Source organism: Candidatus Omnitrophota bacterium, assembly GCA_025453395.1.
Lineage (GTDB): Bacteria > Omnitrophota > Gorgyraeia > Gygaellales > Profunditerraquicolaceae > JAlOQK01.
Window position 1 is genome coordinate 1 of record JALOQK010000009.1, and the last position, 51,341, is coordinate 51,341.

Below are 51,341 nucleotides of genomic sequence, written 5' to 3' on the forward strand. Positions count from 1 at the left end.
TCTTTGTTGGTCTGATAACTTACAAAGTAACAGGTTTTCTTTGATCTGTGGAGCTTTTTTATTTATTCCCTTTGTCGCACTTTAGTTTACAATCTTCTAGCTGTAAGCTGTAAGCTATAAGCTATAAGCTAAATCATAAGAATGAGTAGTGAGGATGAGTAATGAGGTTAGCATGAGAATTAGGTTGAGGAAAAAATTTAAAGATTTTTCCCATACCTGACCCTCACCCCAAACCCACAACCCATAACTCACAACTGACCCTTATAACTTATACTTTTACCTTTTGACTTTTTCCTTTTTACTTTTATAATATATCCATGCTTCCCAACCAAATGCGCACAGACACATTAACCGGCTTTTTCCTAAGAGAACACCTTGAGCCTTTCCTGCAAGAACAATTCTTAACCACTAAGATTGCCAATACAACCTTTACCATCGCCTTAATTGACCTGGATCGCTTCAAAAGATTCAATGACCGCTATGGCCACCAATTCGGCGATGAAGTCTTAAAGTATTTCTCCGGCACAATAAAACTAACCCTGCGCGATACCATATTCTTTATTTTCCGCTATGGCGGAGACGAATTTATCGTTGTATTCCCGGAGAAAACCCCTAAAGAAGTCCATTCTATACTTACAAAATTCCGGCATAACCTGCGTTACCGGCCATTCCTGGCTCAAAATCGGCTATACCACATAAGAATGAGCTGCGGCATTGCCGCTGGAATGCATGACGCCAAAACTCCGGCAGAGCTTATCAAGAAAGCCGATGAAGCAATGTATTACGCGAAGCGCCACGGAAGAAATTCCATTACCCACGCTGATCAAATCTTCTGTCTTCGCTTAGTCAACTTTATCGCGGCAATCATAAGCGGAACATTTATAGTTTTAAGCATCCTTATTGCTTCTAACATTTTCTCTGTAAACATTGAAAGCACGCTGACTTATATAGTAAATAAAATACAGTCCGTTGGAAAAACGCCTATTAAAAAGAATCCGCTTTCGCACAAAAATTCACCAACAGCTCGGCAAGAAACCTGTGATATCGTTATCTTAAAAAACGGCGGGATATTCGAAGGCAAAATCATCACCGAAACCCAAGAAAAAATTATCTTTAACCTCTATATGGCCAACGGCGAAGGCATGGCTACTTTTTATAAAAAAGAAATAGAACAGATAAAACACGACCAGCCCCGCATATCCGGCTCTCCTTAAGAATTTCATTTGCCATGTGGCTTTTGTTCAATATTGATATAATCATCAAAGGTGATTTTCTCCCCTAATTCTTCCTTAACCACGCGAATCCGATCAGGCACATAAGGGTGAGTTTTGTAATAGCTGTATTCTCGAGGCGGCCGGCGTTTATTTATGTCCTCCAGCTTACCCAAGAAGGCAATCATCCCTTTGGGGTCATACCCAGCTAATTTAGCGTAGCGCGCAGCTAACTGATCCGCTAAAAGTTCATCTTCGCGCGAATAACCAAGCATTAATTCTGTAAAGGCCTGGTCCGCGGCTACCCCGGAACCTTCAGCCGCAGCTTGTGCTAATAACACCCTGAACACAGTATAAATTTGGCTTCCCTGTAATTTCTTGATGCTGTGCCGGGCAACAATATGGCCGACTTCATGGGCGATAACTCCTGCCAGTTGATCATCATCGGTTGCTTTTTCTATCAGTCCGCGGAAAATATAAACATGCCCACCAGGAAGGGAAACCGCGTTTACTTCATCTTCATCCAATACGATAAAATGATAGATTATATCTTTTCTGTCACAGACCGCGGCGATCTTCTCTCCAATATCTTCAACCCTTTTTTGCATTAAAGGATCATTCACAGGTTTATATTCTTTCTCAATCTGCTTGGCAATAGAGTCGCCCATTGCCACTTCCTTGTCCGTAGAGTAAAAATAGGTTTCTTCCTGTTTGGTGGCGATGTTGTATTCGGTAGTGCAGCCTGCGATAAAAATACCCCCCAACAAAAGAAAAACAATCACGCCTGACTTTCTCAACATTTGATAAAGTTTTCTTATGGGAAGCCCTACAACATTATAAAAACACCCTTCTATTTTACGGATAAAGAAAGCGCCTCTCCCCTGGATATCAAAACTTCCTGCCTTGTCTAATGGCGAAGTATGAGTAAAATAATTCTTTATATCCTGGTCAGTTAATTTATCCATATAGACTTTTGTTTTCTCAACACCGACAAAAACCTTGGAATTATTCTCACTTTTATCAATAAGCGCCAGGCCGGTATAAACCCACTGCGGCTTTAAAGAAAGTTTTTTCAGCATCCTCTTTGCTGCAATGATATTTTTAGGCTTACCGAATATTTTACCATCTTGAACAGTAATAGTATCGGCTGCGATAATTACTGCGTTTTGCACTTTTTCTGCCGCGGCCCTGGCTTTTTTTAAGGCGTTGCGCTGGACAAGGCCTGAATAGGATTTACCGCGCGGTTTTTTGTCTTCCTTAACGTTTACCGGCAAGACCTTGAATTTCAGGCCAAAAATCTTTAACAACTTTTTTCTTGGCCTTGAATTAGAAGCTAAATATATATCTCTCATCTTCATATAATATAGCGTAAAGTGTAAAACGCAAAGCGTAAAACTATAGCGTAAAATTAAAAGTTTTGAATTTTAAATTATGGTTTTACGTTTTTCGCTTTCAGTTTTTAGCTGACGGCTAATGGCTGACAGCTGATAGCTGCTGATTCTCCTGCTAAATATCCGGTAGAAAAAGCCGCCTGCAGGTTAAAGCCTCCTGTATCGGCATGCACATCCATGATTTCGCCGGCAAAATATAATCCCTTAATAAGGCGCGATTCCATATTCTTAGGGTTGATATCCTTTAATGACACGCCCCCCCTTGTCACCATTGCCTCATCAAAAGTACCGGCAGAAGACACTTCAAAAGAAAAATCTTTCAAAACCTGAACAATGCGCGCGCGCTCTTTTTGAGTAACGTAACTGGCCTTTTTAGAAGCATCAATGGAGTTCATCTCTAAGAACACATCCACTAATCTTAAAGGCAGCAACGATTTCATAATATTGCGTAAGCTGGTGCGATTATTCTGCCCTAATTCTCTTAACATGCGCTTATCCAGGATTTCATAACTTAAGGCTGGCTTTAAATCTATGTGCACAAAAACCGGCTCTTTTTTTTCCAGCCACAAAACAATCCTGTCGCTTAAGGTAACAACCAATGGCCCGGAAATGCCTTTATGCGTAAAAAGCAAATCCCCGATTTCTGAAAGGATATTTTTTGCCCCTTGAGTGAATTTTATCCTGATATTCTCAAGGCTTAACCCCTGTAAAATAACAGGATACCCTTTTTTTAATTCTAACGGAACTAAACTTGGCCTTAGCGGCTCTATACGGTGAGCTAATTTTCCAGCTATGCGTATGCCATCTCCAGTTGAGCCAGTAGCAGGATAGGAAACTCCCCCTGTAGCAAGAATTACCTTCTGCGCTGGCAGAAATTCTTTTCCGGAAAGAATCACTAATTCTGGCCTGCCATCTTTAATCTGGATGCCTTCCACGGTCCTGTTCAGGATAAATCTTATTTTTCTATCGCATACCTGGCTTAAAAGAGTATCCCAGATACTTTTTGCAGAATTACTCCTTGGGAAAACACGTTCCTGACGCTCTACTTTTAGTTTTACCCCGAGTTTTTCAAAAAACTGCATTAGGTCTTGGTTGGAGAATTTCTTAAAGGCATCGCGCAGAAAATCCCCTCCATGAAAAAACTTAGGGATAAAATCTTCCATCGGGATAGAATTGGTAAGATTGCATCTTCCTTTGCCGCTTAAAAGTATTTTCTGGGCGGGATGCTTGTTTTTTTCTATTAAAATAACCTTGGCGCCAAGTTCGCTGGCGCGGATACTTGCCATAAGGCCTGCAGGCCCAGCGCCAATAACAATAATTTCTGAATTAGACATATAGGCAATCACTCAACTAACTAAGGACAAATATGATAAGAATGAGAAGTTAGGATGAGCAATGAGTTTAGGGTGAGAATTAGGTTGAGGAAGAAATTTAAATATTTTTCTCACAACCCACCCTCATCCTATTCCCACAACTCACGCCCCACATCTGACCCTATTAATATGGAAAATTACCTCAATAAATCTTCTATCGTAAAAATGGATTCTAATTTAATCCCCGCTTGTTTTAAGTTTTCAACAGCTCCTTCATTTCTGTCAACAATAACAACCGCTTTTACGATTTCAATGCCTTCTTTATCCAAGGCCTCTTTAGCTTCAATAACCGCCTTGCCGGTTGTGGCCACATCATCAACTACGATTACCCGGGCACCTTTTTTAAGGGCCGGACCCTCAATTTGACGCTTGGCGCCATGTTCTTTAGCCGCCTTACGCACGATAAAAGTTTTTATGGGGTGATCCTTTATATAGCTGAAGCATGCCAGAGCTCCGACAATCGGGTCTGCCCCTAAAGTCGGGCCTCCAACAGCATCAATATTTTGATCATGGATAAGTTCCATGATGATACTTGCAACCAAATACGCGCCTTCTGGGGTAAGAGTAATCACCCTGCCGTCTAAATAATAGGTGCTGGTCTTACCGGAAGACAAAACAAAGTTCCCAGTCTTAAACGCCTCTTTCTTAAGAAGCGCGAGTAATTCTTTTTTCAATTGATTCATATCTTTCTCTGGTAAACACATATATGTCCTCCCATTAATAGTTATTAAGACGATTAGATTGTAACATTAAATTTTAGAGGTGTCCACCCCATCTTTAGCTTAAAGCTTATAGCTTATAGCTTACAGCTTACAGCTTACAGCTGATAAGTTTTTGACAAGTAGCCCTTTGATTGTTATGATATCTTCATGCTTAAGAAAGCATTCAGCAACCTAGTGGATTTGATTTACCCCCGGGTATGCTTAGCTTGCGCCAAGAAACTGCCTGCCAGCGCAAAAGAAGAAACCTACCTATGCGGGCCTTGTACCAATAAAATCAAAAGAAACAGGCCTCCTTTCTGCCATTGTTGCGGGAAACATTTAAATGAGAAAAGTTTGCATAAAAACCTCTGCGTTACCTGCCTTAAAATGCCTCTTTATTTTGACCGCGCTTTTAGCCCCTATATCTATGAAGATATCTTAAAAACCTTAATCCATAAATTCAAATACCAGCGCAAAGACTATCTGGGCGGCTTTTTATCCAGTATGCTGCTTGACTTTATCCAAGATTATGACTTGCCAATTGCCTATTTAGACCTTATAATACCAATTCCGTTACATAAAGCTAAATTAAGAGAACGCGAGTTTAATCAAGCAGAAGTTTTGGCAAAAGGCATATCCCATAGGTTTAATAAGCCCATGGATACTTTTATCTTAACGCGCCGGACAAATACTAAAAGCCAAACCGCTCTTGATCATGAGAAAAGATTTCAGAACATCCGGGGGAACTTCGCTTTAGAAAGCCATTCCTCCGTAGAAGGAAAGAATATCCTTCTGGTGGATGATGTCCTAACAACCGGAGCGACCTGTTCGGAAGCCGCGCGAATTTTAAAAGAAAAAGGCGCTGGAGTAGTCTTTGTTTTAACCTTGGCCAGCTAACTAAAAATGAAAATACTGCGTAATTATTTCCTCAAAGAATTCTTAGGCCCCCTGTTCTTATCGCTATTGGTACTTACCTTTATTATGCTTATCGGAAATCTGATCAAGATCACGGAACTAGTAATAAATAAAGGTGTGGATATATTTACCGTATCCAAGCTCTTCTTGTTCATGATACCGTATCTTTTGACCTACACCCTTCCAATTTCAGCATTGACTGCTTCGCTTATGTCTTTAGGCAGGCTCTCTGGGGACAATGAGATTATCGCCATAAAAGCAAGCGGGATTAATATCTTCCGCTTGATCGTGCCGCAATTAATTGTCGGAGTGATCTTAAGCCTCTTTTTAGTCATCTTTAACGACCGGGTCATCCCTTACGCGCACTTTGCCTCTAGAAAAATGCTTGTGGAAGTCGGCATAAAAAATCCTGCCGCCGCCCTTGAGCCGGGAGTTTTCATTAATTCTTTCCAAAAATATGTGCTTTTTATTTATCGCATTGAAGAAAACAAGCTAATTAATATCCGTATCTATGAGCCGCAGGAAGGAAAACCCACCCGCACCATTGTCGCTAAAAATGGGGAGTTTATAGTCCTGCCGGAAACTAACACCATAAAACTAAAACTTATTGACGGCACATCTGATGAGCCTGACCCGGAAAATCCGACCAATTTTTATAAACTTAATTTCAAAACTTATTTTATGAACCTTGATTTAGCGCAAATGCAAAAAAAATCTGATATCCAGAAGAAACCAAAGGACATGACCATCAAAGAACTGCAAAGTGAAATAGCAAGGCTTGAGAAAGAAAAAATAGACCCTGCGCCGCTTTTAACAGAGATAAATGAGAAAATCGCGCTTGCCTTTTCCTGCCTTGTGTTTATCCTGTTGGGTTCATCTACCGCGATCATTACCAGAAGAAGAGAGAAAAGCATAAATTTCGGGATTGCTTTTTTAATCGTGGGGCTGTATTACATTCTTTTGATCGGCTCCGAAGCGTTAAGCCTGCAAGGGTATATAAATCCCATGCTTGCCATGTGGTTACCCAATATCATACTTGGGACAGTTGGAGCTATCCTAACTTATAGGTTATGCGCATATTAGACCGCTATATCTTAAAATCCGTATTAAGCATGTTCGCGGGATGCATCCTTGCTTTTAGTTTTCTCTATGTGATCATTGATATTTTTACCATCCTTGAAGATATCTTAAAACAAAAAACCTCTATCATCCTGCTTGTTAAATATTACCTGTCTTTTATGCCATATATTTTTGTGCAGGTTTCCCCCTTTGCCGGCCTATTAAGTACCCTCTATACTTTCGGAAAATTAAACCGTGACAATGAAGTTATCGCCATGCGCTCATCCGGGTTAAGCATTATTAGCATCACCAAGACCGTGCTTATTTTTGGGCTGATCTCAAGCTTGGCAGTATTTTTGATTAACGACCGGATTGTGCCGCACGCCTTGGCAGAAAAACAAAGCCTCAAAGAAAGTATCGAAAAGGGCTCTAATAAGAAAGTTGATGCCAACCTGCCGCTATACAACTTCTCTATGTACGGGCTTAAAAACCGCCTCTTTTTCGTCAACAGCTTTTCTCTGGCAACAAATACCATGGAGGGAATCACCATACTTGAACATGACGAAAAGCAAAACATCACCCGCAAGATCATCGCCGAAAAAGGCGTGTTCCAGGACGGATTCTGGACATTTTATAAAAGTATCACCTATGACTTTGACCAAAATGGACAAATCAAAAATGAACCCTCTTTTTTAAGCGAAGAAATTATGACCATCCCCGAGACCCCGAAGGATTTCATAAATCAAAGACAGGTGCCGGAATTAATGACTTCCTCGCAATTATCCAGTTACCTCTGGAGGCTTTCTAAAAGTGGCGCCATAGGCGCAATACGAAACTTAAAGATAGACCTTTACGAAAGATACGCCTCAAGCCTGACGAATATAATTATAATTCTTCTGGGGATACCGTTTGCCTTAATCATGAGAAGAAAAGCAACCGGCTTGTCTTCTTTAGGATTATCTCTTGCGATGGGATTTTTATATTATGTAGTTAACGCGGTAAGTATTGCCCTGGGCAAAGGCGGGTTTTTGCCTGCCTTTGCGGCTGTATCTCTAAGCCACATCTTAGCAGCGGCCTTTAGCATATATCTTATTTCAAAACTTCCTTAAATATACACTCTGGGGATGCGGCTTCCTAAACCACAAACAATTTCATAGGGTATTGTGCCGGATAAATTTGCCAGCTCTTCGGTAGTAATAGTATTCTTACCTTGAGACCCGATAAAAACCACTTCCTCGCCGATCTTTACCGTAGCGTTACCGACATCCACCATAATCTGATCCATGCAGATCCTTCCGCTTATCTTAAACTTTCTGCCGCCGATTAATACCGGGGCCAGATTAGAAAGATTGCGCGGATATCCATCACCATAACCAATAGGAAGATTAACAATAGTAGAATTCTTGTCGGTAACATAGGTATAACCATAACTTATGCCATATCCTTTGGGCACGCGCTTAGCATAGACTATTTTTGATTTTAAACTTAACACTGGTTTTAGATTAATGGATAAGTTTTCATCCGGATAAAGCCCGTAAAGGACTAAGCCGGGCCTGACCATGTTAAAATGGCTTTGCTTGTAGGCGGCAATGCCCATACTATTTGCCGCATGCACAAGCGGGATATTTATTTTACTATGCTCTAACCTTCGTATTAAAGCCTCAAAGGTTCTGGCCTGATGCAAGGTAAAATCACGGTTAACATCCGCAAGGGACAAATGCGTGAAAATACCCTCTATCTCAAGCTGTGATAGCCTCTTTAACCTGCACACAAAATCATAGGCCTGTTTGCATAAAACACCGAGTCTGCCCATGCCGGTATCTACTTTTACGTGCACCTTTACTTTGCGCGATTTAAGAAAAGCAGCCTTATTTAATGCGCGGGCAAAATCATAATCACAAAGCGTCTGGCTTAAATTGTATTTTAAGATAGGTGCAATATCGCCTTTAAGCGGCACGCCTAAAATAAGTATAGGCGACTTTATGCCTTTTTCTCTTAACAAAATCCCCTCGTCAATAGAAGCCACGCTTAGATAATCAACTGCCGAAGCTTCCAATTTCTTGGCCACAGGAATAAGCCCATGGCCATAGGCATCTGCTTTAACGCAAGCCATGACCTTAACATATCCTGGTATAATACTTTTAATCTCAAGCAAATTATGCTTAAGATTATTAAGATTAATTTCCGCCCATGTAGGACGGTACCCTATAGAGTTATGCATAATTTTCAGCTTTCAGCTATCAGCTTTCAGCTATCAGCAAAACTAAAACCAAAACTAAAACCAAAAAAATAAAACTAAAAGTTAGTTTCGGTTTAGTATTTAGTTTTTAGCTGACGGCTGATAGCTGACAGCTGACGGCTTTCTTATTTGGCATTCCTTGGGATACAAATAAATCGGCTTTATCCCAAATGAATCCGTGAATTGCTTACACTGCAATTTTTCCTGCGCTACCTGGACAAGATAACGCGGCTTAATCCCCCACCAATCCTTATCCAGAAAAAAGCTCTTATGGACAGAGGCCTGAAATTGTTTTTGATACAGAGAAAGCCCGTCCCCCACAAACAAACTGGGGCCTTTTATTTTAAGGCATAACTCTTCCGGAGTAACAAGCATATAATTTGACGATCTCTTAAAAACTTTGTGGTTTTGATAAATAGCTGCGTAGACCATGCCTCGCCTGGCATCCATAACCGGAACAATCTGGATATTTCTTTCTTTGTCCGCTGCGGCTTTTGCCAAGACATCCAGCCCGCAAAGCCCAATAACCGGCTTATCCAAAGAAAACGCGATGCCTTTTATAAACGACAAGCCAATGCGGATACCGGTAAAAGACCCGGGCCCCAGATTTGCCGCCAAATAATCCAAATCTTCCCATTCCCAATTAAGACTTGTCAGGATTTGTGACAAAATATGCGTAATATTCTCAGAAAGTTTTACCCCGGTATAAAGACGGTATTCATAGATCTTTTCACCATCTAAAATACCCACAGAAAAAAAGTTAGTGCTTGTATCAATAGCAAGTATTTTCATATCTTAAATTCCCGTAGTAATTCCTGATAGCGCGCGCCTTTTGCGCTAAATAAGATCTGCCGAGATGTGTTCCCTGTTATCTTTAATTCTACCAGAAGGCATTCTTTTGGAAAGATCTTTCCTAATCGTTCTGGCCATTCAATCAAAGTAACCGCATCATCATAAAAATACTCTTCATAGCCGATATCGGCTATATCTTTTATCTTATCCAAGCGGTATAAATCAAAGTGATTAAGCGGTATTTTACCAGATAAATACTGCTGCATAATTACAAAGGTGGGGCTGGTGACAGCGTTTTTTATGCTTAAGCCTTTTGCCACGCCTTTGGCAAAAACAGTCTTACCGGCTCCTAAATTTCCTTTCAAACAGATAATATCTGCTTTCTTCAAGAAACCCGCCAACCGCCCTGCGATAGAAAGTGTCTTCTTAAAGGAAGAGGAATTCAATTTAAACTTAGAAATGCCGATAGCCTTGTGGTTGTATATTTTTTTCATCTTGGTTATTTAAAATAAGCTTTATTCTTTCCTTCAAACAATTTATTTCACCAATAGGGTAAAAACAAAATTTATCCTGACGCATAAGTTTCTTGGCGCAATCAGAGTCCACAGTAAACAATAGCTCAAAATCCTCTCCATCTGTCAAAGAAGCTTTAAAATCCTTGGCCTGACTGGATACGGGAACAAGGTCCTGATAAAGCACTGCCCCTTTTTTACTCTGCTTTAAGATGTGGCCTAAGTCCTGGAGAAGGCCGTCAGAAATATCAATCATGGAATGAACCTTAAAATTCTCGGCTAAAAACCTTGCCTCTTTTAAGCGCGGGATAAATTTAAGGTGCTTTCCCTTGATTGATCCGCCTAAACTGCCGGTAGTAAAAATAATGTCCTTGTCGCGCGCTGCGCTTCTTAAAACAAGGCTATTCTTTTCAACCCTGCCGATCATACTTACATCTATAACTACTTTTTGGCTTTTGCTGATATCGCCTCCGACAAGATTTACTCCATACTCTTTACATGCGGCAATAATGCCTTTGGTCAAACGGTCAACTTTATCAAGCGAAAGATCTTTTGGCAGGCCTAAAGAAATAACACAATGCTGCGGGACACCACAACAAGAAGCAATGTCGCTTATAGAAACACAAACCGCTTTTCTGCCTACCCAATAAAAATCTGTGCCTTTTAAGAAATCCACGCCCTCTACAAGCATGTCACAAGTAAAAAGCTGGTATGATTTTTTGTCAAACTCTAATACCGCGCAATCATCGCCAGAACCAACGATAACTGATGTATCGGTTTTAATAGATTTCCTGATCCTATCTATCAAACCAAACTCGCCCAGCTTACTTATCTGCATATTTTTCTATGTTAAGTTTATATAACGGCTTGATAATTCCCCTGTCGGTAATAATCGCGGTTATTAAGTTATTAGGGGTTACATCAAATGCCGGATTCCAGAATTTTATTCCCTTGGCGGTAACTTGATTCTTAAAAAACAGGCTAGATACTTCTTCATGGCTTCTTTCTTCAATCAATATATCCATACCGGTTTTTATATCCAGATCAAAAGTGGAAAACGGCGCGGCAGCATAAAATGGTATCTTGTGATACTTTGCCAAAACTGCCAAGCTGTAAGTGCCGATTTTATTAGCAGTGTCCCCATTTAGGGCAATTCTATCCGCCCCGACAATCACCTTATCCACCGAACCGCTTTTCATAAGACTTGCCGCCATACTATCGCAGATAAGCGTAACATCAATACCGCTTCGTTTTAATTCCCAAGTGGTAAGCCGCGCCCCTTGTAAAAGGGGACGGGTTTCACAGGCAAAGACTTTTATATTCTTCCCCTGCTCATGGCTTTTATAAATTACGCCTAAGGCAGTTCCATAATCAATGGTCGCTAAGATTCCGGTATTACAAATAGTAAGAATGCGCTCATTTTTCTTAACCAGACTTGCGCCATAAGCGCCTATCCTGCGGCAAGATGCTCTATCCTCTTCTATAACCTTGTTTGCTTCCTGAAAAAGCGTCTTCTTTATTTTTTCTACTGACAAATGTTTAGCTTTATCAGAGACGCAAAGCATTCTCTCTAAACCCCAGAAAAGATTGCGCGCAGTAGGCCGTGAAGAAGCTAAATAATTAACCACTGATTTTAATTCTTTGTAAAATTGCGCGTAATCCTTGGCTTTGGAATCTTTAATCCCTAAATATACGCCTAAACAGGCGCTTGCGCCCAAAGCCGGTGCCCCACGCACCTTTAATTCCTTAATCGCCTGCCAAAGGACTTTGATATTCTTAATATCAATATACTTAAACTCTCCCGGCAAAAGAGTCTGATCGATCATGCGAATCCGGTTATTCTTCCATTCAATCGTACGAATACCCATATTAATACCTCCATAATCACATGTTGTCACAAAGTCACAGATCACAGGACATAATAAAGCGTAAAGCTAAAAGCGCAAAACTAAAAACTATAGCGTAAAATTAAAAACTTTTAAATCTTGAATTATGGTTTTACCTGCCTACCGGCAGGCAGGCCAAATAAATTCCAAATTTTAAATCCCAAACAAATTCAAAATCCCAAATCCAAAACTAGCGCGCAAAATCACAGGACACAATAAAGCGTAAAGCTAAAAGCGCAAAACTAAAAACTATAGCGGAAAATTAAGAACTTGCTTATCATATTTTTTAACGTTTGGCTTGGCTGTGTTTTTGTAAGCTCAAAGACCAATCAACCTAGCCAACAAACTCTTCTTTACCTTAACCGCGGCCTTGGGACAGACTTCCTGACAACAGAAACAAGCGATACATTTCTTATAATCAAAGCACATCTTAGTATTCTCAAAAATTATTACCTGCTTCGGACAGGCTTTAATGCAAGCAAAACACTGGATACACTTAGAAGCATCAATATAAGGACGATATTTTATAAAGCTCATAATGAATCTTGCCACAGGCTCTGGCAATTTCTGACTCATGGCAGTCTTAGGAAGAAGAAACTTCCTGCCAATAACTTTCTCTAAAGGCTCACCTAAGACTTGAATATCGCTTTTTACAAAATCAAGCATCCCGATTCTTTTTGCCTCTTTATTTACTGGAACCGACAACGGGTCAATACCCATAATAAGCGCTAATATATAATCCACAGCCAAGGCATCAGATCCTGCAACAATAATTTTCTCTTGCCTTAATTTTCCGCTTGTTGCCGGGCCATCACCCTCCATCGCCACAATCCCATCAACGATATTGATCACCGGATTTGCGCTTTTATAAATATCCAATAACATGGCGGCAAAATCACTGGGACGGAAATATTTCTTGTGTAATTCAGTTTTAAAGCTTCCGCAAACTAAACCAAAAAGATTTTTTACTGCCGCGGTCATCAGCATCATCCCATGCGTTTTAAATTTAGGAATGTTAATAATATAATCGCAATCCCCAATCCAAGCAGTCAACGGTATATTATTATAAAAACGCTTGGGCCCAAATAACACAAGCTCTACGCCCTCTTCTTTACAAACACGCGTTATCCCTGATTGAGCATAAACCTCATTCACATTATTAATATATTTTCCCCAGGCGCTTGGGCTATCCCCTGCTACTATCCGGCATTCAAGCGGCTTCAAGAGGCGGATCACCGCGCGCAATACTTCCGGGTGCGTGGTAATGCCGGATTCTGGGCTAGCGGACATTAAAACATTTGGTTTTAATAAGACCGTGGATTTTGGCTTAATCAAAGATTCTATCCCGCCTAAAAGCTTCACGGATTTGTTAACCGCTTCTTGCACTAATTCAGGAGTATAATCTTTGCAAGAAACAATGGAAACTTTATGCTTTGTCATATTCAACCTTTTATGCCAAAGAAATTCTTGGCTTGCCTTGTAGTTATTTCCCCTACTTCTTCAGGGCCAACGCCTTTAATCTTTGCGATTTCTTCTGCCACATAAACCACATTTGCTGGTTCGTTTCTTTTACCGCGCAAACCCTCTGGCGACAGATACGGCGCGTCAGTCTCCAAAAACATTCTTTCTAAAGGGCAAAATTTCACCAAATCGCGCAGATCTTGCGCTTTCTTATAAGTAATATTGCAGGTAAAAGAAACATAAAACCCCAAATCCAAACATTTATCCAAAAAATCTTTGCCTCCGGCAAAACAATGCACCACTGCCCTCAAGGGCATATACTTTTTTAATAAGGAAATTGTTTCCTCCTGCGCAGAACGAGAGTGGATAACTAACGGTAAATTTAATTCTTTGGATAGGTTAACTTGCGCGATAAAGGCTTCTTCTTGTTTTTTGGGATTAGATAAATTTCGGTAAAAATCAAGGCCCGTTTCTCCGATAGCAACAACTTTATCATTTGATGCTAAAACCTTAAGTTCAGCCAAAGAAGAAGCGTCAAAGCTATTTGCATCGTGCGGATGCACGCCAACAGAAGCGTAAACAAAATCGTTTTTCTTGCAAAGCTCTACTGCTCTTTTAGAAGCATCTAAATCTGAACCAACATTAATAATATACTTAACATCTCTTTCAAGCGCGCGCCTAATAACATCAAGCCTGTCACTATCAAAATCAGAAAAATCCAAATGCGCGTGCGTATCTATATACATTTATTTTTTCTTTATATCTATTCTTGGGAAAAGCGGTTCGCCTTTTTTGATTTCCTTATCGCCAAACTGTTCCCTTATCAGGCTTGAAGTCTTTGGCATAAATGGATACAGGACAACAGCCACCTTCTTGATCACATCAACCAACAGGCGGATAAAACCTTTTAGCTCTTCGGTCTTGTTTTCTTTAGCCAGATTCCAGGGCTGGGTTTCTTCCACATACTTATTGGCCATATTGATCAATTCCCAAATCTCTTCCAAGGCACTGCTAAAATCATATTTACTTGATAAACTGACGGCAACTTTTTCATGCAAGATCCCAATTTTATTACGGATCTCTACTGCCCTTTGGTCTTTGGCTTCTGCTTGGGGGATAGCAGCTTGAAAATATTTCTCTACCATAGTCAGCGTTCGGTAAACAAGATTCCCCAAATCATTGGCCAGATCGCTATTGAATCTTTTGATAATTGATCCCTCGGAGAAATTGCCGTCTAAGCCAAAGGGGACATCCCTTAAGAGAAAATAACGATAAGTATCAATGCCAAATTTCTCAACCATCTCAAGAGGATTGACTACATTGCCGCGCGACTTGGACATTTTTGTATCGTCAATAAGCCACCAGCCATGGGCAAATACTGTCTTGGGAGGTTCTATCCCCAAAGATTTAAGCATAATCGGCCAATAAACCGCGTGCTGTCTTAAGATATCTTTTCCAATTAACTGCATGTCCGCCGGCCACCACCGAGACTGATAAGTGCCATCTGCGGATATTTCTCCGCAGGCGCTAATATAATTTATCAAGGCATCAAACCATACATAAGTAACATGTTCCGGGCTAAAAGGCAAAGGTATCCCCCAGCTAAGACGCTCCCTAGGACGCGAAATGCAAAGATCGTCCAGTTTATTAAGATTCAGGAAGCTTAAAACTTCGTTGCGCCTTATTTCAGGCTTAATAAAATCTGGATTCTTTTTTATGTAGTCAACCAGCCAATCCTGATATTTGGAGAGCCTAAAAAAGAAATTGGTTTCCTTGATCAATTCAAGCGGCCTTTTGCAATCCGGACAAAGATTATCTGCGGCCTGAAGATGCGTCCAAAAAGCTTCGCATGGCGTGCAATAAAGCCCTTCGTATTTGTCCTCGTAGATATCGCCTTTATCATAAACAATCTGCAAAACCTTCTGCACGAATTCTACATGGTGCTTATCAGTCGTGCGGATAAAATAATCGTAGGAAATATTTAAACTCTCCCACAACTTCTTAAAATGCTCTACAGTTTCATTGGCAAAATCCAACGGGGCCATTTTCTTGGCATCGGCTGCTTTTTGGATCTTCTGGCCATGCTCATCGGTTCCGGTTAAGAAAAACACATTTTCTTTGCCCAAAACAAGCCGCGCCTGGCGCGCCAAGGTATCGGCGGCAATGGTAGTATAAGAATGCCCGATGTGAGGCGCGGCATTCACATAATAAAGAGGAGTCGTAATATAAAATTTCTTAGGCATCTTTAATAGGATTTTTATTTTCTTTGTTTTCGTTAAAATCAAGTTCCGCATATCCGCCCTCTTCAAGCTCAAGAGTGGCTTTGCGCTTAAAGACATTAACTGAAATAACTTTGCCCTTGCCTTGAGGACAAGTTAATTTCTCTCCCTCGCGAGGCAGGCCCTTAGAAAGCGCCTTATAAGTATCATATTCATAACTTAAGCAACACATAAGCCTTCCGCAAAGACCTGAGATCTTGGGCGGGTTTAAAGGCAAACCCTCTTCCTTTGCCATTTTAATGGTTACCGGCTCAAAATCTTTTAAGAATTTCCTGCAGCAAAGTTCCCTGCCGCAAGAGCCAATGCCTCCAAAAAGCCTGGCCTCATCGCGCACGCCAATTTGGCGCAATTCAATGCGCGCCTTAAAGACCTTTGCCAGGTCTTTTACCAGCTCACGAAAATCCACTCGGCCAGATGCGGTAAAATAGAAAATTATCTTGGTGCGGTCAAAAGAATACTCTGCTGCCACAAGCTTCATATCCAATTTATGCTCTTCTATTTTCTTAACGCATGAAGTAAACGCCTCTTTGGCTCTTATTTTGTTTTCCTCAATCTGCTTAACATCTGCTTCGGCTGCCTGGCGCACTATCTTTTTTATTATTTCTTTGGCGCTGTTGGCTACCGTGGGCTCATTAGGAGAAACTACTTTTCCGTAGTCAATGCCCCGGTCATGCTCAACTATGACTAAACATCCTTCTTTAATATCTAAAGAGGCGCCCGAACAGGTACAAACCTGTCCGCAAGCCCTTAAACGCACCATTATTGTCTTTTCCATGAGATTTATCCTTTCAAAACATGCTGTAGATGTGAAAATAAAAGACGCGGATTGACATTTTGTTTTGTGTAATTCAAGGCATCCATTATTTCCTTTAAGAATGCCTCCAGATTAGCAATAGTATATTTCTTAGATAAGGCAATCAACTTATCCCTATAATCAAGGTTAATAACGCGGCAGGATGTGCCGGCAGTCTTTAAAAGATACAAGTCCCTCAACCACAAAGAAAGAACATTTAAGATTAGATACATTTCATTCTTATCAAGGGCGTAGGTTTTCTCGGTAACCGCCTTACCCGAAGCAAAAAAATCTTCAAAGATCATGTTCTTCTTCTCTAATATATTAGAATCCTTGATCCGCAAGGCCAAACCAATTCTTCCTTCAGAGAAATATGACAAAAAATGCGCCTTTTCTTTATTAAGAAAATAACTTTCTTCTAATTGCGCGCTTAAGAAATCTCTTTTTAAAGGAAAAAACTTTACCACCCGGCAGCGCGAAACAATTGTCTTTAACATAAAAGAAGGTTTATGCGTAATAAGTATGATCAAACTTTTATCTGGCGGCTCTTCAAGAACTTTTAAAAGCGCGTTTCCCGCTTCAAGGGTTAAGTTATGGGCATTATCAATAATAAAAACTTTGTAATTGCCCTCGTAGGCCTTTAAATTTATTTCTTTTTGCAAAAGACGGATATCCTCTATCTTTACCGACTCAAGCTGGTCGTTTTCTTCGGAAGTAAACAAATGCACGTCCGGGTGGACAAGCTTATCTATTTTTATGCAAGAACCACACAAGCCGCATGCCTGCGGATTTGGCGCCTGACAATTAAGCTGTTTAGCCCAAGACAAAGCAGTAAGTTTTTTACCTACGGCTTCAGGGCCGGTAAAAAGATAGGAAGATGCCATGCGCTTGGCAAAAGAATATTTCTCAAGCTGCCCTATTGCCTTATCCTGCCCCTTAATCTCTGCAAAATCCATTGAGCCAACTCTCCCCCCGACACTCACTTCGTTAGGTCGGGGCGTCGCAACCACAATCTATCTATTAACAATCTTATATTCTCTTGTGTTTTGTCCTTATTATCTTGCACATTCACAACCTTGATTCTTTTGGGTTCTAAGCGCGCCAATTTCAAATATCCCTGATGCACACGCGCGTGATAAGCAATATCACGGCTTTCAATGCGATCCTTGTTCTTCTGACGATGTTTCAGGCCATCTTTGACCGGCAGGTTCAGAAAAATAGTAAGATCGGGTTTAATCCCGCAAGTAGCAAACGCTCCCATGGATTTAATCGCCTTTATATCTATGCCTAAGCCATACCCCTGATAAGCAATTGTAGAATCCAAAAACCTGTCGCAGACAATAATATTTCCTTTTGATAAAGCCGGCTTGATAATTTCATCCACCACCTGCGCACGAGCGGCCATATAAAGAAGGGTTTCTGCTTCAGGAGAAATCTTGCTTTTAGGATCAAGAAGAAGCTTGCGAATTTGCTCGCTTAGCTTTACTCCCCCCGGCTCACGTAAAAAAATAACCTTATGACGCTTCTTTTTAAGATACTCAAAAAGAAGATGCGACTGCGTACTCTTCCCGCAGCCCTCAGAACCTTCAAATGTAATAAATCTACCCTTCATAGTTTCCTTAAGTCTGCTTTCTGGTTTTTGCTTCCGGCACTGATCCCGACGTAACGTCGGGACTAATGTGCCTCCAGCAAAAACCATCAAGAAATAATTAAACGCTGACAAACTTCCAGGTGTAATCCTAAAATCTTTTTAAATCCCCCAATCATTGTTTTTACAAATACCGAGGCATGTTTCTCTGCCTTAAAAGCGCAAAGCTAAAAGCGTAAAGCGAAAAACTATAGTGTAAAATTTAAAACGTTTTGAGCTTTAAATTATGGTTTTACCTGCTAAAAATATCTATAATTTCCTACGCCAGGTGGTGCCGTTTTTGGTATCCTCTAAAATTACGCCTTTTGCTTCCAAATCTTTTCTAATTTGGTCTGCTTCAGAAAATTTCTTTTCTTTCTTAAGCGCAATTCTTTTATCAATCAAAACTTTAATCGCGTCAGCATCATCTTCTAGTCCTTGCGCAGTAAAATCAAGTTTTAAACCCAACAAACCTGACAAATCCTTTAAAAGACTTCTAGCATGAGAGACAAAATAAGGATCATTGATATTTTTATTGGTTAAATTCACTAATTCAAAGATACTCGCCAATGCTTGAGGAGTATTAAAGTCATCATCCATAGCCTTGACAAAATCATCCTTAACTTTTTCTATCTGCGGTATCTTTTCTGACTTCCGGCTTCTGATTTCTGACTTCTGGCTCTCTATTTTCCCAAACAGTATCGAAATCCGTTCCAACGCTTGTTTTGCTTCGCTTATTTTCTCATCAGTGTAATCCATGGGGCTAGAGTAATGCGCGGATAAGAAGAATAATTTCAGGAAATCTGCGTTCTTATACTTATCCATAAAATCTTTTATGGTAATAAAATTCCCTGATGACTTTGCCATCTTCTGGCCGTTGATAGTCAATAACCCCCCATGCATCCAATATTTGGCAAAAGGCTTTTCCGTCAAGGCTTCTGCTTGGGCGATTTCATTCTCATGATGCGGGAAAATTAAATCTCTTCCCCCTGCGTGAATATCCAAGGTGTCCGTCTTTAGAAACTTCTGGCTCATCACCGAGCACTCTATGTGCCAACCTGGCCTGCCCTTTCCCCAAGGACTTTCCCAAAACGGCTCATTTTCTTTTGATCTCTTCCAGAGCGCAAAATCTAAAGGATCTTTTTTGTGTTCTGATGGATCAATCCGGGCGCCAGTTTCCATCTCTTCTATATTCTGCCCCGATAATTTTCCATAATCAGGGAAACTTCTCACATTAAAATATACATCGCCTCCTGCTTCATAGGCATGGCCTTTTTCAATCAATGCCTCGATGTATTTTATCATCTCCGGAATATTTTCCGTTGCCCGCGGCTCAAAATCCCCTCGCAGAATACCCAGGCTGTCTAAATCCTCATGATAACTTTTGATATATTTATCAACCAGTTCTTTCCAATCAGTTTTTAGTTCATTGGCGCGCTTGATGATCTTATCGTCTATATCGGTAATATTGCGCACAAAATTGACCTTAAAACCTCTATACTTTAAATAACGGCGGATAACATCAAAAATATACAGGCTTCTGGCGTGTCCTATGTGGCTTTGATCATAAACCGTTACTCCGCAGGTATAGATATTAACATTAGGAGGGCTTAAAGGAACAAACTCTTCTTTTTTACGCTCTAAAGAATTATAAATATAAATCATAGTAGTCATACTTTTATATTAGATTTTTGCGCATGGCTTGGCTTGATTTCGACAGAAGCAAAAATCTATTAATTATTATTTCTCTAATTTCTTAATTCTGTTTTCCAATTCTTCTATTGATTGCATGATCGGGTCAAGGGTATGAATATGATCAAGGTTTACTTCTATTTTCTTGCCGTCCTGCTTGGTAATCTTTCCCGGAACACCCACTACCGTGGAATTAGGCGGCACATCTTTTATTACAACCGCGTTTGCTCCAATGTAAGAGTTATCTCCAACAGTAATATTGCCCAAAACTTTTGCTCCCGCTCCAACAACCACATTATTGCCAACAGTTGGATGGCGCTTGCCCTGCTGGATACCAGTTCCTCCTAAGGTAACCCCCTGATAAAGAAGCACATTATCTCCCACAACCGCAGTTTCACCGATAACTACTCCCAAGCCATGGTCAATAAAAAGCCCCCTGCCAATTCTTGAGCCGGGATGGATTTCAATGCCGGTAGTAAAACGCGCGAATTGGCTTATGCAGCGGGCAAAAAATACAAGATTTATTTTATAAAGAAAATGCGCGATGCGGTAGTAGATTATGGCGTGCAGCCCCGGGTAAAGCACAATAATCTCCAATAACCCCTTTGCCGCAGGATCCTTGGCCTTGGCGCAGCTGATCTCTTTATTAAAGATTAAAGCTATAAAAGCTATCTTTAGAATATACAAAACAAGCAAAATAAATATAATCTGGGAAATAATAGCCATATTGATTATTCCTCCTTAGCCACCATTGCTACGGCATAACTGGCAACAGCTTCTTTCTTGCCTGTTTCCCCGCAACCCTCATTGGTTTTAGCCTTAATACTTATACAATCTGCGCGCAGGTCTAAAATCCGCGCCAGATTCTCTTGTATCTGTTTTTTATAAACACCCAGCTTAGGTTCCTCGGCGATAATAACTGTATCAATATTGATAAGCTTATAGCCTTTGTCACGGATTAATTCATAGACTTTAATCAAAAGCTCGGTGCTGGCGATACCTTCAAAACGCGGCTCATTATCCGGAAACTGCTCTCCGATGTCCGCCTCACAAACCGCTCCCAAAAGCGCGTCACATATGGCGTGCAACAGGACATCCCCATCTGAATGCCCTAAAAGCCCTTTACTGTGGGGAATTTCCACTCCTCCGATAAAAAGCGGCCTGCCTTTAACTAATCTATGTAAATCATAACCTATACCAACGCGCATAAAAACTAATCCTTTCTTTTGATGATCTCTCCGGTGATAACCAAATCTTCGGCAGTTGTAACTTTAATATTGCTATAAGCGCCTAAAACCATGCTGACCTTATGCCCTGTTTTCTCTACAAGCATAGCATCGTCGGTTACATCAAATTTACCGTACTTCTTGTACGCGCTTAAAATAATATCTTTCTTAAAGCCTTGCGGCGTCTGCGCCTCCCAAATGAGTTTTCTATCTAATGTTTTTTCTACGAGTATTTGATTCTGAACTTTTGGATTTTTACTTATAATTTCTCCTTTTTCCTTTTTCCTTTTGACTTGTTTTATCGTCGCCTTAACCGGCACACCCGCCACTGCCGCCCCACTTTTTGAGACTTCTTTTAAGACCCGGCTTATAATTTCACCGGTTACAAAGGGCCTGCCGGCGTCATGAATTAAGACTATTTCTGAACAATTACTGACTTGACTCAATCCGCAAGCTACAGAATCCTGCCGCCTTAAACCGCCTAAAACTATTTTTCCCGCTTTATCTATCCGGTAACGACGAATAATCTTAAAAACTTCCTGACAGATACGCTTATTGACTACGACAATAATTTCGTCTATGCACGGATGACGGTTAAATACTTCCAAAGAATAAGCCAATAGCGGCTTGCCGGATAATTTTATTAAGGGTTTAGCTACGCGGGATTTCAGGCGCTTGCCTTTTCCCGCCGCGACAACTATTGCTGTTACCATTATTGGTGCTCTAACTTTGTAAAAATCATTCTGCCGGCCTGCGTCTGTAAAACAGAAGTAACCTCTACTCTTACTTCCTGACCGATTAATCTTCGGCCGTCTTCTACCACAACCATAGTGCCGTCGTCAAGATACCCTACTGCCTGATTATGCTCTTTGCCTTCTTTAATAAGCTTAACCTGCATTTTCTCCCCCGGGAAAACTACCGGCTTTAAGGCATTAGCCAACTCATTAATATTAAGAACGCCTACCCCTTGTAAAACTGCCACCCGGTTTAAATTAAAATCCACGGTCATGACTTTCGCATCCAAAAGCTTTCCCAGTTTAATAAGCTTGGCATCCACCTCAACAGTTTCCGGGAATTCTTCTTCATTAAGGATAATATCCTGGCTTAATTCTTTTTGTATCGCGTGCAAAACCTCAAGGCCGCGCCTACCCCTTTGCCGTTTTATCGGGTCAGTAGAATCAGCGATCTGCTGCAGCTCTTTTAAAACAAACCTTGGAATAACAACCTTACCGTCTAAGAATTTGGTCTTTAAAATATCCTGGACTCTCCCGTCAATGATCACGCTTGTATCTAATATAACTAACTCTTCCCATTGATCTTGCCTTTTAAGGCGCACATAAGGGATAATAATATTGAACTCATCTTTACCGCGCAAACCCAAAACCATTCCCAGATAACAAAAAATAAGAGTCAATATAAGCCGCACGATCGGAAGGGAATCCACAGGGATAGGCGCCAAGACAAAGGCGTCTGTAACAAGCTTGGCCATGATCAAGCCTAAGATCAAGCCAAAAACAGAGCTGGACAGGCCCCTTACTGAAACCGTACGCAAACCAATCTCCATAATAATAATTACTAATCCTCCTACGGCTCCGATAACCGCGCCCCAAATATTTGGGTTTCCAAATGGAAGGGCCTGATAACCCGCGATCGAACTACCAACTATAAACAAAATACGAAGCAATAATAAATTCATAGAACCTCCTTGCGTAGAAAACGCACACTTTGCCTTCCGATAGGCAAAGGTGTTAGTATAAAATGTACCACCTATTTCAATATAATATCCAAAACTTGTTTTAAACTTGAGACTGGGATTATCTCTAGACCAAATTTACCGCTATTTGTACCTTTTTTCATATTGCTTGATATAAAACAACGCTTAAATCCCAGCCTTGAAGCCTCATTAATTCTTGAAGCAACTTGCGCGATACTTCTTACTTCTCCGGATAAACCTACTTCACCTAAGAAAATAGCATCTTCCGGAACAACTTTATCTTTAAAAGACGAAGCGATTGCCACCGCAACTGCCAAATCCGCGGCAGCATCATCTATCTCCATGCCGCCTGCCACATTAATAAAAATATCCTCCAGCTCTAAATGGAATCCTATCTTTTTCTCTAAAACCGCGATAATTATATTCAAGCGGTTAGCATCAAACCCCTGGCTTCTTCTTAACGCGTACCCAAAACTGGATTTACTAACCAAAGCCTGGATCTCAACTAACAATGGACGGGTTCCTTCTAAAACAGAAGTCACCACAGACCCCGCCACTGCTTTAGGTTTCTCTGCCAAGAATATCTCTGAAGGGTTAGCTACCTGTTTTAACCCCTCATTAGTCATCTCAAAAACACCGATCTCATTTGTTGAACCAAAACGGTTTTTTACCGCGCGCAAGATCCGGTACGCGGAAAACCTGTCGCCCTCAAAATATAAAACCGTATCCACAATATGTTCCAATACGCGCGGGCCGGCGATAGAACCGTCTTTGGTAACATGGCCTATAATAAAAAGGGAAATTTCCTTTGCCTTGGCAATCTGAGTTAACATCCCGGCGCATTCACGCACTTGAGCTACGCTTCCGGAAGCCGAACCGATATTGGGGTCAAAAATAACCTGAACCGAATCCACTACCACCACATCAGGCTTGATCTTATTTATATATTCAACAATTAAAGATAAATCCGTCTGGTTAACAATATAAAGCTTATCGGCTTTAAACTTCTCGCCTAACCGTGCGGCGCGTAAGCTGGATTGAACAACAGATTCTTCAGCGCTTACATAAAGGACTTTCTTATCTACGGCTAATCCGCAGCAGACCTGCAAAGCAATAGTAGATTTACCTATTCCCGGGTCTCCGCCGATAAGCACAACTGATCCTGCGACTAGGCCTCCGCCTAACACGCGGTCAAATTCAGCGATCCCGGTTTTAATCCTTTTCTCTGTCCCCTTTTCAAGCTCTTTTAAAAGAACCGGCCCTTCTTTATACAGGCTTGACTTTTGTTTATCTTGAGACTGGCAGGCCTGGTAATCTTCCTCTATAAAGGAATTCCACTTTCCGCAATCCGGGCACTTGCCCAGCCACTTGGGAGACTGAAAACCGCAGGAGCTGCAGCTAAAAACAACGCTTTTTTTCATAAAAAACCTATTTTACTTCTTTGGCGCGGAAGAAAAGTTTCCAGGGATTCTTACGTATATCAGCGACAAACGCTTCTAATTCATTATACAAAGTACCGTCATTTATAAACATGCCTAAAGTGCCTTCTCCGCTTTCTACCTTATTTAATATTGCGCCTAAATTATTCCCAATACCCTTAAGAAGCTCCCCCATTTCTTGTGTTGCCATAGGATCATTACCTACGATCTCCTGTTTATGCCCCAAACAAGAAGCATAATTCTTGCCCGGCATAATCTCAATATACTTTTCTCCCAGCAGGCCCAATGTATTCACCCAAACCTGCGAATCAACCGGGATAAACACATCTTTTCTTAACCAACAAGTAATCTTTATTTTTTGCCTGCCTTCATGACAAGACATAAAATCTATCTTTTTAACTACTCCTACATCTACTCCTGCCACACGTACCGGAGCGCCCAGCTTTACCCCATTTACAAAATTAAAAATACAATTTATTTTATAACCTGAAGACCAGGTCTTAAAACCTCCAATAGACAGGATAAACGTTGCTAAAATCACAAAACCGATAAAGACAAATATCCCCACCTTTAATTCTAATTTTGTTTTACCGAATATCATTTTTATCCTCCGTTTATCTTAGGCAACCCAAAGTCTCGGTTATAGGCCCGTTGGCAAGGCCGTTAACGAACTGATGCACCACCGGATGCGCTGTATTTTTTATTTCATCAGGTGATCCTTCAGCGATAATCTTGCCCTGATAGAGCATAGCAATCTTATCAGCTACCTTATAAGCACTTCTCATGTCATGGGTAACTACAATTGAAGTGACCTTTAATTTATCATGCATGCTTATTATTAACTCATCAATACTATCTGCGGTAATTGGATCAACCCCGGTAGTGGGCTCATCGTATAGAAGAATTTCTGGCCTAATGCAGACTGCGCGGGCCAAAGATACGCGCTTCTTCATACCACCGCTTAACTCCGCGGGCATCAAATTACCTATGCCACACAATCCCACAAGCGCTAAAGATTCTTCCACGCGCTCTAACAGCTCTTTTTGGGGAAGCTTATGATGCTCAATCAAACCAAACCCCACGTTCTCCGCCACAGTCATAGAATCAAAAAGTGCCCCGCCCTGAAACACAAGGCCAATCTTCATCCTGACTTTGTTTATTTCTTTTTCATTTAATTGAGAGACATCTCTACCATCAACAACAATCTCGCCTTTATCCGGTTTGAGTATCCCTACTATATGTTTCAACAAGACACTCTTGCCGCAGCCAGACCTGCCGATAATAACACAAGTTTTTCCGGCTTCAACTCTAAGGTTTAAACCATCTAAAACCTTGCGCCCACCTAAAACTTTAGTCGCGTTTTTTATGTCTATCATGGGAATATAAAGTAAAATAAAGCAGTAAAGAAACAATCTGCTACGATTATCATTATAAACGAAGTCACCACACAACGCGTAGTCGCCCTGCCCACGCCTTCGGCGCCTCCCTGCACATTAAATGCCTCAAAACAGCTTACCCAAGCGATAATCATTCCAAAAAACGTCGTCTTAAATAATCCTGTAAAAAGATCTTTATACAGAAGAGAATCAAAAGTGACATTAAGGTACATGTCACTGGAAATACCTAACCTAAATACACAAATAATATAACTACCTAATATCCCGATAATATCCGCGTACAAAGTCAAAAGCGGTACCATGAAGGCAAGTGCTAAAAGACGCGGCACAACAAGATACTTTATGGGATTAGTAGCAAAGGTCTCAAGGGCATCTATCTGCTCGGTAACCTGCATGGAGCCTAATTCCGCGGTAATAGACGCACCCACTCTTCCGGCAACTATCAGAGCAGTTAACACTGGGCCCAATTCCCTGACCAATGATAAAGCCACCATACTGGAGATGTAAATCTCTGAACCCAGCCGTTGCATAAAATAAGCGGTCTGAAGCGCGAAGATAAACCCAATAAAAAGCGCTACCAATGAAACAATCGGCAGGCTATCAAACCCTGCTTTCTTTGCCTGCTCAAAGAATTTATCACGTTTAAAAGGAGGGACAAAAATAAGGTAAATAGACTGAAAGGCAAGGTTGGTCATCCCGCCCAGGAAATACATCGTATCAACGACTGTTCTGCCGATGGTCAGGAAAAAATTAATCAACGCTTGTTTCAAATGCCAGATCGTCATTTTTGCGGGTCACCTTTATTGTTTTGCCGTTGGTGAATCTCTTGGAAATTATCTCTGAAGCCAAGGGATCTTCTAAGAAGCGCTGGATCGTGCGCTTCAAAGGCCGCGCCCCAAACACCGGGTCAAAGCCTTTTTCTATAAGAAGGTCTTTTGCTTGCTTGGTAATTTCAATGTGCAGGCCCTGTTCTTTAAGTCTTGAGGAGAACATATTTATTTCAAGGTCAATAATCTTCTCCAGATCCTCTTTGATTAGCGGCCTGAACACTATAATATCGTCAATGCGATTTAAGAATTCCGGCTTAAATGTCTTTTTTACCTCTTCAAGAAGTTTATCTTTCATTTCCTGATAGGTAACCTCTTCTTTTTGGTTACGAAACCCCAAGGAACCGGCCTTACGGATAAGTTCCGCCCCCACATTTGAAGTCATAATCATAAGCGTATTTCTAAAATCCACTTTTCTGGCAAAGCTATCCGTGAGCCTGCCATCCTCAAAAACCTGCAACAATAAATTAAAAACATCCGGATGCGCCTTTTCAATTTCATCAAGTAAAATCACTGAATACGGCCTTCTTCTTACCTTCTCGGTTAATTGCCCGCCTTCTTCATAACCCACATATCCCGGAGGGGCGCCGATTAAACGAGAAACATTGAATTTTTCCATATATTCCGACATATCCAGCTGGATAAGCGCGTCTTCATCGCCGAACATAAAATCAGCTAAGGCGCGCGCAAGAAGCGTCTTGCCCACGCCAGTGGGCCCTAAGAAAATAAAAGAGCCTATCGGGCGACGAGGGTCTTTGATCCCGGCGCGGGAACGCCTGATCGCATGAGCAATAGCGCTTATGGCTTCGTCTTGTCCGATAACCCGGCTATGCAATTCTTCTTCGATCTTTAAAAGCTTCTCGCTGTCTTTTTGTTCAAGGCGGATAATCGGGATACCCGTCCACTGCGCGACAATCTTAGCAATATCTTCTTCCGTGACCTCAGGACGGGTTTTATCTTTGGCCTGCGACCACTCTTTATTTAATTTCTCCAAATCCTGGCGCGCTACCCTTTCCTGGTCCCTTAAAGAAGCTGCTTTCTCAAAATCCTGGCTCTTGATAAACGCCTCTTTCTCCTTGCGGATAGATTCTACTTTTTCTTCAAGCTTTTTTATCTCCGGCGGAACAATCAGCACATTAAGCCTGGCGCGCGCGCCTGCCTCATCAATAATATCAATGGCCTTATCCGGCATAAACCTGCCTGAAATATAACGGTCGGATAATTTTGCCGCCGCCTCCAGGGCATCATCGCGGAAAGTAACCCGGTGATGCGCTTCATATTTATCCCTTAAACCTTTTAATATCTCAACTGTCTGTTCAACCGAAGGCGGCTCAACCATTATCGTCTGAAACCTGCGCTCTAAGGCTGCGTCTTTTTCAATGTGTTTTCTGTATTCATCGATCGTAGTGGCTCCAATACACTGAATTTCCCCCCGGGAAAGCGCCGGCTTTAATATATTAGAGGCGTCGATAGCTCCTTCAGCAGCTCCAGCGCCAACCAAAGTATGTAATTCATCAATAAAGATAATCACGTCCTGCGAACGCTTGATTTCTTCCATTACCGCTTTTATTCTTTCTTCAAACTGGCCGCGGTATTTGGTGCCGGCGATCATCAGGGCAAGGTCTAGAACAATAAGCCTCTTATTACGCAAAACTTCCGGGACATTCCCGGAAACTATCGCCTGCGAAAGGCCTTCCACGATCGCGGTCTTGCCTACGCCAGCTTCACCCAAAAGCACCGGATTATTTTTTGTCCTGCGGCTTAATATCTGAATAACCCGTTCTATTTCCATATGCCTGTTGATAACCGGATCAAGTTTATTTTCTTTGGCTAAAGCAGTAAGATCTCTTCCAAAAGCATCTAAAGCAGGAGTTTTAGTCTTTGCCTGCTGTTGTTGCTGCTGCCCGAATCCCGGAAGCGCCGAACCTAAAAGCTCCATGATCTCACTTCTAACAGCATTTAAATCAAGGCCTAGATTTAACAACACCTGGGAAGCCACTCCTTCGCCTTCACGAATAAGGCCCAAAAGCAAGTGTTCCGTGCCGATATAATTATGCCCTAAGGCGCGCGCCTCTTCAGCAGCCAATTCTAATGCTTTCTTTGCCCGCGGGGTAAAGGGGATATCTCCAATGATCTGGGTTGCTGGACCGGGCTGAACCAGCTTCTCAATTTCAAGGCGGATATTCTCCAGAGATGTCCCCATTTTCTGTAAAACCGCAGCGGCTACTCCTTCACCCTCTCTTAAAAGCCCAAGCAAAATATGCTCGGTACCGATATAATCATGATTAAACCTTCTGGCTTCCTCTTTAGCTAAGATTACAACTTTTCTTGCTCTTTCGGTAAAGCGATTAAACATTTCTCCTCCCATAATCCACTCCTATAGAAAAATAATTATATTTTGAGTTTATCCCTTATCAATTGCGCGCGCTTAATATCCCTTTCCTGTGAAGATAATTTCTTATTCTCAAGTTTTTGCAAATGCGCGGGCTGTGTAATAATAAATAACTCATTGATGACCCGCCTATCCATACATTTATCGATTAAACCCAAATCGCACCCCAGCCTGACCATGGAAAGAAGTTCAATCGTTTCATTGCTTGAAATAATACGCGCGTTTTTGAGTATCCCAAAACTGCGATGCACGCGGTCAGCCAAAAATTCCTTATTACGCTCAAATACCGCCTGACGCGCCTGATTCTCCTGGTCAATGATCTGCTTTATTAAGCCGTTTAAGTTCTCAATTATTTCTTCTTCTTTCACCCCCAAAGAAACCTGATTAGAAACTTGGAATAGATTTCCTGTCGCCTGGGTTCCTTCCCCGAAAAGCCCGCGGGTAGTAAAGCTCAACTTTGAGATCGCAGCCAAGACCCGGTCAATTTGGCGGGTCATCACAAGTGCCGGCAGATGCAGCATCACAGAAGAACGCATGCCTGTGCCGGTGTTAGTGGGGCATGCCGTTAAATATCCCCATTCCGGCAAGAACGCGTAATCCAATACTTTAGATAATTCGTCATCAATGATATTTACGACCTGCCAAGCCTGATGCAGGTTAAAACCTGACTGCATAACCTGTATCCTTAAATGATCCTCCTCATTGGCCATAATTGAGATTATTTCATCATGGTCAATGGCTACGGCGCGGCTTGTATCTTTTTGCGCATGCTCCAAAGACATCAAGTGCCGCTCTACCAAAAATTGCTTATCCACCGCATCCATAGAAGCTAAACGCAAAAAATGCACTTGCGCAAGCGAAGGGACAAGCTTAATTTTCTCTTCAAGCAGGTCCAACACATCTTCGGATTGTTTTTTTGCTGCCCAATGCGGAAAAGAAAATTTATTCAAGTTTCGCGCCAAACGAATACGGCTTGAAATAACAATATCGGCATTGGGGCCGGTGCCTCGCAGCCATTCACTGGTATGGTTTAGAAAATCATTGATTTGCATTCTTCTCTTGCTGCCTTATCTGGTCCCTGATTCTTGCAGCCTCCTCAAATTCCTCATTCTCAATGGCTTTCTGCAACTTCGCGCGCAGGTCTTCCTGGGGTTTAAACGTTTCTTCTTTTTCTAGTTCCATAACAACTGCCTTTTTACCAATATGCTGGCTTGAACCATGGATCCTTTTTAATAACGGGGCGAGGTATTTCTTAAAAGTATGATAGCAATTGGCGCATCCTAAACGGCCTATTTTCTTAAACTCCCCGTAGCTTAATTTGCATACCGGACAACGCAAAACATCGGATTCTTTCTCTCCGGTTATTTTCTCCGGCTGCACAAGTCCGGCTAAAAGATCGCTTAAGCCAAATTTCTGCTCCATATCATGGCTTTTTTCCTGCGCGCAATGCTCGCAAAGATGCAGCTCCGACATCTGATCATTGATGATCTCGGTTAAATGCACCGTAGCCTGATTTTTCTTACAAATATCGCATAACATAAAACTTTTGCCCTTTACTTGTGATTCTTACTTTTAACTTTTATTAATATTTAACTTGAATCAGGCATGCCTCTGGCGCTTATGCCTGATTAACACTTGCCACTGGCAAGTGCCATCTAATATTTAACTCCGTCTATTTTAGTCAATTTCTTAAACTCCTGCAATAATTTAAGTGTAATCGGCCCCGGCCTTCCAGACCCGATTAATCTGCCATCCACCTTAACAACCGGAATCAGTTCTGCGGCAGTGCCGGTTAAGAAACATTCATCAGAGATAAAAACTTCATGACGGGTGATTACGTGTTCATGCGCCAATATCTTATTAACCTTGGCTAATTCAAGAATACTGTCCCGGGTAATCCCGCGTAACGTGCCCATGCATTGGGGAGGCGTGTATAAATGCTTATTCTTAACGATAAAAATATTGTCGCCTGTGCACTCGGCAACATACCCCAGCGAATCAAGCATAATCGCCTCGTCGCAACCGGAATTAGCGGCCTCTATTTTTGCCAGAATATTATTCAGATAATTAAGCGATTTGATCTGCGGATTTAAAGCCTCAGGCAAATTGCGCACCGTAGGCACAGTAATAATGGAAAGCCCCTGTTTATAAAACCTATCCGGATAAAGCGCGATCTTATCCGCGATAATAATGACGCTTGGCGTGCCATAACACTTACGCGGGTCAAGGCCCAGATCGCCTTCGCCACGAGTAACCACCAAGCGGATATAGCCATCATCGAGCTTATTCTCTTTCAAGGTATTCACCACTGAGCGGATCATCTGCTCTTTGCTTAATGGGATATTAATCATTAGCGAATGCGCAGATTCATACAAACGCTCAACGTGTTCTTTTAACTTAAAAACCCTCCTGCCATAAGAGCGGATCCCCTCAAACACCCCGTCACCATATAAAAGCCCGTGGTCAAAAACCGAAACCTTGGCATTTTCCCTGTCGTAAAATTTACCATTAATATAGATCTTCATCGCCTTCCCCCCTTGATTTCCAAATTAATTTAATATGATACCGTCTTTTAACTGCACGCGTAAAGTAGCGCATTCGGCAATTTCTGTGTCATGGGTGACTAAAACTACCGTGACATCCTCTTCTTTATGCACCCTTTTTATGGCATCCATTATTTTCTTGCCGTTTTCAGAGTCAAGGTTTCCCGTAGGCTCGTCGCAAAGCAAAACCGCCGGACGGTTAATAAGCGCGCGCATCACCGCCACGCGCTGCTGCTCGCCTCCGGAAAGGTGTTTCGGCTTATGCTGCATTCTTTTCTCTAAGCCGAATAAGCTAAACAGGGATTTAGCGTAAGAAAGCGATTTTTTCTTCTCCCACCATGAACGCAAAAAGCAGGGCATTAAAACATTTTCCAGGGCGCTTAATTCCGGCAAAAGGTGATAAAACTGAAAAACAAAACCTATCTTGCGATTTCGCAAGAGCGCTCTTCTGTTATCGCTTATTTTATAAATATCATCGCCCTCAAAAATAACCTCTCCGGAAGAAGGCTTATCAAGCCCTCCCAAAATATGAAGCAGTGTGGACTTACCTGCCCCGGAAGGCCCCTGAATAGCCAAGAAATCATTACGCGCTATCTGACAGTTTATCCCTTTTAGCACATCTACCCGTGTTCCCGTATTAAGATAGCTGCGCGATAAATTATTGATTTTAAGAATATGCTCACTCATGCCTTAAGGCCTCACTGGTATTTATTTTAGACGCGTAATAAGCCGGATATATGCTCGCCGCCAGGCTTATTAATAAAGCCGCCACCCAAATAAAGTTGACATCCGACACGCCTAAATGCGTGGGGATACGGTCAAAATAATATATATCCTGCGGGATCAGGCTTCTGCCGAGAAGGCGGGAGATAAAATCCACGATATTATTTAAAGATGAACTTAAAACTACTCCCAAGAAAGCCCCCAGGGCTATTCCCATTATCCCGATACTTAGACCCTGAAAAAGAAAGATCATTACAATGTCAGATGAACGCGCTCCCACAGAGCGCAATATCCCGATATCTTTGATCTTGGCCATCACCGACATGATCATCGCGCTTACTATCCCGAAGGCTGCCACAACCGTAGTCATGGTCACTACGATAAACATCACTATCTTCTCAAGCTTAAGCGCGTTTAAGAAATTCCTGTTGGCATCCGCCCAAGTCAAAACTTCAAAATTATTTTTTGACTTGATCTTCTGATAAATATCTTTCTTTATTTTCTCAATATATTTAATATCAGTTGCCCTGACGGCAAATCCGTTTACGCCCGAGGGCATATTATAAAACTGGCGAAGCCCCGCGATATTAGCCAAAACTAAACTTGCGTCATAAGTATACATGCCGGTGTTAAATACGCCCGCGATAATAAAGTCTGAAGGCTTCAATGTCACTGGTGAAATCAAACTTATCTTATCCCCTACAGATAAACCCACACGCAGCAGGAATTCCTTGCCCGCGGTAATCTCATTTTCTTTAGAAGGCAGGCTTCCAGAGGATAAATATTCTTTTATCCGGGAAACTTTTTCTTGGGCTTTTGAATCAATGCCTCTTATTTCAGTTCCTGTCACCTGGGTTCCGGTCTTAATAAAAGCTTGGCCCGAAATAAAAGGCGCTACCGCCTGGACATCTTTGATCTTGATAAGCTGTTGGGCAAAGCCATCAATATCGCTCTCGGGGTCATAAAACTCCACCAAAAGATGCGAATTGGTGCCGATAATCTTATCTTCCAAATAACGGTCAAACCCGCTCATCACCGCGATAACCACGATCAGCACACAAACCCCTATGGCGATGCCTAACATCGAAATAAACGCGGTGAAAGATATGATCCCTTCTTTTTTCTTGGCCCTCATATACCTAAAGGCCAGCCAAAGATTACAAAGCATAAAAAAACTACCCCACCTCTCGCTTTTTCAAAAGAGGGAATAAAATCACGTCTCTTATAGAAGTCTGCCCGGTTAAAAGCATGACCAACCTGTCAATGCCTACGCCTAATCCTCCTGCCGGAGGCATACCGTGCTCTAAGGCAAGGCAATAATCTTCATCTACGCTTTTGTTTTCCGCAGCTTCTTGCTCTTTTATCTCTTCCTCAAAACGCCTCTTTTGTTCTATCGGATCATTCAATTCTGAATAGGCATTACCTACTTCCATTCCCGCGATATAAAGTTCAAAACGCTCACATATATTTGGGTTATCTGTCTTACTTTGGGCAAGAGGCGAAAGATGCGTGAAATAATCCGTGACAAAAACCGGATTAAAACTCATATCCTTTTCTAAAACCTCTTCTATGACTTTGGCAATTTGCGAACGGGTCAATTTTGTGGATTCCTTGCTTAAGTTATGCGCGTGTAATTTCTGAAGCATCTTTTCTGCGGTATCTTCAGGAAGTATGCCGAACTTTTCTTTAACCACTTGCGCAAATGATACTACTTTCCAGGGAAGCGACAAATCGATTTCTTTACCGTCGTAATTTAATTTTAAACCGCCTAAAGTTTTTTCTGCTAAAGATACGACCAACTCTTCCACAAGGCGCATCATCCCCTGGCAGCTGCTATAACTTTGATAAACTTCAAGCATGGTAAATTCCGGGTTGTGGCGCGTAGATATCCCCTCATTGCGAAAGCTCCTGTTTATTTCATACACCTTGTCCATCCCGCCAACCAATAAACGCTTCAAGTATAATTCCGGGGCAATGCGCATAAAAAGCTGCATGGAATATTCATTATGAAAAGTCTTAAACGGCCTGCCAGCTGCGCCGCCGGGGATGCTATGCATCATGGGGGTTTCCACTTCCACAAATCCCTTTGTATCTAAGAAATCCCTGATCGCCTTAACTATTTGCGAACGCGCCAGGAAGACTTTTTTTACCTCTTCATTAGAAACAAGGTCCAGGTATCTTTGGCGGTAACGCGTCTCTGTGTCCTTTAGGCCGTGCCATTTCTCCGGCAAAGGCCTCAATGCCTTGGCAAGAAGGGTAAAAGCCTCTAACTTAAGCGTTGGCTCCCCGGTATGAGTTTTAAAAAGTTCTCCGCTTGCGCTTATAAAGTCCGCTATATCCAAAGAATCAAAGGCAGAGAAATTATCCTTGCCCACAAAATCGCTCTTCACATACAGCTGGATCTTGCCGCTTGAATCTCTTAAGTCGGCAAAAACAACTTTACCATGCAGGCGCTTTGCCGTAAGCCTGCCGGCAAAAACCACTTTCTTGCCCTCCGGGAAATCCTTTAATAATGGGCCTATTTCTTCCCTGTCGCCAGGCGCACTCTGATAAGCCTTGCCTGTAGCTTCCCAAGCTGTAAGCTTATCCTTGCGTTGTTGAATAATTTCTTCCAGTTCCATAATATTATATATTTAGTTATAATACACTAATAAGTCAAAATATTATATCCTATGTTCCCGGCGGTGTCAACCAATTAAAAAGCCCGCTGCGACACCCCCGCTCCCGACGCTGGCTTCGCCAGGCCGGGACTTCTAGGATCGCAGCTTCGGCTTGACGAAGAAGCGTGGGAACCATAAAAAAAGACCTCCGTATTTTAATACGCAGGCCTTCATCTATCCTATTGAAAAGCAACTCTTTATGATACTGCCATGCCCCTATAAGCGCTCAACTGCTTGATCCTTTTAAGCATGTTTGGATGAGTGCTAAAAAGCTCTAAGCATTTATCCCCCCAGCTCAATTTAATTTGTTTATTGAATAAAACACGCAGCTCATTCTGGTCAATGGTGCCGTCTTTATCTATATCCAGTTGGCTTAACTGCCTGACTTCATTAAGCGCGCGCGAAGGGTCATTGACAAAAAACGCTTTCAGGCCTTCTACCTCTTTCAAAGATTCCTTACTCATCCTAGCCGAACCATAGGCAAGCTTGTATAAGCTTGAAGCAAGGCTGGAGGGGCTATTCCCCAGCTCTATTGAGCCTTTATCCGCGAAGTACTCACGGATACGCGAGGCATAAAGCACAAGAAGGTTGGTAATAAAATAAAAAATAAACGCGGCTACTCCGATAAGAACAGTATTCCCGGAGCGCTGGTCCCTGCGCCGGCCAAAGAAAAGAAAGTTCCATGCCAGCCGGTATAAGATCATGGGAATTACTGAGAGAAGCGTAATAGTAAGAACATCGCGGTTTCTTAAATGGGTCATCTCATGGCCCAGCACAGCCCTTAATTCCTGCGGATTTAATAATTCCATAATCCCGCTTGTAACACAAATCCTTCCGTCTTTTATGCTGCGGCCAAAAGCAAAGGCGTTAGGAATAGGCATACTGGAGATGCCGATCTTTGGAGCAGGTATTTGGGCTTTCTTGGCTAAATCTTCTACCATACCAAAAAGCTCTTGATGTTGTTTGCGGTCAACATATTTTACCTGCATGGACCATTCCACGATCTTGGGGCCGATCATATACTGGATAAACATCATCACAAAAGATACCCCGAGATAAAAATAAAAATCGCCAAAACCCAAATAAGTGCCTATGGCCACTATAATCCCATAGACAATAGCGAACAAAATTGCCGTCAAAATAAACATACGTAGCTTCAAGAAAAACATAGCGATATCTCCTTCTTATTTTTCTACTTCTGCCTTGATAGTAAATTTCACTGCGGACTTTTCCGGATTATCAGTAGCAACAAACACAAACTGCTGCACAGCACCCTTATAACCTTTGCTATTAAATGCGACCTCTATATTGGTTTTCTCTTGGGGCTGAAGGGTTTTATTCTTAGCTTCAGACACGGTACAACCACAGGAAGTATTTACGTCGGTAATGACAAGCTGTTTAGAGGTATTATTGACAAAGACAAAAGAATGTTTTACAACCTGCCCCTCTTTAACCTTGCCAAAATCCCAAGTATCGCTTTCCTGCTCTTTCGCACCGCAAGAAACACCTTCTGCGTAAACATAAGAAAACCCGGCTAAAAGCAAAAACAACCCCACCAACACCAGAACTTTTATTTTCATCATCCTCTCCAGATTAAAAATGCCCCCAACGCCAAAAACAAAAACGCCATCAATAACTTTACCACAGCGAAATTTTTCTTAAAGGTTAACGCAAATTTCTCTGAAGACACCCCCAGAAGCGCAAAACCAAAGACTACCAACAAGGGAAGTATAAACATAAGATTATATAACAGAAGATATAAAAACGCCTGCATTTTAAATTCAGTGGTTTTCAAAACAAAACTGATAGTAGGAAGATACACCTGGCCCGTACAAACTGCTTCCAGAAGTGAAACAATAATCCCCGTAGTAAAAGCTGCGGCGATAAGTTTAAACATGCTCTTTGAAACAGCCTGATCATTTTTCCTGCGATAGGCGTTTCCTATGACTTTATGAATTCTATTCTTGACGCTATCGGGCAGCTTCAAAAATGATTCTTGCGCATCCTTACTCTTTAAATAGCGCATCCAGTCTGCAAATGCCAATAAACCCAAAATAACGCTTAAAAACCCGATAGCAAGGTTAGCGGCCTTTATAACAAGCCAGAAACCTTTAAGGCTGTAGAGAAAACCAAAGACCCCAACGCCTAAAAGTATGTAGGTTAAGAAAACCGCCGCGATAAAACCCATGCCGATAATAAAAAGTTCTCTCTTGCGGTAACCTTGAAGGACAAGAAAAGAAATAAAGAATATAATTACACTGAAAGCGCAGGGGTTTATCCCGTCAATAAGCCCGGCCCCCACAATTGCCAAAGGATAGATACTTTTAAAGTTTTCAATTAAATCTACCGCCGGCAGATTAAATAAACCTGAAGGCCGGGATTTTACAAGCGCGCCATTTAAGAAAGCAAATATTTCTTTCTTAATATCGGAATCTCCGGTTAAGAATTCTCCGGAGATAAATAATACCGGGAGGTTTATCCTAAGTTCGGGCTTAAATTGCTTCTTTAACGAAAGAAGCAGCCTGTAATTATCAATATTGCCTACATCCAAATACTGGATAGCGATCTTGCCTTTAAAATCTTTCTCCACCTGCGGCATGACCTGCTGTTTAACAAAAACGCAATGTTTACAAGACGGAGAATGAAAAACCATCAGTACCGGTTTTTCCGTTAAGCCTTGGGCACAAGTACTCCCGGATGCGCCCAATAAAAAAAATAGCCCTATAATATAAGGCATAAGATATTTTCTGATCATCATATTTTTATTTTGGAAATTGCTTCTCCATCGCGGTAATAATCTTTACCACTTCCTGGCAGGACTTGGCTTTCTTCAGCGATTCAACAGTGAATTTATCTTTAACAAGGCGCGATATCTCGGAAAGAAGCTTTAAATGCACCCCCACGTCTTGCTGCGGAGAAGCAAGCGAGAAAAAAAGATATGTCTTTTCTCCATCTAGCGCCCCAAAATCTATGCCTTCGCTACAGCGGGCAAAAACCAAAACAAAACCCTTTACCACCTTTGATTTGGCATGCGGTATAGCTACGCCCTGCCCTAAACCTGTAGACCCGAGTTTCTCCCGGTCATGAATAGCTTTGCTAAAGGCCTTTTTGTCAGAAAGCTTCTTTGACTTGGCGATTAAATCCACCAACTCAAGCAAAACGCTTTTCTTATCTTTAGATTGAAGCTCAAGAATGATCAGGCTACTCTTCAATAAATTTGATACTAAAATATTATTCTTCTGGCTCATTTTTTGTTATTGTACCCCCAAACAGGCGGGTTTGTCAAGGCCTATCAAACAACCTGGGCGATCTTTACTGTTGTATGCTCTCCATCTTGCCATGGCCAGAGCATAGCAAAGATAGGAAAATCACTTTTACGGCTAAAATAAAGGGTTTGGCCGGGCATGATCCCGCCATATCCCTGGATCATCCTCTCAACAACCAAAGGCAGATGCTCGTTTGATGGCCAGACAGGCATGCCAAAAAGATTTTGCAGCCGGCCGACTACATCATTAAGCTTTTCTTTTACCACAACTGCTTCAAACAGATTATCGCAATCGCAACGCAAACAATCCAGATTAACGCACTTGATTTCTTCTCTTATTTTCTGAAATTCCATGGTTGCCTCCCTGATATTCCCTTTTATAGTATAGCATATCTTCTACATATTATCAATAATCTGTAATATATGTAGAAATAATCTACGAACAAAATATATGCATAACAAACTACATTATTGGCTGATTATCATATTTAAGTAGAATTTATCTTGACAAGAGAAAAATCGCTAATTAAAATATAAAATAAGGGGGCAAAAATGGCAGAAGCCTTAAAAGAAAAACTGAAGAAATTGCGCCAAGAAAAGAAAATATCCCGCCAACAGCTTTATGAAAAACTAAAAGCCATCTTCGCGGATAAAGCCATTAAGCCTAACAGTATCTGGAGGATAGAGCAAGGGCTTACCCGAGCCAGGATCTCCTCCCTTGAGCAACTCTGCGTGGGATTAGGGGTAAGCTTAAAAGACATCCTTCCTCCATTAAGCCAAGAAACTAAATTAGCCCAGATCATCCGCAAGAAAGAACGCATAAACCGCTATAATTACAATAAAAATTCCCGCATTGATATGATAAGTTCCGATACTCTTGATTTCTTATGCCAAGAACTTACGCTCTCCAAGAAAGAATCAACCCCTGCCGAAGAAGACCCTCTGCAGTTAGGCAGATTTTTTAAATGGGTGTACTGCCTAAGAGGAAAAATAACCTGCGCGGTGGGGGCGGAAAAACATAATCTTGCAAAAGGGGACTGCCTGTCTTTTGAAAGCAATATCAAACATTATTTCCAGAACAATTCCGATAAAACAAGCATGCTTCTTATTGTTCAATACCCCAAACATATCTAAAGGCTTAAACTGAAAGTATCTTTTTTACCGCCTGGAAAACAACATCCATGCTGGCGGGCTTGGTGATATAATCAATTGCTCCCACTTCCAATGCTTCCGCTGCCACTGACTGGCTATCCCATGCGCTTATAATAAGCACTTTCACAGAAGGGTAATTCGCCCGGGCAGCCTTTAAAACATCTATCCCTGATATCCCGGCCATTTTAATATCCAAAACCATTAAATCAAAATTTTCTTTATCTAATATCTCCAAGGCATCTCTTCCGTTTGAAGATTTCCTGATTTCGCATTCAATATGGCGCGATAAAAAATTACCTAAGTTATCCCTTGCCTCCTGTTCATCATCCACGATAAGTATTCTCTTGGGCATATATTACCTGCCTCCTGCCACCGGAGCGGTCATTACTGGCTTTATGATTGAAGCTAGACTTTTCTCTAAATAATCTATATATTTCTTCGCCTCTGGGAGGATACTGGCATAGGAAATGATAAGTTGTTGCTGCAGGTTTATATACACAACAAGCGCCTCGGAATAACGGGATTGCTGAACAATAGACGCCTCCAGAGACTGTGCCTGCGAGGCCTTATCAACTTCCTGCCGTAAATATTCTTTGACCCTGGCCTGCTGGCTGATCTTAGAATATAATTCCTGGAATTGTGCGTTATAATTATTCATCAAACCGGAAAATAAAGCGCTTTTTTGGGAGAGGTCATTAGCTTGAAGCGAAAGATCCGGAACAACCCTCTGAGTCTTCTCTATTACTTTATATTCTACGCGCTCAGGCCCGGGTACCGGAACATTAACAAAAATTTTTTCCGGTTCCTGCGCCTTAGAGGTTTTATGTATAATCACAGTTTCTCTTGAATCTGCAATATAATACCCCAGGCCAAATCCTATCAAGATACCAAAGACCAAGAAAATAAATTTACCCATTTTATTTAAGACCTAAACGCTTTTTATTATTTAGATACCCTTCTTCGCCAAGGATACTTTTTGCCATCAGGTCCTTATCTTGGCCATTATCAAAATCATATTCAATAACAGCCGCTATCTGGATTATTAATGGAAGCGGCTGCTCTAACATTTGAGGGGACTGGATAGACATATCGTCAATGAAATTAACATACATTGCCGGGGCGTTTTTAATCTTTACATTCTTTTCGCTGTATTCGGTAATAAAATAATAGACCAGAAGCTCCTTTACCTTTTGGTCAAGTATTTTAGCCCATTTTTGGCTTGAAGAACGCATGGAATTTACTAAAAGGTAGAAATCTTCGCTGGGTTTCTGCTCTTGAGGAACAATAACTTGGCTTGATTGGGCATCAGCGGGAAACTGGGAGATCCCCACAGAAGAAGCCGCTGGAGCCTGGCTTGCCCCGGGAGGATTTTGATTTATATTAGGAGTTGGCTGAATTACTGTCCCGCCTGCGGGAACACCGGGGACACTTCTGGATACTTCAGAAGGCTGGCCCTGCACCTGTATTTCTTCCTGAATAACTACTTTGCGTTTTTGCGGGATAGCAGCTGCCGCAAAGGCCGATTGGCTAGCAAAAAACAATAAAACAAGCACCCTGATAAAACAAAACAACGCGCCCTCTTTCTTTAAATACAATAATTCACGATATCGGTTGCCCCAATAATCCCGACTACTTTATGGTTCTTTACTACAGGAATGGTATGAATATTATACCGGCACATCATAGCTAAAACCTCATCTACTGAATCATCTTCCTCTACGGTGTGGACAACCTTAGTCATCTTAGCGCCGACTACGGCCTTATCTTTTTCTTTTAATAAAGCATCTTTGATATCTACACCCAATACGCCTGCCTGCGAATTATCACGAGCGCCGATCTCATCCCAAAAACATATATGCTTTAACATCCTCAACAGATCCGTCATGGTGATAACTCCGATCAAGGTGCCATCTATTTCATCCACCACCGGAGCGCCGTTTATTCTATTTGAATTTATTACTTTGGCTAATTCCTTAAGGGTTGTCTTTTGAGTAACGGTAATAACATCTCTTGTCATGATCTCTTTTACTAACATGGTTTTCTCCCTTTTGTTATCTTAACTATATTTTATACCACGCAAACAGGCACTTTACAACAATATTAATTCCCAGTCACCAGCCAGTTATCAAGCTTGTTATCCTTATTAAAAATAAGCTTAACCTGCGGCCCATTAAAATAAATATCAGGATGGTGGTAAATAAAAACCTCTCCCCCGTCGAGAAAAGACCTTCTCACTAAAAGCGGCTGTTTATACAAATACAGGATCTCTTCTTTAGGCTGCCCCTTATGTATGTTGCTTTTTCTTGCGTCATTAAAAAGCTTCTGGAAAAGCTTTTTTTGCTCATAAAGATCCCTTGCTAATTGGTTTTGGGAAGAAGAAAATTGCGCCATCCCGGAAAACTGCGAGTAGTTCCCGGCTACAGAACATCCGCATAACAATAAGACTAAAGTTACTAACATTAATATTGCGCGCATGCATATATTTTACTTTAAAAAATACTTCCAGCAAATATATTTTTTCTGATATAATGATTTTATGGGAAAGAAAGCATTGATAATTTTAGCTGACGGCTTTGAAGAAATAGAAGCGGTAAGCTGTATAGATATTTTGCGCAGATCCGGCGCAGAGGTAGTTGTAGCAGGTTTGCGCAATAAAGAAGTAAAAGCTTCCCGGGGGCTGGTAGTTGTTGCAGATACCACGCTTGATAAAGCAGGTAATTTATTTGACGCTTTGATACTGCCCGGGGGAAGCCTGGGAGCCAAGAATCTTTCTTCTTCAGAACGAGTAAAAAACCTCATACTCGAAGCGGCAGCTAAAAATAAAGTCATTGCCGCTATCTGCGCCTCCCCGGCGATAGTATTAGCCCCCTTGGGAATATTAAGAAATAGATCTGCCACTTGTTATCCGGGAATGGAGAATTATTTTGAGAAAAGCACTTCTTTTAAAAACGAACCCGTAGTTATTGATGGGAATATTATTACTTCTCGGGGCGCTGGGACAGCTTTTTTATTTGCGCTTGCAATAGCAGAAAAGATGGGCTCTCCTGAGAAAAGAAAACAGATAGAAAAAGATACCGCGCTATAGAACTTTTCCTGCTAGATCCAATTCTTACGCTTGAAATAACGCAACATAACCGCCGCTATAGAAATCATAAGGATTATAACAAAAGGATAGCCGAATTTGCTGGAAAGTTCGGGCATGTATTTAAAATTCATCCCATAAAAACTGGCAATCAAAGTAAGAGGCATCATAATAGTAGCAATAACCGTAAGCGTCTTCATGATCTCATTTAAGCGGTTTGAAATTACCGATACATACGCTTCCATAGCGCCTGTAACAATATCGCGGGAGGTGCCCACGATATCATTAAGCCTGACCATATTATCATGCACATTGCGGAAATAAATCGTATTGTTAGCGCAGATCAAAGGAAAATCGCCTCTAGCCATAAGCGCCATCAGATCCGCCTGCGGCCCGATAGTGCGGCGCAAATACATAATGGAATTCTTAAGATTATAGATTTTATGAAGCGTGCTATTGGAAGGGTCGCGGAAAAGCTCATCGCTCATCTCATCAACCATATTATCAAATTCATTAATAATAGGAAAATAGCTGTCCACGACCGAATCCACAAGCGAATAGAGCAGAAAATCCGCGCCGTGCATTATAATCGGAGACTGCTTCTTGATCCTTTCTTTGCTGACAGACAAGGGGCTGATGATATTATTGTGCGCGGTAATCAGGAAATTCTTTCCTAAACAAAAATCTATTTCCGCAGTGTTAACTTTTCCTTTGTCCTTATCATGAGAATCCATGGAAAGCATGATCATAAAAAGGTAATCGCGGAAATTCTCAATCTTGGGCCGGGCGTTGACCATGATAAAATCTTCTATGGTCAACGAGTGCAGGCTAAAGACATCGGTTAGAATATCAATATCAATATCGTCGATATCATTCATATCCACCCACAAAAGTCCTGATTCTTCTTTTAACACCTGGCGCATCTGTTCAGGGGCAAGCCCGGTCTGCAGGCCTGAATGGGAATGATAATAAAACGTTTCGTACATTATTAACCTCTTTTGTAAATCTATTCTTTTAAGACACCTTGATTATTTTACTGTAAAAGAACTTACCAAGCAACAGAATAATCAGGAAACCTTCCCCTTGCCAGCACCAACCTCTAACCTCTTTTTTATATATTCAATAACCAAATCCACGCAGCCTAAAAGAAAAGCCGCCGCAATTAAGCTTACTATCCGCACATTAAGTTTTTCCTGCTCGTTTATAAACTCATCCTTCAAATGAAACACAATAACAAGCACAATAACCCAGATAAAAAGTTTATACTCCTGGCTTCTTATAAGCCGGCTGAAACTAAACGGCCATTTCTCGCCTTTTTTATAAGCACGCAACGCCGGGAAAAAAGCCGGGACATTCTTCTTATAATCAAGGTAATCTTCTTTAAACTTTTCCTGAAGCATCATTTCTTCTTTTCTGATTGTCCTGCGATATACCATCATAAATAAGAATAAGAATAAAAACACAAGGTAAAAAACCTTAAGCATCACTAATACCCCTGTTAAAACAAGCGCTGACCCCAGATAAAGCGGATGCCTTATAAAAGCGTAAGGCCCGGAAGTAGTAAGCTTGTCCATTTTTATCGCATAGCCATTTGCCCAAACGCGCAGCAACAGCCCAGCGGAGATAAAACCAATACCGCGGATCAAAGATTTATCATCGGGAACCGCAAAAATCAACAATAACGCCCCCAACGGATACATGATTAAAAACCTTAGTTTAAACCAGCGCTCCAATCTCTTAAGCATAAAAACTCCTTTAAGCTTTATTTTTCAGCTTCTTGCGCCTTTTTGATATTAAAACTACGGCTTAAGTAATTCTAAATTTTGTTTTACTAATACGAGGCCTATAACCAATTGTATTGCCAAGACTAAAATCATCAAAATATTGAAGCCCAAAGAAAAATGCTATCTTTAACTTAGAGCTTAACAAAATCCATTCTTCCCCTATACTTTTTAAAATACATTATCTAATTTTATCATCCTATCTAACAGGAACAAGTAATATTTACGCGCCTTACAGCTTTGCCTCTATTATACCGGCATTCTTGATTTTATGCTTTAATAATTCACCCCTGAACATCTTCATCTGTTTTCCCGTAATACGCCTAAAATTATTGCGCATTAACCACAGGCAAGCGTTTATGAACTGTTCATGGGTAAAAACTACTATAAAGTTACCCTTAACCTTTTTTAACCTTTTTATTGCGCATCTGGCCCTGGAAATAAAATCATGAAAAGACTCTGCCCCATATCCATCACAATAAAATGGATCTGACTTTTTCCAATACTTTTTTGCTAAAGGCGTTCTTTGCGTAACATTGGTATTGCGGTATTTTTTCTCTGATAAATAGGTAAACTCATGCACATCCCATTGCTCACAAGGGACATTCTTAAATTTTACTCTTGTTTCTTGCGCTGTTTGTTTGGCGCGCAGGTATTTTGAGACTATGATAAGAGACGGGGTTTCTTTAAAGTTTAAGGCTAACCCCTTAGCTTGCTTAAGCCCATTTTTAGTTAAGGGATTTTCCGACGGGGAGAAACCTTTCTTTCCGATATTGGCACAGCTTTCACCATGGCGGATAAACCAAATAGTCTTCTTCACTAAGATTGGGTTTTTACTTTATCTTTCTTTAAATGATTAATTCCTTTAACTACCAGAAAAATACAGACAGCTACGATAAAAAAATCAATTACCGTATTTATAAATAACCCGTAATTAAGAGTAACTGCGGGAATTGAAGCAGCAGGCGGCGTATTAATAACCGCTTCCTTAAGTATTAATTTTAGGTTCTTAAAATCAACCCCTCCGAGCAATACTCCTATCGGAGGCATTATTACATCGCCTACCAAAGAAGTAACTATTTTACTAAACGAAGCTCCTATCACAATGCCTACCGCCATATCAACAGCATCGCCCTTGACTGCAAACTCTTTAAATTCTTTTATTATGGACATAAATGCCTCCTTTTTCTTATTTTACCACGCCCCAACACAAAGGCAATTGATAAAAATCAATCTTCCATTACACTATATCTTTTTGAGAATATCCTTAGCGACTTTTTCACCTGACAATAACATCCCCCCAAAAATAGGTCCCATCCTGGGGCCCCCAATAACAGCGTTAGCGCACATCCCGCAGACATAAAAACCAGTGGCTGCCTTTTTAGAATTTCTTACAATTGCATCCTCTCCCGCATCCGCCCACATTGAATTCTCCCCCATAAGCTTGCCGGATTTTGTATTTAAACGGATACCGGATTTCTTCTCAATTATCCGCGCCACCTGAGCAGGATGCCCCGTAGCATCAACTACAAACTTTGAGCGTATTGTTATAGGGTCAACATGTAAACTTGCCATCTCAACCGCGGTCCAGTTTAACACCAAACCGCAGACTTTTTTCTTACGTATCATGACATCCTCGGCGCTAAAAAGGTTAAAGATCTTAAGGCCGGCTTTTACTGCCTTAGAGCAAATCGTGGATACTGCCTCAATAGAATCACAAAGATAATAGCCTTTTTCATATTCTCTTGTTTTAATCTGAAACTCGTCCAATATTTTCTTAGCCGACTCCTGAAAAACTATTTCATTAAACATTATCCCGCCGCCCCACATACCACCCCCAACCGAAAGTTTCTTCTCAAATAACACGACCCTGCTTCCAGCTTTTGCTAAATAATACCCGCAAACCATGCCTGCTGGCCCCGCGCCAACAATCGCCACATCAACGTCCAGCGCCTTTAAAAGCTTCTGGCTGTATGATTCAATTATGGCCCGAGAAATCTTTATCTCATCCAGTTTCACTTGTTTCCCCTTTCTTTGGGTGTTATCTTTATGTTTACGCCCCGCGCTTATTTGAATTGCGCGGGCGCATTGCTTTCTGCAACTACACCCGGCGCAATCTGATGCGCCGGTGTGTTGTCTTTCTGTTTACGCCCCGCGCTTATTTGAATTGCGCGGGCGCATTGCTTTCTGCAATGAAAAACCCTTATGCCAGATGCATAAGGGTTGACTACTTGGTTTTCCCTACGCTGGCATTATCCAGATCCCGACAAATTATAATTTGTCGGGATTTCGCCACTTGTCTTAAAGCAATGGCGAACAGGTTCATCGGGTAACTCCGTCTAACGGAGACTCTCAGGCTGCTTTACAGCCTCCCCTTATTTTTTCTCTTAACTTGCCTTTCCTTTCTTTAAACGGTTGATCCCTTTTACAACCATGAAAATGCAAAATGCGACAATAAAGAAATCAATTACCTTATTTATAAATAACCCGTAATTAAGAGTAATTGCGGGAATTGAAGCAGCAGGCGGCGTGTTAATAATCGCTTCTTTGAGGACTATCTTTAGGTTCTTAAAATCAACCCCTCCGAGCAATACTCCTATCGGAGGCATTATCACATCGCCCACCAAAGAAGTAACGATCTTACTAAATGAAGCCCCTATCACAATGCCAACTGCCATATCAACGGCATCACCCTTGGCTGCAAACTCTTTGAATTCTTTTATTATGGACATAGGCGTCTTTTTTGCTCAGAATACCAAATTAATTTTATGGCTATTTACTAAGCAACTCACTTATCTTTACCAACAGCTCTTCAAAACTGCAAGGCTTATTGATAAAATAACAATTCTCTAATTCGGACAGACGCTTTTCAACCCCCTCGCTATTAAAGTCTTTAGCAGTCATAAAAATAATAGGGATTGATTCTGAACCGCTCTGCTGCCTAATACTAGAAGCGACAGAAAATCCATCTATATCACCCAACATGATATCAAGCACTGCCGCATCAGGAAGATGCTCCTTGCACTTTCTAAGGGCCTGATCGCCATTAAGAGCAGTAATTACTTCAAAGCCGCTCTGAATAAATTTCTTTTCCAATATCTCAACAACATCAATTTCATCATCTGCGATTAGGATCTTTTTCTTCATTGCCTGCTCCTGTTAAGAATAAATTTTATGCCTTAATTCGGCTTCCGTCAGGAAGCAAATCTTCAGGCACAACTTCCCCGGATTGCCTAACCTTAAATCTTGCGCAATTAACATTATTGCTGGATAAACAATAGCGGTTCGCTATTTTTACAAAATTATCAAAATCACTTATGCCAAAATTCTTATAAGCAACGCACTTTTTAACGCAGTCACAATGAAATCCTATGTTGTTTAAAGTCTTGAAAAATGGGCACTCTTTATGCTTATCGCTCTGGCAATAATAAAAAGTATCCTGAGGCAAGAACCCTATTTTATCAAGACAATCCCTTGTGTAGTCAACAAACATTGGACAATCCATACTTGCACCTCTAATCTAATTTTACCACTGGTAAAATACAAAGGCAATGAAAGAATCTTCAAGCTGCTGGTAAACTCATTAAGAGAGTAAAAATAAACAAACATTAATTTCTAATGCCTGGATTTTGACTTATTGTCAACGCCAGAAATATAATACCGCGATAATGACGATACCGACAAGATAAAGCAAAAACGTGCCTGAAATAAAATAAAGTCATCTGCCTGTGTTAAACCAATACCTGCCATAAAGAAATGATATAGCGCTAAATGCTATTGTTTAAATTACAAACTTGAATTTATCATTATATAGCGCGTCTATATTCAAAGGCATCGCCTTAGTTTCTTAATATATTCCTGCGTGATTTTCATATATTTGTTACCGTATTTCCTGGATGGCTCAATATGGCTTGTTTCATGGTATTCATTAAAACTATCTATTAGAATTATTTCCGGAGAAGGTTTTACTTCCAGGGCTTTTTTCCAAATATCCTTATACACTTTCCCCGCTTTTCTAGGGACGTGACGAAAAAGATGCGCTTTTCTATCCGGGTCATCAAGATGCCTATCATCATACCCGGGAGAAACAGAAAATATTCTAATATTTGTTTTTCGGCCGCAGCTTGTCCTGTATTCTTTTTCCAGCTCATGAAAATTTTCGCTAACCCCGTTAAAGGTTAACGGGCTTGAAATATAATTTCCATTAAACAGGTTTACCATATGTTCTGGCATATTGCCTTCGATCGGAAAAAGACTGCCGGCAACCAGCCAAGTATCGGTGTTTTCTTGTTTAAATTTCTTTAAACATAAAAAAGGAGAATAAAATAAACTAGGCGTCATAAATACAAATAAAAGCTTTTTATCGGCAAAGCTAAAATAACTGCTGCTGGATGATATCTTAGAATAGGCTCCAAGCGCATCATTTATAGCCTGAGGATTTGCCGTGTAAATTGAGAGAAGGATACAGATCTTAATATTCAAATTTTGTCGTTTTATTGATTCAAGTATTATCTTCGTGGCAAGCAGTTCATCCTTGGAAATGCCGCAAGCAGACACAGTCCAATTGATGCTGATAAAATCCACTCCTATGGAATTCAAATCTTCCAAATGTTTGCTGATAATATTGCTATCAGCTGATGAATACAAGCCATCTTTAGGCTTATCGCAGATATTACCATACCTTGGATTATCGCCCCAGTGCGCATTAGTTTTAGAGTTATACCACGCGAAATAGAGAGCGCCCACAAAAAGCTTACAGTTTGTTTTAGGATGTTTCCTTTGTAAAACAGAATAATTTAAATATTCATCATGTGTTTTATGAAATAAATCCAAAAGATTTTCTGCTGTCTTCTGCCAGGTAAACTTCTTGGAAGCCTTCCATGCGATCTGCCCCATCTGCTTAGCTTTTTCAGGGTTTGCAATCAAAAAGTTAATTTTTTCAGCTATCAGAGACGGCTCAGGATCAACCGATATGTAAGAGCCTTTCGGCAAAACTTCTTTATATCCGGCATCGTCTGTGGAAACAATAAGCGGCATAGCGTATGACATAGCCTCTACCGCGGCAATGCCAAATGGCTCTCTGATTGGTATATACAAAAAACAATAGGAAGATTTTAACAGCATTTTCTTCTTATCTGTTGATATCCCCGAATATATCTGAACCTTGCTTCCCAGCTTCAATTGATTAATCAATTCTTCCAATTCTTGTTTTAATGACCCCTGCCCAATAATAATTAACCGGGCGTTTGAGGTGTATTTCATTGCTTTAATGGCGATATCAGGCTGCTTATGCCTTTCAAGGCTGCCAATAAATAAGACATTTCTTATTTTGGTCTTGGGAAGGTGATACTTCTTGGGCACCATTTGTATCCCGGGATAAATTGTTTTAGTCTGTGTTATCCCGCAGATACTTTTAAAATACTGCGCGGTAAAATTACTGTTAGTTACATATTTTCTAAAACATTCTTTGAAGTTTTCTTCTGACGGATTATGGATGGACCCAAGATAAGACAACAAGCGGCTATGATTTATTGAGATATAATCAGACGTACCATAAAGCTTTATAGCCGGAGCACCTATTTTTTGTTTAAATGGAATATATTTAAAATTCCTAAGGTCGTATATCGCCCTAAATGGTTCATGACAAATTACTACCGATGGCTCAAGTGAGATAGAAGGCAAAATCGCGCCATTTGTGCTATGTATAACATATATATCATGTTTTCCTATTTCATCTTCCCATGCCTTGGGTATAATAAAAAGCATATTGAGCATATAAAAAGACTCAAATGAAACAGCCGAGCTTAAAACTTTTACCGGAATATCCTGAAGATCAAAATCCGTAAGAAGTTTCTTGTTAAAAAAAGGGGTGTATATCGTGACATTATTGTTCTTCTTCCATTCCTTTATGCACTCAAGCGCGTATACTTCTTTGCCTCCATAAGAACTTAAATTATCCACTAAGACAGCAATATCAAATAATTGCTTTCTCGCGCGGGAATAACCCGGCCTCTGCAAATCATGCTTCAGAGAAGGCTTGGATTTAAATCCTCTTAGCGATCGGGATACATTATTAAAAGCCTTATAGATTTGAAGGTTTTGCTTTTTTTCGTTTTCTTTGCTGTTATAAAATGCCCTCAGATGAAATTTGATAAAATCTTCATTTTCCTTGAATGAACTATAAATATTATTTAAAAGCGGCATCGCCACTGACCCGGGATACGTCTTGAAAATTTTATCAATAATCGGAATAAAATATTTATCAAGCGCAGAAACATCATAACGGACTATTTCTTTTACCGGGAATACTTTTGAATTTATATATTCGGGATTATGCTTTATAAGCACGTAAATTCTATTTCTTAAGTTATAGTAGCCTATTTTCTCTGCGCCCTGATTCGATCCATGCAGCCTATGATAAACTTTACTTTTAGGGGAATAATACACTTTCCAGCCTTTTTTTCTCATTCTAATTGCCATATCCACTTCTTCAAGGTACATCATAAAATCTTCATCAAAAAGCCCTGTCTCTTTAAGGGCCTGAGCCCTATACATCGCCGAGCAATTTGACACGCTCTCAACTTCTTCGACCTTCTCATACTGGCCTTGGTCTTTTTCATATAAACCACGATCAGCCCAGGTATAATCCGAAAAACGCAGATGGCCGGCGCTTTGAATCCTGCCGTCTTCGAACAAAATCTTACTTCCTACCATACCAATATCTTCTTTGCTATTTATTGTTGCCAGAAGCTGATTAAGCCATTCCCTGTCAACCCTGACGTCATTATTCAACAAAACAATAAATTTGCCTTTAGAATTCTTAATCCCGATATTGTTAGCCAAACAGCAATTATTTATTTTGTTCCTAATTACGGTTATACCGGGTTTGTATTTTTCTAAAATACTCAAAGAATTATCCGTTGAGCCGTTATCCACAACAATAATCTGCATTCTCTCCGGAGGATAATTGGCATTTTCAACGGAAGAAATACAGCCATCCAGAAAATTAGCCCCGTTATAGTTTAATATAATTATACTGATCAGCGGTTTTACGGTTTCCATAAATTTCCCTTTTGATTAATTATTCCTACACCAGTAAAAGTTCAAAATAAATAAAAATCATGCTTATCTTTTAAAAAAGACAGAAGAAGCGGAGTATCCCTTTTATGATTAAAATCCTTCTTAAGTATAAAATCAGGCCCATAGATA

Annotated in this window: 55 protein-coding genes; 6 read left to right on the plus strand and 49 right to left on the minus strand. The window is 41.0% G+C overall.

Features of this window, described 5'->3' with window-relative positions; all coding sequences use genetic code 11:
* Positions 1–332: 332 nt before the first annotated feature.
* Positions 333–1,214: a GGDEF domain-containing protein gene (locus MUF05_07040; GenBank protein ID MCU0666829.1), complete on the plus strand. Its 882-nt coding sequence runs from the start codon at positions 333–335 to the stop codon at positions 1,212–1,214.
* Positions 1,215–1,219: 5 nt separating this feature from the next.
* Here the strand turns inward: MUF05_07040 and MUF05_07045 are convergent, their stop codons facing one another.
* From MUF05_07045 to pyrE, 3 genes are all read right to left on the minus strand, one after another.
* Positions 1,220–2,563: a Maf and M48 domain-containing protein gene (locus MUF05_07045; GenBank protein MCU0666830.1), complete on the minus strand. Its 1,344-nt coding sequence runs from the start codon at positions 2,561–2,563 to the stop codon at positions 1,220–1,222.
* 107 nt (positions 2,564–2,670) lie between these two features.
* Positions 2,671–3,936 carry an NAD(P)/FAD-dependent oxidoreductase gene (locus MUF05_07050; protein ID MCU0666831.1) on the minus strand — a complete coding sequence of 422 codons (1,266 nt, stop codon included), beginning with the start codon at positions 3,934–3,936 and terminating at the stop codon, positions 2,671–2,673.
* Positions 3,937–4,112: 176 nt separating this feature from the next.
* Entirely contained in the window at positions 4,113–4,658 is a 546-nt protein-coding gene (gene pyrE / locus MUF05_07055) for an orotate phosphoribosyltransferase (protein ID MCU0666832.1), read from the minus strand.
* 186 nt (positions 4,659–4,844) lie between these two features.
* Here pyrE and MUF05_07060 point away from each other — a divergent pair, with 186 nt between their 5' ends.
* The 3 genes from MUF05_07060 to MUF05_07070 are packed head-to-tail and all read left to right on the plus strand — an operon-like array spanning position 4,845 to position 7,759.
* A complete protein-coding gene (locus MUF05_07060) occupies positions 4,845–5,573 on the plus strand; it encodes a ComF family protein (GenBank protein MCU0666833.1) in 729 nt (242 codons plus the stop codon).
* 6 nt (positions 5,574–5,579) lie between these two features.
* Positions 5,580–6,674 carry an LptF/LptG family permease gene (locus MUF05_07065; protein ID MCU0666834.1) on the plus strand — a complete coding sequence of 365 codons (1,095 nt, stop codon included), beginning with the start codon at positions 5,580–5,582 and terminating at the stop codon, positions 6,672–6,674.
* Positions 6,662–7,759: an LptF/LptG family permease gene (locus MUF05_07070; protein MCU0666835.1), complete on the plus strand. Its 1,098-nt coding sequence runs from the start codon at positions 6,662–6,664 to the stop codon at positions 7,757–7,759. Before MUF05_07065 ends, MUF05_07070 begins: the two co-directional genes overlap by 13 nt.
* On the opposite strand, the gene alr is transcribed toward MUF05_07070, so the two are convergent.
* The 32 genes from alr to MUF05_07230 form a co-directional block, all read right to left on the minus strand.
* Positions 7,756–8,871: an alanine racemase gene (gene alr / locus MUF05_07075; GenBank protein ID MCU0666836.1), complete on the minus strand. Its 1,116-nt coding sequence runs from the start codon at positions 8,869–8,871 to the stop codon at positions 7,756–7,758. The two genes, MUF05_07070 and alr, sit on opposite strands and share 4 nt — an antisense overlap.
* 99 nt (positions 8,872–8,970) lie before the next feature.
* A complete protein-coding gene (tsaB, locus tag MUF05_07080) occupies positions 8,971–9,681 on the minus strand; it encodes a tRNA (adenosine(37)-N6)-threonylcarbamoyltransferase complex dimerization subunit type 1 TsaB (protein ID MCU0666837.1) in 711 nt (236 codons plus the stop codon).
* Positions 9,678–10,175, minus strand: a complete 498-nt coding sequence (gene tsaE / locus MUF05_07085; GenBank protein ID MCU0666838.1) for a tRNA (adenosine(37)-N6)-threonylcarbamoyltransferase complex ATPase subunit type 1 TsaE — start codon at positions 10,173–10,175, stop codon at positions 9,678–9,680. The genes tsaB and tsaE overlap by 4 nt, the downstream gene beginning before the upstream one ends.
* The gene (locus tag MUF05_07090; protein MCU0666839.1) at positions 10,135–11,031 is read right to left on the minus strand and encodes a thiamine-phosphate kinase; all 897 of its coding nucleotides are present in this window, start codon (positions 11,029–11,031) and stop codon (positions 10,135–10,137) included. The genes tsaE and MUF05_07090 overlap by 41 nt, the downstream gene beginning before the upstream one ends.
* Positions 11,018–12,055 (minus strand): S-methyl-5-thioribose-1-phosphate isomerase, encoded by a 1,038-nt coding sequence (mtnA, locus tag MUF05_07095; GenBank protein MCU0666840.1) that lies wholly within the window; start codon positions 12,053–12,055, stop codon positions 11,018–11,020. The genes MUF05_07090 and mtnA overlap by 14 nt, the downstream gene beginning before the upstream one ends.
* A 342-nt stretch (positions 12,056–12,397) precedes the next feature.
* On the minus strand, positions 12,398–13,519 hold the full coding sequence (locus tag MUF05_07100; GenBank protein ID MCU0666841.1) for a DUF362 domain-containing protein: 1,122 nt from the start codon (positions 13,517–13,519) through the stop codon (positions 12,398–12,400).
* A gap of 2 nt (positions 13,520–13,521) precedes the next feature.
* Positions 13,522–14,286: a TatD family hydrolase gene (locus tag MUF05_07105; protein MCU0666842.1), complete on the minus strand. Its 765-nt coding sequence runs from the start codon at positions 14,284–14,286 to the stop codon at positions 13,522–13,524.
* Positions 14,287–15,834: a methionine--tRNA ligase gene (gene metG / locus MUF05_07110; GenBank protein ID MCU0666843.1), complete on the minus strand. Its 1,548-nt coding sequence runs from the start codon at positions 15,832–15,834 to the stop codon at positions 14,287–14,289.
* Positions 15,776–16,594, minus strand: coding sequence for a stage 0 sporulation family protein (locus MUF05_07115; GenBank protein ID MCU0666844.1), 819 nt, complete (start codon positions 16,592–16,594; stop codon positions 15,776–15,778). The genes metG and MUF05_07115 overlap by 59 nt, the downstream gene beginning before the upstream one ends.
* Positions 16,595–16,599: 5 nt before the next feature.
* On the minus strand, positions 16,600–17,568 hold the full coding sequence (locus MUF05_07120; protein MCU0666845.1) for a DNA polymerase III subunit delta': 969 nt from the start codon (positions 17,566–17,568) through the stop codon (positions 16,600–16,602).
* A 23-nt stretch (positions 17,569–17,591) separates the two neighbouring features.
* Entirely contained in the window at positions 17,592–18,335 is a 744-nt protein-coding gene (gene tmk, locus MUF05_07125) for a dTMP kinase (protein ID MCU0666846.1), read from the minus strand.
* A gap of 174 nt (positions 18,336–18,509) precedes the next feature.
* On the minus strand, positions 18,510–19,904 hold the full coding sequence (gene cysS, locus MUF05_07130; protein MCU0666847.1) for a cysteine--tRNA ligase: 1,395 nt from the start codon (positions 19,902–19,904) through the stop codon (positions 18,510–18,512).
* Between the two features lie 75 nt (positions 19,905–19,979).
* A complete protein-coding gene (gene cysE, locus MUF05_07135) occupies positions 19,980–20,657 on the minus strand; it encodes a serine O-acetyltransferase (protein MCU0666848.1) in 678 nt (225 codons plus the stop codon).
* A gap of 5 nt (positions 20,658–20,662) precedes the next feature.
* Positions 20,663–21,139 (minus strand): 2-C-methyl-D-erythritol 2,4-cyclodiphosphate synthase, encoded by a 477-nt coding sequence (ispF, locus tag MUF05_07140; protein ID MCU0666849.1) that lies wholly within the window; start codon positions 21,137–21,139, stop codon positions 20,663–20,665.
* A gap of 5 nt (positions 21,140–21,144) precedes the next feature.
* The gene (ispD, locus tag MUF05_07145) at positions 21,145–21,870 is read right to left on the minus strand and encodes a 2-C-methyl-D-erythritol 4-phosphate cytidylyltransferase (protein ID MCU0666850.1); all 726 of its coding nucleotides are present in this window, start codon (positions 21,868–21,870) and stop codon (positions 21,145–21,147) included.
* Positions 21,870–22,853, minus strand: a complete 984-nt coding sequence (locus tag MUF05_07150) for a PIN domain nuclease (GenBank protein ID MCU0666851.1) — start codon at positions 22,851–22,853, stop codon at positions 21,870–21,872. Before MUF05_07150 ends, ispD begins: the two co-directional genes overlap by 1 nt.
* A 71-nt stretch (positions 22,854–22,924) precedes the next feature.
* Positions 22,925–24,292 (minus strand): DNA repair protein RadA, encoded by a 1,368-nt coding sequence (gene radA / locus MUF05_07155; GenBank protein MCU0666852.1) that lies wholly within the window; start codon positions 24,290–24,292, stop codon positions 22,925–22,927.
* Between the two features lie 7 nt (positions 24,293–24,299).
* Positions 24,300–24,911 (minus strand): MlaD family protein, encoded by a 612-nt coding sequence (locus MUF05_07160; GenBank protein ID MCU0666853.1) that lies wholly within the window; start codon positions 24,909–24,911, stop codon positions 24,300–24,302.
* Between the two features lie 13 nt (positions 24,912–24,924).
* Positions 24,925–25,686, minus strand: a complete 762-nt coding sequence (locus MUF05_07165) for an ABC transporter ATP-binding protein (protein ID MCU0666854.1) — start codon at positions 25,684–25,686, stop codon at positions 24,925–24,927.
* Positions 25,683–26,492, minus strand: coding sequence for an ABC transporter permease (locus MUF05_07170; GenBank protein MCU0666855.1), 810 nt, complete (start codon positions 26,490–26,492; stop codon positions 25,683–25,685). Before MUF05_07170 ends, MUF05_07165 begins: the two co-directional genes overlap by 4 nt.
* Positions 26,458–28,890: an ATP-dependent Clp protease ATP-binding subunit gene (locus MUF05_07175; protein ID MCU0666856.1), complete on the minus strand. Its 2,433-nt coding sequence runs from the start codon at positions 28,888–28,890 to the stop codon at positions 26,458–26,460. Before MUF05_07175 ends, MUF05_07170 begins: the two co-directional genes overlap by 35 nt.
* Positions 28,891–28,925: 35 nt before the next feature.
* On the minus strand, positions 28,926–29,978 hold the full coding sequence (locus MUF05_07180) for a protein arginine kinase (GenBank protein MCU0666857.1): 1,053 nt from the start codon (positions 29,976–29,978) through the stop codon (positions 28,926–28,928).
* On the minus strand, positions 29,965–30,465 hold the full coding sequence (locus tag MUF05_07185; protein ID MCU0666858.1) for a UvrB/UvrC motif-containing protein: 501 nt from the start codon (positions 30,463–30,465) through the stop codon (positions 29,965–29,967). Before MUF05_07185 ends, MUF05_07180 begins: the two co-directional genes overlap by 14 nt.
* Before the next feature lie 116 nt (positions 30,466–30,581).
* Entirely contained in the window at positions 30,582–31,451 is an 870-nt protein-coding gene (gene ilvE, locus MUF05_07190; GenBank protein MCU0666859.1) for a branched-chain-amino-acid transaminase, read from the minus strand.
* 24 nt (positions 31,452–31,475) lie between these two features.
* The gene (locus tag MUF05_07195) at positions 31,476–32,156 is read right to left on the minus strand and encodes an ABC transporter ATP-binding protein (GenBank protein MCU0666860.1); all 681 of its coding nucleotides are present in this window, start codon (positions 32,154–32,156) and stop codon (positions 31,476–31,478) included.
* Positions 32,149–33,360: an ABC transporter permease gene (locus tag MUF05_07200; GenBank protein MCU0666861.1), complete on the minus strand. Its 1,212-nt coding sequence runs from the start codon at positions 33,358–33,360 to the stop codon at positions 32,149–32,151. The genes MUF05_07195 and MUF05_07200 overlap by 8 nt, the downstream gene beginning before the upstream one ends.
* Positions 33,361–33,367: 7 nt before the next feature.
* A complete protein-coding gene (gene lysS, locus MUF05_07205; GenBank protein ID MCU0666862.1) occupies positions 33,368–34,813 on the minus strand; it encodes a lysine--tRNA ligase in 1,446 nt (481 codons plus the stop codon).
* Positions 34,814–35,049: 236 nt separating this feature from the next.
* On the minus strand, positions 35,050–36,021 hold the full coding sequence (locus MUF05_07210) for a zinc metalloprotease HtpX (protein MCU0666863.1): 972 nt from the start codon (positions 36,019–36,021) through the stop codon (positions 35,050–35,052).
* Positions 36,022–36,036: 15 nt separating this feature from the next.
* Complete coding sequence (locus MUF05_07215) at positions 36,037–36,432, minus strand: DUF1573 domain-containing protein (GenBank protein ID MCU0666864.1); 396 nt, start codon at positions 36,430–36,432, stop codon at positions 36,037–36,039.
* Complete coding sequence (locus tag MUF05_07220) at positions 36,432–37,610, minus strand: hypothetical protein (protein ID MCU0666865.1); 1,179 nt, start codon at positions 37,608–37,610, stop codon at positions 36,432–36,434. The genes MUF05_07215 and MUF05_07220 overlap by 1 nt, the downstream gene beginning before the upstream one ends.
* Positions 37,611–37,614: 4 nt before the next feature.
* Positions 37,615–38,100 carry a PTS sugar transporter subunit IIA gene (locus MUF05_07225; GenBank protein MCU0666866.1) on the minus strand — a complete coding sequence of 162 codons (486 nt, stop codon included), beginning with the start codon at positions 38,098–38,100 and terminating at the stop codon, positions 37,615–37,617.
* Positions 38,101–38,144: 44 nt separating this feature from the next.
* A complete protein-coding gene (locus tag MUF05_07230) occupies positions 38,145–38,471 on the minus strand; it encodes a hypothetical protein (protein MCU0666867.1) in 327 nt (108 codons plus the stop codon).
* A 198-nt stretch (positions 38,472–38,669) separates the two neighbouring features.
* On the opposite strand from MUF05_07230, the gene MUF05_07235 reads away from it, so the two are divergent.
* On the plus strand, positions 38,670–39,251 hold the full coding sequence (locus MUF05_07235) for an XRE family transcriptional regulator (GenBank protein ID MCU0666868.1): 582 nt from the start codon (positions 38,670–38,672) through the stop codon (positions 39,249–39,251).
* A 4-nt stretch (positions 39,252–39,255) separates the two neighbouring features.
* Here the strand turns inward: MUF05_07235 and MUF05_07240 are convergent, their stop codons facing one another.
* The 5 genes from MUF05_07240 to MUF05_07260 form a co-directional block, all read right to left on the minus strand.
* Entirely contained in the window at positions 39,256–39,621 is a 366-nt protein-coding gene (locus MUF05_07240) for a response regulator (protein MCU0666869.1), read from the minus strand.
* A gap of 3 nt (positions 39,622–39,624) precedes the next feature.
* Positions 39,625–40,104 (minus strand): hypothetical protein, encoded by a 480-nt coding sequence (locus tag MUF05_07245; protein ID MCU0666870.1) that lies wholly within the window; start codon positions 40,102–40,104, stop codon positions 39,625–39,627.
* Between the two features lie 82 nt (positions 40,105–40,186).
* Positions 40,187–40,840, minus strand: coding sequence for a hypothetical protein (locus tag MUF05_07250; GenBank protein MCU0666871.1), 654 nt, complete (start codon positions 40,838–40,840; stop codon positions 40,187–40,189).
* Positions 40,841–40,854: 14 nt separating this feature from the next.
* Positions 40,855–41,304 (minus strand): CBS domain-containing protein, encoded by a 450-nt coding sequence (locus MUF05_07255; protein MCU0666872.1) that lies wholly within the window; start codon positions 41,302–41,304, stop codon positions 40,855–40,857.
* A 65-nt stretch (positions 41,305–41,369) separates the two neighbouring features.
* Entirely contained in the window at positions 41,370–41,744 is a 375-nt protein-coding gene (locus MUF05_07260; GenBank protein MCU0666873.1) for a hypothetical protein, read from the minus strand.
* A gap of 61 nt (positions 41,745–41,805) precedes the next feature.
* Here MUF05_07260 and MUF05_07265 point away from each other — a divergent pair, with 61 nt between their 5' ends.
* The gene (locus MUF05_07265) at positions 41,806–42,354 is read left to right on the plus strand and encodes a DJ-1/PfpI family protein (protein ID MCU0666874.1); all 549 of its coding nucleotides are present in this window, start codon (positions 41,806–41,808) and stop codon (positions 42,352–42,354) included.
* 11 nt (positions 42,355–42,365) lie between these two features.
* Here the strand turns inward: MUF05_07265 and corA are convergent, their stop codons facing one another.
* From corA to MUF05_07310, 9 genes are all read right to left on the minus strand, one after another.
* Positions 42,366–43,337 (minus strand): magnesium/cobalt transporter CorA, encoded by a 972-nt coding sequence (gene corA / locus MUF05_07270; GenBank protein MCU0666875.1) that lies wholly within the window; start codon positions 43,335–43,337, stop codon positions 42,366–42,368.
* An 81-nt stretch (positions 43,338–43,418) separates the two neighbouring features.
* Entirely contained in the window at positions 43,419–44,096 is a 678-nt protein-coding gene (locus MUF05_07275) for an isoprenylcysteine carboxylmethyltransferase family protein (GenBank protein ID MCU0666876.1), read from the minus strand.
* 268 nt (positions 44,097–44,364) lie between these two features.
* Complete coding sequence (locus MUF05_07280) at positions 44,365–44,952, minus strand: histidine phosphatase family protein (GenBank protein MCU0666877.1); 588 nt, start codon at positions 44,950–44,952, stop codon at positions 44,365–44,367.
* Positions 44,952–45,305, minus strand: a complete 354-nt coding sequence (mscL, locus tag MUF05_07285; GenBank protein MCU0666878.1) for a large-conductance mechanosensitive channel protein MscL — start codon at positions 45,303–45,305, stop codon at positions 44,952–44,954. Before mscL (MUF05_07285) ends, MUF05_07280 begins: the two co-directional genes overlap by 1 nt.
* 72 nt (positions 45,306–45,377) lie before the next feature.
* Complete coding sequence (locus MUF05_07290; protein ID MCU0666879.1) at positions 45,378–46,151, minus strand: sulfide-dependent adenosine diphosphate thiazole synthase; 774 nt, start codon at positions 46,149–46,151, stop codon at positions 45,378–45,380.
* 368 nt (positions 46,152–46,519) lie between these two features.
* Positions 46,520–46,864 carry a large-conductance mechanosensitive channel protein MscL gene (mscL, locus tag MUF05_07295; protein ID MCU0666880.1) on the minus strand — a complete coding sequence of 115 codons (345 nt, stop codon included), beginning with the start codon at positions 46,862–46,864 and terminating at the stop codon, positions 46,520–46,522.
* 40 nt (positions 46,865–46,904) lie between these two features.
* Complete coding sequence (locus MUF05_07300; protein ID MCU0666881.1) at positions 46,905–47,279, minus strand: response regulator transcription factor; 375 nt, start codon at positions 47,277–47,279, stop codon at positions 46,905–46,907.
* A gap of 25 nt (positions 47,280–47,304) precedes the next feature.
* Positions 47,305–47,637 carry a hypothetical protein gene (locus MUF05_07305; protein MCU0666882.1) on the minus strand — a complete coding sequence of 111 codons (333 nt, stop codon included), beginning with the start codon at positions 47,635–47,637 and terminating at the stop codon, positions 47,305–47,307.
* A gap of 320 nt (positions 47,638–47,957) precedes the next feature.
* Positions 47,958–51,194: a glycosyltransferase gene (locus tag MUF05_07310; protein MCU0666883.1), complete on the minus strand. Its 3,237-nt coding sequence runs from the start codon at positions 51,192–51,194 to the stop codon at positions 47,958–47,960.
* Between the last annotated feature and the right edge of the window lie 147 nt (positions 51,195–51,341).

Excerpts from the sequence above, each read along its gene's own strand:
- MUF05_07040 (MCU0666829.1), top strand. The coding sequence starts at position 333 with ATGCGCACAGACACATTAACCGGCTTTTTCCTAAGAGAACACCTTGAG.
- MUF05_07045 (MCU0666830.1), bottom strand. The coding sequence starts at position 2,563 with ATGAGAGATATATATTTAGCTTCTAATTCAAGGCCAAGAAAAAAGTTG.
- MUF05_07050 (MCU0666831.1), bottom strand. The coding sequence starts at position 3,936 with ATGTCTAATTCAGAAATTATTGTTATTGGCGCTGGGCCTGCAGGCCTT.
- pyrE (MCU0666832.1), bottom strand. The coding sequence starts at position 4,658 with ATGAATCAATTGAAAAAAGAATTACTCGCGCTTCTTAAGAAAGAGGCG.
- MUF05_07060 (MCU0666833.1), top strand. The coding sequence starts at position 4,845 with ATGCTTAAGAAAGCATTCAGCAACCTAGTGGATTTGATTTACCCCCGG.
- MUF05_07065 (MCU0666834.1), top strand. The coding sequence starts at position 5,580 with ATGAAAATACTGCGTAATTATTTCCTCAAAGAATTCTTAGGCCCCCTG.
- MUF05_07070 (MCU0666835.1), top strand. The coding sequence starts at position 6,662 with ATGCGCATATTAGACCGCTATATCTTAAAATCCGTATTAAGCATGTTC.
- alr (MCU0666836.1), bottom strand. The coding sequence starts at position 8,871 with ATGCATAACTCTATAGGGTACCGTCCTACATGGGCGGAAATTAATCTT.
- tsaB (MCU0666837.1), bottom strand. The coding sequence starts at position 9,681 with ATGAAAATACTTGCTATTGATACAAGCACTAACTTTTTTTCTGTGGGT.
- tsaE (MCU0666838.1), bottom strand. The coding sequence starts at position 10,175 with ATGAAAAAAATATACAACCACAAGGCTATCGGCATTTCTAAGTTTAAA.
- MUF05_07090 (MCU0666839.1), bottom strand. The coding sequence starts at position 11,031 with ATGCAGATAAGTAAGCTGGGCGAGTTTGGTTTGATAGATAGGATCAGG.
- MUF05_07100 (MCU0666841.1), bottom strand. The coding sequence starts at position 13,519 with ATGACAAAGCATAAAGTTTCCATTGTTTCTTGCAAAGATTATACTCCT.
- MUF05_07105 (MCU0666842.1), bottom strand. The coding sequence starts at position 14,286 with ATGTATATAGATACGCACGCGCATTTGGATTTTTCTGATTTTGATAGT.
- metG (MCU0666843.1), bottom strand. The coding sequence starts at position 15,834 with ATGCGGAACTTGATTTTAACGAAAACAAAGAAAATAAAAATCCTATTA.
- MUF05_07115 (MCU0666844.1), bottom strand. The coding sequence starts at position 16,594 with ATGGAAAAGACAATAATGGTGCGTTTAAGGGCTTGCGGACAGGTTTGT.
- MUF05_07120 (MCU0666845.1), bottom strand. The coding sequence starts at position 17,568 with ATGGATTTTGCAGAGATTAAGGGGCAGGATAAGGCAATAGGGCAGCTT.
- cysS (MCU0666847.1), bottom strand. The coding sequence starts at position 19,904 with ATGATTTATATTTATAATTCTTTAGAGCGTAAAAAAGAAGAGTTTGTT.
- cysE (MCU0666848.1), bottom strand. The coding sequence starts at position 20,657 with ATGGCTATTATTTCCCAGATTATATTTATTTTGCTTGTTTTGTATATT.
- ispF (MCU0666849.1), bottom strand. The coding sequence starts at position 21,139 with ATGCGCGTTGGTATAGGTTATGATTTACATAGATTAGTTAAAGGCAGG.
- ispD (MCU0666850.1), bottom strand. The coding sequence starts at position 21,870 with ATGGTAACAGCAATAGTTGTCGCGGCGGGAAAAGGCAAGCGCCTGAAA.
- MUF05_07150 (MCU0666851.1), bottom strand. The coding sequence starts at position 22,853 with ATGAATTTATTATTGCTTCGTATTTTGTTTATAGTTGGTAGTTCGATC.
- radA (MCU0666852.1), bottom strand. The coding sequence starts at position 24,292 with ATGAAAAAAAGCGTTGTTTTTAGCTGCAGCTCCTGCGGTTTTCAGTCT.
- MUF05_07160 (MCU0666853.1), bottom strand. The coding sequence starts at position 24,911 with ATGATATTCGGTAAAACAAAATTAGAATTAAAGGTGGGGATATTTGTC.
- MUF05_07165 (MCU0666854.1), bottom strand. The coding sequence starts at position 25,686 with ATGATAGACATAAAAAACGCGACTAAAGTTTTAGGTGGGCGCAAGGTT.
- MUF05_07170 (MCU0666855.1), bottom strand. The coding sequence starts at position 26,492 with ATGACGATCTGGCATTTGAAACAAGCGTTGATTAATTTTTTCCTGACC.
- MUF05_07175 (MCU0666856.1), bottom strand. The coding sequence starts at position 28,890 with ATGTTTAATCGCTTTACCGAAAGAGCAAGAAAAGTTGTAATCTTAGCT.
- MUF05_07180 (MCU0666857.1), bottom strand. The coding sequence starts at position 29,978 with ATGCAAATCAATGATTTTCTAAACCATACCAGTGAATGGCTGCGAGGC.
- MUF05_07185 (MCU0666858.1), bottom strand. The coding sequence starts at position 30,465 with ATGTTATGCGATATTTGTAAGAAAAATCAGGCTACGGTGCATTTAACC.
- ilvE (MCU0666859.1), bottom strand. The coding sequence starts at position 31,451 with ATGAAGATCTATATTAATGGTAAATTTTACGACAGGGAAAATGCCAAG.
- MUF05_07195 (MCU0666860.1), bottom strand. The coding sequence starts at position 32,156 with ATGAGTGAGCATATTCTTAAAATCAATAATTTATCGCGCAGCTATCTT.
- MUF05_07200 (MCU0666861.1), bottom strand. The coding sequence starts at position 33,360 with ATGCTTTGTAATCTTTGGCTGGCCTTTAGGTATATGAGGGCCAAGAAA.
- lysS (MCU0666862.1), bottom strand. The coding sequence starts at position 34,813 with ATGGAACTGGAAGAAATTATTCAACAACGCAAGGATAAGCTTACAGCT.
- MUF05_07210 (MCU0666863.1), bottom strand. The coding sequence starts at position 36,021 with ATGTTTTTCTTGAAGCTACGTATGTTTATTTTGACGGCAATTTTGTTC.
- MUF05_07215 (MCU0666864.1), bottom strand. The coding sequence starts at position 36,432 with ATGAAAATAAAAGTTCTGGTGTTGGTGGGGTTGTTTTTGCTTTTAGCC.
- MUF05_07220 (MCU0666865.1), bottom strand. The coding sequence starts at position 37,610 with ATGATGATCAGAAAATATCTTATGCCTTATATTATAGGGCTATTTTTT.
- MUF05_07225 (MCU0666866.1), bottom strand. The coding sequence starts at position 38,100 with ATGAGCCAGAAGAATAATATTTTAGTATCAAATTTATTGAAGAGTAGC.
- MUF05_07230 (MCU0666867.1), bottom strand. The coding sequence starts at position 38,471 with ATGGAATTTCAGAAAATAAGAGAAGAAATCAAGTGCGTTAATCTGGAT.
- MUF05_07235 (MCU0666868.1), top strand. The coding sequence starts at position 38,670 with ATGGCAGAAGCCTTAAAAGAAAAACTGAAGAAATTGCGCCAAGAAAAG.
- MUF05_07240 (MCU0666869.1), bottom strand. The coding sequence starts at position 39,621 with ATGCCCAAGAGAATACTTATCGTGGATGATGAACAGGAGGCAAGGGAT.
- MUF05_07255 (MCU0666872.1), bottom strand. The coding sequence starts at position 41,304 with ATGTTAGTAAAAGAGATCATGACAAGAGATGTTATTACCGTTACTCAA.
- MUF05_07260 (MCU0666873.1), bottom strand. The coding sequence starts at position 41,744 with ATGCGCGCAATATTAATGTTAGTAACTTTAGTCTTATTGTTATGCGGA.
- MUF05_07265 (MCU0666874.1), top strand. The coding sequence starts at position 41,806 with ATGGGAAAGAAAGCATTGATAATTTTAGCTGACGGCTTTGAAGAAATA.
- corA (MCU0666875.1), bottom strand. The coding sequence starts at position 43,337 with ATGTACGAAACGTTTTATTATCATTCCCATTCAGGCCTGCAGACCGGG.
- MUF05_07275 (MCU0666876.1), bottom strand. The coding sequence starts at position 44,096 with ATGCTTAAGAGATTGGAGCGCTGGTTTAAACTAAGGTTTTTAATCATG.
- mscL (MCU0666878.1), bottom strand. The coding sequence starts at position 45,305 with ATGTCCATAATAAAAGAATTTAAAGAGTTTGCAGTCAAGGGCGATGCT.
- mscL (MCU0666880.1), bottom strand. The coding sequence starts at position 46,864 with ATGTCCATAATAAAAGAATTCAAAGAGTTTGCAGCCAAGGGTGATGCC.
- MUF05_07300 (MCU0666881.1), bottom strand. The coding sequence starts at position 47,279 with ATGAAGAAAAAGATCCTAATCGCAGATGATGAAATTGATGTTGTTGAG.
- MUF05_07305 (MCU0666882.1), bottom strand. The coding sequence starts at position 47,637 with ATGGATTGTCCAATGTTTGTTGACTACACAAGGGATTGTCTTGATAAA.
- MUF05_07310 (MCU0666883.1), bottom strand. The coding sequence starts at position 51,194 with ATGGAAACCGTAAAACCGCTGATCAGTATAATTATATTAAACTATAAC.